At 51.9% G+C, this 57,671-nt stretch carries 55 protein-coding genes and 1 other annotated feature (2 of these 56 only partly in view); of the genes, 5 read left to right on the top strand and 50 right to left on the bottom strand.

Going from position 1 to position 57,671, the window contains the following annotated elements:
• The 8 genes from ftsY to ACEPST_RS13400 form a co-directional block, all read right to left on the bottom strand.
• Positions 1–105, bottom strand: partial view of a signal recognition particle-docking protein FtsY gene (ftsY, locus tag ACEPST_RS13365; protein WP_395409160.1) — the start only. Its footprint begins 1,479 nt before the window's first position; only the first 105 of its 1,584 coding nucleotides appear in the window; it begins with the start codon at positions 103–105; its stop codon lies off the left edge, out of view.
• A complete protein-coding gene (gene smc / locus ACEPST_RS13370) occupies positions 105–3,659 on the bottom strand; it encodes a chromosome segregation protein SMC (RefSeq protein ID WP_204120810.1) in 3,555 nt (1,184 codons plus the stop codon). The genes ftsY and smc overlap by 1 nt, the downstream gene beginning before the upstream one ends.
• Positions 3,660–3,671: 12 nt before the next feature.
• Positions 3,672–4,367, bottom strand: coding sequence for a ribonuclease III (gene rnc / locus ACEPST_RS13375; RefSeq protein WP_203645149.1), 696 nt, complete (start codon positions 4,365–4,367; stop codon positions 3,672–3,674).
• Between the two features lie 484 nt (positions 4,368–4,851).
• Entirely contained in the window at positions 4,852–5,103 is a 252-nt protein-coding gene (gene acpP, locus ACEPST_RS13380) for an acyl carrier protein (RefSeq protein WP_203645151.1), read from the bottom strand.
• A 677-nt stretch (positions 5,104–5,780) separates the two neighbouring features.
• Positions 5,781–6,815, bottom strand: a complete 1,035-nt coding sequence (plsX, locus tag ACEPST_RS13385; RefSeq protein ID WP_204120811.1) for a phosphate acyltransferase PlsX — start codon at positions 6,813–6,815, stop codon at positions 5,781–5,783.
• 16 nt (positions 6,816–6,831) lie between these two features.
• A complete protein-coding gene (gene recG / locus ACEPST_RS13390) occupies positions 6,832–8,865 on the bottom strand; it encodes an ATP-dependent DNA helicase RecG (protein ID WP_203645155.1) in 2,034 nt (677 codons plus the stop codon).
• A gap of 73 nt (positions 8,866–8,938) precedes the next feature.
• Positions 8,939–10,630 (bottom strand): DAK2 domain-containing protein, encoded by a 1,692-nt coding sequence (locus ACEPST_RS13395; protein ID WP_204120812.1) that lies wholly within the window; start codon positions 10,628–10,630, stop codon positions 8,939–8,941.
• A 32-nt stretch (positions 10,631–10,662) separates the two neighbouring features.
• On the bottom strand, positions 10,663–11,025 hold the full coding sequence (locus tag ACEPST_RS13400; protein ID WP_061776403.1) for an Asp23/Gls24 family envelope stress response protein: 363 nt from the start codon (positions 11,023–11,025) through the stop codon (positions 10,663–10,665).
• Positions 11,026–11,258: 233 nt separating this feature from the next.
• On the opposite strand from ACEPST_RS13400, the gene rpmB reads away from it, so the two are divergent.
• Entirely contained in the window at positions 11,259–11,444 is a 186-nt protein-coding gene (gene rpmB, locus ACEPST_RS13405) for a 50S ribosomal protein L28 (protein WP_048736175.1), read from the top strand.
• Between the two features lie 240 nt (positions 11,445–11,684).
• The gene (locus ACEPST_RS13410; RefSeq protein WP_204120813.1) at positions 11,685–12,116 is read left to right on the top strand and encodes a GNAT family N-acetyltransferase; all 432 of its coding nucleotides are present in this window, start codon (positions 11,685–11,687) and stop codon (positions 12,114–12,116) included.
• Positions 12,117–12,376: 260 nt separating this feature from the next.
• Here ACEPST_RS13410 and ACEPST_RS13415 read toward each other — a convergent pair whose 3' ends face one another.
• The 11 genes from ACEPST_RS13415 to gmk all read right to left on the bottom strand — a co-directional run bounded on the left by ACEPST_RS13415 (position 12,377) and on the right by gmk (position 25,944).
• Positions 12,377–13,051, bottom strand: a complete 675-nt coding sequence (locus ACEPST_RS13415) for a thiamine diphosphokinase (protein WP_203645161.1) — start codon at positions 13,049–13,051, stop codon at positions 12,377–12,379.
• Positions 13,051–13,704, bottom strand: coding sequence for a ribulose-phosphate 3-epimerase (gene rpe, locus ACEPST_RS13420; protein ID WP_203645163.1), 654 nt, complete (start codon positions 13,702–13,704; stop codon positions 13,051–13,053). The genes ACEPST_RS13415 and rpe overlap by 1 nt, the downstream gene beginning before the upstream one ends.
• A 12-nt stretch (positions 13,705–13,716) precedes the next feature.
• Positions 13,717–14,613, bottom strand: coding sequence for a ribosome small subunit-dependent GTPase A (gene rsgA / locus ACEPST_RS13425; RefSeq protein ID WP_204120814.1), 897 nt, complete (start codon positions 14,611–14,613; stop codon positions 13,717–13,719).
• Positions 14,614–15,314: 701 nt separating this feature from the next.
• The gene (gene pknB / locus ACEPST_RS13430; RefSeq protein ID WP_204120815.1) at positions 15,315–17,345 is read right to left on the bottom strand and encodes a Stk1 family PASTA domain-containing Ser/Thr kinase; all 2,031 of its coding nucleotides are present in this window, start codon (positions 17,343–17,345) and stop codon (positions 15,315–15,317) included.
• A complete protein-coding gene (locus tag ACEPST_RS13435; protein WP_203645174.1) occupies positions 17,345–18,091 on the bottom strand; it encodes a Stp1/IreP family PP2C-type Ser/Thr phosphatase in 747 nt (248 codons plus the stop codon). The genes pknB and ACEPST_RS13435 overlap by 1 nt, the downstream gene beginning before the upstream one ends.
• 12 nt (positions 18,092–18,103) lie before the next feature.
• On the bottom strand, positions 18,104–19,447 hold the full coding sequence (gene rsmB / locus ACEPST_RS13440) for a 16S rRNA (cytosine(967)-C(5))-methyltransferase RsmB (protein ID WP_203645176.1): 1,344 nt from the start codon (positions 19,445–19,447) through the stop codon (positions 18,104–18,106).
• Positions 19,447–20,391 carry a methionyl-tRNA formyltransferase gene (gene fmt / locus ACEPST_RS13445; protein WP_204120816.1) on the bottom strand — a complete coding sequence of 315 codons (945 nt, stop codon included), beginning with the start codon at positions 20,389–20,391 and terminating at the stop codon, positions 19,447–19,449. The genes rsmB and fmt overlap by 1 nt, the downstream gene beginning before the upstream one ends.
• 581 nt (positions 20,392–20,972) lie before the next feature.
• Positions 20,973–23,390, bottom strand: a complete 2,418-nt coding sequence (gene priA, locus ACEPST_RS13450) for a primosomal protein N' (RefSeq protein WP_204120817.1) — start codon at positions 23,388–23,390, stop codon at positions 20,973–20,975.
• A 19-nt stretch (positions 23,391–23,409) separates the two neighbouring features.
• Entirely contained in the window at positions 23,410–24,621 is a 1,212-nt protein-coding gene (coaBC, locus tag ACEPST_RS13455) for a bifunctional phosphopantothenoylcysteine decarboxylase/phosphopantothenate--cysteine ligase CoaBC (protein ID WP_204120818.1), read from the bottom strand.
• A gap of 490 nt (positions 24,622–25,111) precedes the next feature.
• Positions 25,112–25,327 carry a DNA-directed RNA polymerase subunit omega gene (gene rpoZ / locus ACEPST_RS13460; protein WP_061776946.1) on the bottom strand — a complete coding sequence of 72 codons (216 nt, stop codon included), beginning with the start codon at positions 25,325–25,327 and terminating at the stop codon, positions 25,112–25,114.
• Positions 25,328–25,329: 2 nt separating this feature from the next.
• Positions 25,330–25,944 (bottom strand): guanylate kinase, encoded by a 615-nt coding sequence (gene gmk / locus ACEPST_RS13465; RefSeq protein ID WP_125765947.1) that lies wholly within the window; start codon positions 25,942–25,944, stop codon positions 25,330–25,332.
• A 409-nt stretch (positions 25,945–26,353) separates the two neighbouring features.
• Between gmk and ACEPST_RS13470 the strand changes: the two genes are divergently transcribed.
• A complete protein-coding gene (locus tag ACEPST_RS13470; protein WP_204120819.1) occupies positions 26,354–26,680 on the top strand; it encodes a hypothetical protein in 327 nt (108 codons plus the stop codon).
• A gap of 55 nt (positions 26,681–26,735) precedes the next feature.
• On the opposite strand, the gene ACEPST_RS13475 is transcribed toward ACEPST_RS13470, so the two are convergent.
• The 24 genes from ACEPST_RS13475 to ACEPST_RS13590 form a co-directional block, all read right to left on the bottom strand.
• A complete protein-coding gene (locus ACEPST_RS13475; protein WP_204120820.1) occupies positions 26,736–28,832 on the bottom strand; it encodes an MSCRAMM family protein in 2,097 nt (698 codons plus the stop codon).
• Between the two features lie 201 nt (positions 28,833–29,033).
• Positions 29,034–31,277: a SpaA isopeptide-forming pilin-related protein gene (locus ACEPST_RS13480; RefSeq protein WP_204120821.1), complete on the bottom strand. Its 2,244-nt coding sequence runs from the start codon at positions 31,275–31,277 to the stop codon at positions 29,034–29,036.
• A gap of 268 nt (positions 31,278–31,545) precedes the next feature.
• Positions 31,546–33,258 (bottom strand): DNA repair protein RecN, encoded by a 1,713-nt coding sequence (gene recN, locus ACEPST_RS13485; RefSeq protein ID WP_204120822.1) that lies wholly within the window; start codon positions 33,256–33,258, stop codon positions 31,546–31,548.
• A gap of 74 nt (positions 33,259–33,332) precedes the next feature.
• Positions 33,333–33,788, bottom strand: coding sequence for an arginine repressor (locus tag ACEPST_RS13490; protein WP_125765952.1), 456 nt, complete (start codon positions 33,786–33,788; stop codon positions 33,333–33,335).
• A gap of 92 nt (positions 33,789–33,880) precedes the next feature.
• A complete protein-coding gene (locus ACEPST_RS13495) occupies positions 33,881–34,696 on the bottom strand; it encodes a TlyA family RNA methyltransferase (RefSeq protein WP_204120823.1) in 816 nt (271 codons plus the stop codon).
• The gene (locus tag ACEPST_RS13500) at positions 34,693–35,598 is read right to left on the bottom strand and encodes a polyprenyl synthetase family protein (RefSeq protein WP_204120824.1); all 906 of its coding nucleotides are present in this window, start codon (positions 35,596–35,598) and stop codon (positions 34,693–34,695) included. Before ACEPST_RS13500 ends, ACEPST_RS13495 begins: the two co-directional genes overlap by 4 nt.
• Entirely contained in the window at positions 35,588–35,836 is a 249-nt protein-coding gene (locus ACEPST_RS13505; RefSeq protein ID WP_125582865.1) for an exodeoxyribonuclease VII small subunit, read from the bottom strand. The genes ACEPST_RS13500 and ACEPST_RS13505 overlap by 11 nt, the downstream gene beginning before the upstream one ends.
• On the bottom strand, positions 35,829–37,181 hold the full coding sequence (gene xseA / locus ACEPST_RS13510) for an exodeoxyribonuclease VII large subunit (RefSeq protein WP_204120825.1): 1,353 nt from the start codon (positions 37,179–37,181) through the stop codon (positions 35,829–35,831). Before xseA ends, ACEPST_RS13505 begins: the two co-directional genes overlap by 8 nt.
• Complete coding sequence (locus ACEPST_RS13515) at positions 37,168–38,034, bottom strand: bifunctional 5,10-methylenetetrahydrofolate dehydrogenase/5,10-methenyltetrahydrofolate cyclohydrolase (RefSeq protein ID WP_204120826.1); 867 nt, start codon at positions 38,032–38,034, stop codon at positions 37,168–37,170. The genes xseA and ACEPST_RS13515 overlap by 14 nt, the downstream gene beginning before the upstream one ends.
• A 317-nt stretch (positions 38,035–38,351) precedes the next feature.
• On the bottom strand, positions 38,352–38,780 hold the full coding sequence (gene nusB / locus ACEPST_RS13520; RefSeq protein WP_203645215.1) for a transcription antitermination factor NusB: 429 nt from the start codon (positions 38,778–38,780) through the stop codon (positions 38,352–38,354).
• Entirely contained in the window at positions 38,780–39,220 is a 441-nt protein-coding gene (locus tag ACEPST_RS13525; RefSeq protein ID WP_125582857.1) for an Asp23/Gls24 family envelope stress response protein, read from the bottom strand. The genes nusB and ACEPST_RS13525 overlap by 1 nt, the downstream gene beginning before the upstream one ends.
• A gap of 39 nt (positions 39,221–39,259) precedes the next feature.
• Positions 39,260–39,820: an elongation factor P gene (gene efp, locus ACEPST_RS13530; RefSeq protein ID WP_203645216.1), complete on the bottom strand. Its 561-nt coding sequence runs from the start codon at positions 39,818–39,820 to the stop codon at positions 39,260–39,262.
• 76 nt (positions 39,821–39,896) lie between these two features.
• Entirely contained in the window at positions 39,897–40,961 is a 1,065-nt protein-coding gene (locus ACEPST_RS13535) for a M24 family metallopeptidase (RefSeq protein WP_204120827.1), read from the bottom strand.
• 96 nt (positions 40,962–41,057) lie between these two features.
• Complete coding sequence (gene rpmA, locus ACEPST_RS13540) at positions 41,058–41,351, bottom strand: 50S ribosomal protein L27 (RefSeq protein ID WP_269801535.1); 294 nt, start codon at positions 41,349–41,351, stop codon at positions 41,058–41,060.
• Positions 41,352–41,375: 24 nt separating this feature from the next.
• Positions 41,376–41,714, bottom strand: coding sequence for a ribosomal-processing cysteine protease Prp (locus ACEPST_RS13545; RefSeq protein ID WP_125582851.1), 339 nt, complete (start codon positions 41,712–41,714; stop codon positions 41,376–41,378).
• A gap of 28 nt (positions 41,715–41,742) precedes the next feature.
• A complete protein-coding gene (gene rplU, locus ACEPST_RS13550; RefSeq protein WP_203641321.1) occupies positions 41,743–42,051 on the bottom strand; it encodes a 50S ribosomal protein L21 in 309 nt (102 codons plus the stop codon).
• A 20-nt stretch (positions 42,052–42,071) separates the two neighbouring features.
• Positions 42,072–42,152, bottom strand: a sequence feature (ribosomal protein L21 leader region).
• 48 nt (positions 42,153–42,200) lie between these two features.
• The gene (locus ACEPST_RS13555) at positions 42,201–42,767 is read right to left on the bottom strand and encodes a TetR/AcrR family transcriptional regulator (protein WP_203645224.1); all 567 of its coding nucleotides are present in this window, start codon (positions 42,765–42,767) and stop codon (positions 42,201–42,203) included.
• Between the two features lie 713 nt (positions 42,768–43,480).
• Positions 43,481–44,023 (bottom strand): dUTPase, encoded by a 543-nt coding sequence (locus tag ACEPST_RS13560; RefSeq protein ID WP_203645226.1) that lies wholly within the window; start codon positions 44,021–44,023, stop codon positions 43,481–43,483.
• Between the two features lie 13 nt (positions 44,024–44,036).
• Complete coding sequence (locus ACEPST_RS13565; RefSeq protein ID WP_203638744.1) at positions 44,037–44,978, bottom strand: hypothetical protein; 942 nt, start codon at positions 44,976–44,978, stop codon at positions 44,037–44,039.
• Positions 44,971–45,849, bottom strand: coding sequence for an exonuclease SbcC (locus ACEPST_RS13570; protein ID WP_203645228.1), 879 nt, complete (start codon positions 45,847–45,849; stop codon positions 44,971–44,973). The genes ACEPST_RS13565 and ACEPST_RS13570 overlap by 8 nt, the downstream gene beginning before the upstream one ends.
• 664 nt (positions 45,850–46,513) lie before the next feature.
• The gene (gene glnA, locus ACEPST_RS13575; RefSeq protein WP_203645237.1) at positions 46,514–47,854 is read right to left on the bottom strand and encodes a type I glutamate--ammonia ligase; all 1,341 of its coding nucleotides are present in this window, start codon (positions 47,852–47,854) and stop codon (positions 46,514–46,516) included.
• Positions 47,855–47,903: 49 nt separating this feature from the next.
• Entirely contained in the window at positions 47,904–48,290 is a 387-nt protein-coding gene (locus tag ACEPST_RS13580) for a MerR family transcriptional regulator (RefSeq protein ID WP_125765966.1), read from the bottom strand.
• 122 nt (positions 48,291–48,412) lie between these two features.
• Positions 48,413–49,330: a tRNA (adenosine(37)-N6)-dimethylallyltransferase MiaA gene (miaA, locus tag ACEPST_RS13585; RefSeq protein ID WP_204120828.1), complete on the bottom strand. Its 918-nt coding sequence runs from the start codon at positions 49,328–49,330 to the stop codon at positions 48,413–48,415.
• Entirely contained in the window at positions 49,323–50,081 is a 759-nt protein-coding gene (locus ACEPST_RS13590) for a glycerophosphodiester phosphodiesterase (RefSeq protein WP_204120829.1), read from the bottom strand. The genes miaA and ACEPST_RS13590 overlap by 8 nt, the downstream gene beginning before the upstream one ends.
• Positions 50,082–50,633: 552 nt before the next feature.
• Here ACEPST_RS13590 and ACEPST_RS13595 point away from each other — a divergent pair.
• Positions 50,634–50,810, top strand: coding sequence for a DUF3042 family protein (locus tag ACEPST_RS13595; protein ID WP_125765969.1), 177 nt, complete (start codon positions 50,634–50,636; stop codon positions 50,808–50,810).
• Between the two features lie 91 nt (positions 50,811–50,901).
• Here ACEPST_RS13595 and ACEPST_RS13600 read toward each other — a convergent pair whose 3' ends face one another.
• The 7 genes from ACEPST_RS13600 to ACEPST_RS13630 form a co-directional block, all read right to left on the bottom strand.
• Complete coding sequence (locus ACEPST_RS13600; RefSeq protein WP_204120830.1) at positions 50,902–51,312, bottom strand: rhodanese-like domain-containing protein; 411 nt, start codon at positions 51,310–51,312, stop codon at positions 50,902–50,904.
• A 29-nt stretch (positions 51,313–51,341) separates the two neighbouring features.
• Positions 51,342–52,313: an ROK family glucokinase gene (locus tag ACEPST_RS13605; RefSeq protein ID WP_125765971.1), complete on the bottom strand. Its 972-nt coding sequence runs from the start codon at positions 52,311–52,313 to the stop codon at positions 51,342–51,344.
• A 4-nt stretch (positions 52,314–52,317) separates the two neighbouring features.
• Positions 52,318–52,548, bottom strand: coding sequence for a YqgQ family protein (locus ACEPST_RS13610; RefSeq protein ID WP_203638758.1), 231 nt, complete (start codon positions 52,546–52,548; stop codon positions 52,318–52,320).
• Positions 52,549–52,590: 42 nt separating this feature from the next.
• Positions 52,591–53,271: a rhomboid family intramembrane serine protease gene (locus ACEPST_RS13615; RefSeq protein ID WP_239064487.1), complete on the bottom strand. Its 681-nt coding sequence runs from the start codon at positions 53,269–53,271 to the stop codon at positions 52,591–52,593.
• Between the two features lie 15 nt (positions 53,272–53,286).
• Positions 53,287–53,838 (bottom strand): 5-formyltetrahydrofolate cyclo-ligase, encoded by a 552-nt coding sequence (locus tag ACEPST_RS13620; RefSeq protein WP_204120831.1) that lies wholly within the window; start codon positions 53,836–53,838, stop codon positions 53,287–53,289.
• Positions 53,839–53,896: 58 nt separating this feature from the next.
• Positions 53,897–54,046 (bottom strand): 50S ribosomal protein L33, encoded by a 150-nt coding sequence (gene rpmG, locus ACEPST_RS13625; protein WP_011667723.1) that lies wholly within the window; start codon positions 54,044–54,046, stop codon positions 53,897–53,899.
• A gap of 197 nt (positions 54,047–54,243) precedes the next feature.
• Entirely contained in the window at positions 54,244–56,310 is a 2,067-nt protein-coding gene (locus tag ACEPST_RS13630) for a peptidoglycan D,D-transpeptidase FtsI family protein (RefSeq protein ID WP_204120832.1), read from the bottom strand.
• Between the two features lie 1,228 nt (positions 56,311–57,538).
• Between ACEPST_RS13630 and ACEPST_RS13635 the strand changes: the two genes are divergently transcribed.
• Positions 57,539–57,671, top strand: partial view of a YfhO family protein gene (locus ACEPST_RS13635; protein ID WP_395390443.1) — the 5' portion only. 2,510 nt of this gene lie beyond the right edge of the window; the window shows 133 of its 2,643 coding nt (coding positions 1–133); its start codon is at positions 57,539–57,541; its stop codon lies beyond the right edge, outside the window.

Here is a 57,671-nt window from a genome sequence, read left to right on the forward strand (position 1 = left end):
GGGGGTGGCTGCTGCAGAAGAGTCTACGGCCGCCTCACTGCTGGCTGGTGCCTCGCTGGCCGGCTCCTTTTTAGCACGCCGGCGAAAAATATCAAATAATCCCATTAGGATCGCTTCCTTTCCTGAGTGGTTTCTTGGTCCAGGTCGACGGCGACCATCTTAGAGACGCCGGATTCCTGCATCGTCACCCCGTAAAGGATATCGGCTTGCACCATGGTTTCCTTCCGGTGGGTGATGACGATAAATTGCGTTTGATCTTGGAATTGGTGAATGTAGCGGGCAAACCGGGTCACGTTGGCCGGGTCAAGCGCTGCCTCCACCTCATCTAAAATACAGAATGGCACGGGTTGGACCTGTAAAATGGCAAATAAAAGCGTAATGGCCGTTAACGCCCGTTCACCCCCGGAAAGGAGCCCCATGTTCTGGAACTTCTTGCCAGGCGGCTGAGCCATGATGTCGACCCCCGTCGTCAGCAGGTCGGTCGGGTCGGTCAAAACAAGTTCGGCCTTGCCGCCACCAAACATCTGCTTGAACGTGGCCGTGAATTTCGCGGCAATCTGGTCAAAACTGGCCTTGAACCGGCGCTTGACCTGCCCATCCAACTCGGTCATGGTCGCGGTCAACTGTTCCTTGGCCGTGACCAGGTCGTCACGTTGTTGGGTCAGGAAGTCGTAGCGTTCCTTGACCTCTTTGTATTCATCGATGGCGTTGAGGTTGACCGGACCAATTTCATCCAGCCCCCGCTTCAACAGCTTGAGTTGCACGGCCAGTTCATCGGCGGGCAATTCACTGATGTCTTGTTCGGCGGCGGCTAAACTCAGCTGGTATTTCTCAGCCAACTGGTTCTGTTGCTGGTCGATCAAGGCGGCTAATCGGGCCTGCTGGACCTGGGCCTGTTGCAAATCATCGTTGGCCAGTTGCAGTAAGCCACTGGTCCGTTGATTGGCCGTCTCGGCGGCTTCCAGGTCATCATTGACCGTGGTCAATTGCGCATTGGCCTGGTCCAGGTCTGTTTGCACCGCCTCACGGTCTGCTTGGGCCTGCTCTAATTGTGCCTGCGCATCGGCTGGCGTCAACGTGGCCTGTTGCTTGAGGTCGGCCAAGCCGGTGGTTACCGTCTTAGCGGTGGCCTCATCGGCGGTCACATCCTCTTGCAACGACTTGATAGCCTCACGCTGTTGCTGGTGGCGTTCCTTGGCGCCCGCCAACCACGTTTGCTTAGCCGTCAAGGCCGCTTGTTTTTGCGACTGCTCGGCCGTGACCATCGAAATTTTCTGTTGCAGGTCAGTGATAGCTTTTTCGGTCGCCACAACCTGTTGTTCACCCGTTGTGATTTTTTGGGCTAACTGGCTGCCCTGATCATCCGCATCGCTGTCCTGGGCCTGCTGAATCTCCAGCTCGGCGGCTTTCACTTGCCGGTTGGCCTGTTCTAAAGTCGTTTGCGCATTGGCCAACTGGTCGTCTAATTGGCGACACTGTGGTTGCAGGGTGTTAATCGTGCTCTGAAAGGCCTGGCTCCGCTGTTCGCTAGCCGTCAAGGCCGTTCGTTGCGCTTTAATTTTAGCCTCTTGCTCGGTCAGGGATTTTTGCATTTGGGCAATATTGGTCTGCAGCTGTTGGAGCTCCTGTTGTTGCCGGAGCACGCTGCTGTGGCTCTGCCGGGATTGGCCCCCGGTAATGGCCCCACTGGCGCTGACCACGTCACCCGCCAGACTGACCACGCGATACCGGTGGTGAATCCGTTGACTGATGGCGACCGCCGTGTCCAGATTAGCGGCAAAAATGGTGGTGCCTAATAGGTAATCCAAAATAATGGCGGCGGATTGATCAATGCTGATCAGCTCGCTCCCGACACCCAGATACCCCGTCATGCTGTGCACCTGTTGCAGGGTGTTGCGGTCAATTTGCCGGCCGCGCACCGTGCTCAATGGCAGAAAGGTGGCCCGCCCAGCGCGGTGCTCGCGCAGGTAGCCGACCGCAGCCTTGGCCGTCGTTTCATCGTCGACCACGACCTGTTGCAGCTGGCCACCCAACGCGTATTCAACGGCGCTGGTATAGCGTTCAGGGACCTGTAACAGCTCGGAAACCGCCCCGAGGAGTCCCCGGAAATGGTCGCGCTGCTTCAAGATAGCCCGAACTCCCTGATAAAAGCCACCGTATTCCGCGGAGGAGGCCTGTTGACTAGCCACCTTGGTTTGGGCGCGCTGGTAGACCTCTAAAGCCGCTTGCCAGTTGTGTTGCAGGGTTTGATAGTCTTTTTGATGGCGCTGGTACTGCCCGGCTTCAGCATCAAGTCCCTGTTCCGCTTCGTTTAACGCGGATTTTTGACTGGTGGCCTGGGCCGTTAAGGTTTGGACTTCAGCCTGGGCAGACTGCGCCCGTTCCTGAAGCTCGGTCAATTGCTGCGCGACCCGTTGTCCCCGTTGTTGCAGGCGTTCCTGGTTTTGCTGCAAATACTGCCGTTGATTACGCCAGTTGGCAACGTCTTGCTTCTGGTCGAAGTAGGTCGTCCGCAAGTTTTCCAGGTCCTTACGCAATCCCGCAATCACTTGGGGGTCCGTGGCCTGGGTCAGCTCACGGGCTTCCTTCTTCGCCGTCTTCATGGCGTCCGTCAGCTCGGCAATCGACGCCTCAGCCTTGGTCAACGCCTCGCGATTGGTGGTCATCTGCGCCTGCAAGGTCGTCAGTTGTTGCTCTAAGCGCTGGCGTTGCTCGTCTTGGTGCTTTTGCTGCTCACCGGACAGGTTGACCTGCCCCTGACGCTGCTCCACCAGCTGCGTTGCCGCGACCAATTTGGCCTGCAGGTCATCCTTGGTCGCCAGCAGCGTCGTCTGTTGTTGCTTGAGGTCATTAACGGTCGCCGTTTGGGCTTTTTCGGCAGCCTGGTGCGTGGTGACCTGGTCCTGTTTTTCGGTGACCTGGGCATCCGCCGTCTGCTTCTGTGTCATCTCGGTGTGGAGTTGCCGCACCAGTTGGGTCCGGTCCAGCAAGGCAAATTTTTCCTGCTGATCCAGATAGTCCTGGGCGAGATTGCTCTGCTCCTCTAACGGCTGTACGCGGCCTTCCAGCTCGGCGATGATGTCCTCGACCCGGTGTAAATACGCCGTGGTGTCATCCAATTCACGCTGCGCCTTTTCCTTGTGCTTTCGGTATTTATAAACGCCCGCGACTTCTTCAATGATGTTGCGTCGGTCTTCGGGCTTGCTGTTGAAAATGGCCTCAACGCGCCCCTGAGAAATAATGGAGAAGGAGTCTTGTCCCATCCCCGAATCCATCAGGAGTTCCGTGATGTCCTTCAACCGGCAGCTTTGCCCGTTCAATTGGTAGTCCGAGTCGCCGGATCGGTAGAGCACCCGGCTAATGGTCAACTCGGTGTAATCACTTTTTAAATAGTGGTCGCTGTTGTCCAGCGTGATCGACACGGCTGCCCGGTTCAACGGGTGCCGGTCGGCTGAACCCGCAAAGATCACGTCGGGCATCTTACTGCCCCGCAGGCTCTTCGCGGACTGTTCCCCCAAGACCCACCGAACCGCTTCGGAAATATTACTTTTACCGCTCCCATTGGGGCCGACGATGCCGGTCATCCCCGGCAAAAAGTCAATTCGGGTTTTATCCGCGAAGGACTTGAACCCGCTAATTTCTAATGTCTTTAACCGCATCGTTAGTCATCCTTACTCTACTTTCAGATTCTCAAGCGCATGCCGCGCCGCATTTTGTTCCGCATGCTTCTTCGAATGGCCGTGGCCTTCGCCTAGCTGCTTGTCGTTCACGTAAACGGCCACCATAAAGGCCCGGTCGTTGTCAGGACCCTCTTCATCTAGTAACCGGTATTCGATGTTCACGGGTCCATTTTGTTGGACGAGTTCCTGTAATTCAGTCTTGTGATCAAAGAATTCATCGAAGCGGCCTTCGTCTAGCTTAGGGAAGACGACTTTCGTGACAAATGGCACAACCTTTTCCAGTCCCTGATCCATGTACAGGGCGCCAACAAAGGATTCGAAGATATCACAGAGCAGGGAATCCCGTTGCCGGGCCTGCGCCTTTTCTTCACCCTTGCCTAAGCGAATGTACTGATCAAAATGGCATTCACGAGCGAAACTCGCAAAACTTTGTTCGTTGACCATGGCGGCCCGAAGCCGCGTCAACCGACCTTGGGGCATCTTGGGGTACCGGCGGAAAATGTAATTGGAGACAACCAATTGCATCACAGCGTCACCTAAGAATTCGATGCGTTCGTAAAATTTCAGCCCCTGGTTCGGGTGTTCATTTACATATGAAGCCTGAGTAAACGCCTCGTCAAGTAACGATTGATCTTTAAAATGTATATCATAATTTTCTGCTAATTCTTGATTTAATCCAGCAATCACGCGCTAATTCCCTCATTTCTTCAATACGTTGGGTGAATGGGTTCGCCTCCGGTAGTCAGGTATTCCGCCCCCTCTGAGGCCCACCCAGAGCCAAAGAGCGGTCTCTGGGTTCGCCTTGAAGCCCCGAAAATCACGGGTCTTCAAGGTCGGCCTGTGTTCTAAGGCCGGAAAGAACCCGACCTAAGAACACCGACACAGGGGGCTCCACACCTGCCTACCTGCGGCTAAGCACATTCAGCCAACTAAACTCTCTTCACATTGATTTCAACATTTTAAATTCTCTGTCCATAATTAAATTATTACCCAATCTAAAAGACACACACAGTCACTATTATACCTGAATCCAGCCGTTTTCACTGGAAATCACGCAGAATTTTCACGAGAAAATAATTCTGGTGGTGGACTGGCTTCCTGATTGGGAAATATTTCCAGATTGAAAAAGCCCGGGACGACTTAACCTGCGGCCCGGACTCGCTCAAATAACTTATTTTTCTTGGTTTTGGTGGGCGTCGATGTAATCGACCACTTCACCAATGGTGTTCAGCTTCTCAGCATCTTCATCCGAAATTTCAGCGCCAAACGTGTCTTCCAGTTCCAAGACGAATTCCACGAAATCAATGGAATCGGCGTCTAAGTCCTGCTTGAAGTTCAGTTGTTCGTTGATGGTATCTCGGTCAGCCTCAAAACGGTCGGCAATAATGTCGGCAATCTTGTCAAAAATTTCTGCTTTTGTCATTGTAATCCCTCGCTCACAGTATTCAAATAGTAGTCTAACCGTTTTGCCGGTCCTTGTCTAGCCAATTAATCATCCGGGTTAAGCTGGTTGTTCATTACGCCTCCGGGCTGGTGAAAACTGAGCCGGGACGCTGTGGGCGAACGTCTGGAGCCAAAGTTCGGTCTCCAGACTTACTTTGAGCCTCATAGACCGAGTCTCAAAGATATCAGTTGTCTAAGCGGTAAACCGCTAAGGCAACTCCCACGGCTGAGCTCATTTTCACCAACCCTGCGGCTCACACTTGTTTAACCCGTGTGGTACGTGTCTCCAGGTGTGCCTTACCAGGCAATCACCTGACGATTGCATCTCTCGACCCAGACGTGAATGTCTAACTGGGCTAAACCACGCTAGAACGTGAAACATGGGCGACGTCACCGTCAGTGACCAGAGGCGGAGCAAGTTGACCAGCTGTGTCGGTGGTCTTGGCTGAGGTTTCTCCACTCAGCCTAGAGCACGGGACGACCTTTGAGACCGCCTCTCAGGCTCAAAGTCGAGGTGGAAGCCTGCTCCTCCGGCTGGAACCGTTCCCCACAGCAGGGCAACTTGAATCCGCCGCCGGGAACGCCTGCGATGACACCGGCCCATTTTTCTCGCCCGGTAAGGCGACACAGAGCTCTCGTTTAGCCCATTATAGGCGTTTACTTCAGGGACTCCTTGAGGGCGCTCATTTGCTCGCCGTGTTCGGCAAAGTAAGTGACTAACTGGTCGGCGCTCTTGCTGGCAATCAATTCATGGATTTGACCAATCGTATTCTTAACGGTTGGGGCCTTGGTGGAGCCATGGGTCTTAACGACCGGCGCCTTCAAGCCCAACAGCACGGCGCCCCCGTATTGGGAGTAGTCCATGGCGCTCTGAACGTTGCGGAAGACCGGCTTCAACATGCTGGCACCGATTTTACCGCCCAAACCACCGCTCATGATTTCACCCTTGATCAGCTTCAGCATGGACAGTGCGGTGCCTTCGATGGCCTTCAACGTGGCGTTTCCGGTAAACCCATCGGTCACGACCACATCCGCTGCCCCGTTCAGTAATTCACGGGATTCAACGTTGCCGACAAAATTAATTTCGTCCATCGCAGACAGTGCCTCGTGGATGGCCCGGTGATTCTTGTCACCCTTATCCGCTTCCGTCCCGTTGTTTAACAGGCCGACGCGGGGCTTTTCCACGTGCATGACGGATTGGGCGTAATACTGCCCCATGATGGCATATTGAACGACGTTAAATGGCTTGGTATCGGCGTTGGCACCCACGTCCAGCATCACAAAGCTCGACTGGTCTGGCTTTTGTAAGACGGGTAAGGTGGTCGTCAAGCCAGGCCGGTCGATGCCCTTGATTCGGCCGACAATCAGCAGACCGGCAGCCAAGACGGCCCCCGTATTTCCAGCGGAGAAGAAGGCGTCGGCCTCCCCCTCACGGACGGCCGTGGCGGCCAGCACGATACTGGAATTTTTCTTCCGCCGCACGGCACGAACGGGTTCGTCCTCCATGGCAATCACTTCTGGCGCTGGCATCAATTTGATGCGGGTGCTGTCCTGTAATAGCGGTTGGACCTTTTCTTCTTGACCGTACAGTAAAAATTCAATGTCTGGGTACGCGTCACGGGCTAATTCGATGCCCTTAACGATTTCAGCGGGCGCATAGTCGCCGCCCATTGCATCTACAGCAATTTTCATGAGTAATCTCCTTTGGCTAATCCATGGTGGTGTTGCGGTGCGCGGTGGTGCTGAGAAACGCTGCCAGGGCCAGGTTATCGTCCTTATCCGCCCAATTTGGCGACGCGACGGTTTCCTTAGCGGCCTGTTGTGCCGCGCTTAAAATGTTGAGGTCGGCCACGGGATCACCCACCTTAAAGTCGGGCACCCCGGACTGCTTTCTTCCCAGAATATCACCTGGGCCCCGCAATTCCAAGTCCTTTTGTGACAGCACAAACCCGTCATTGGTACTGGTCATGGTCGTCATTCGTTCGACGGCTAATTGATTTTTGGGGTCAGCAATTAAAATACAAGCGGATGCCCGCGTTCCCCGACCGACCCGGCCCCGTAATTGGTGCAGCTGGGCCAAACCAAAGTGGTCGGCGTCATAGATCATCATCAGCGTGGCATTGGGCACATCGACCCCGACTTCAATCACGGTCGTGGCAACCAACACCTGAAATTCATTGGCCTTGAACGCATCCATGATGGCATTCTTCTCGTCATCTTTCATCCGACCATGTAGCAGGCCTACCTTATAGGTCGGTTCAAATTCTTCTTTAAATCGTTCGTAAATGGCCTCGGCATTTTTCATGTCGACGGCTTCGGATTCCTCAATCAGGGGCGTGACCACGTAGGCTTGTGACCCCGTGCTCAGTTCCGCCTTGACCTGACGCAACGTGGCGTCGACCTGATTGCTACGAATCCAGGTGGTCTTGATGGGTTGCCGACCGGCGGGAAGCTCGTTAATGACTGAGACATCCATTTCGCCGTACGCGGTAATCGCGAGGGTCCGGGGAATTGGCGTGGCCGTCATGGCGAGCACATCGGGCTGTTGGCCCTTTTCCCGTAACGCTTGGCGCTGGTTTACCCCGAAGCGGTGTTGCTCATCGATCACGGCTAAGCCCAGGTCATGGTAGTCGACCTCGGGCTGAATCAGCGCATGGGTCCCAATCAAGAGATCCACACCGCCCTGCTTAATCTGCGGTAGCAAGGTCTTGCGGGCCGCAGCCTTGGTCGCCCCAGTTAAGAGGGCCACGTTGACGGGGAAATCAGCGAACAGCTTGGCCAGGTTATTGGCGTGTTGTTCGGCTAAAATTTCGGTGGGTGCCATCAGGGCCGCCTGAGCCCCCGCGGTAATCGCGGCGTACATGGCAATGGCGGCGACGACGGTCTTCCCACTCCCGACATCCCCTTGTAGGAGCCGATTCATGTGGACCGGTCGTTTCAAATCAAAACAAATTTCGTTGACAACTTTCTTTTGTGCGCCGGTCAACTCATACGGTAGTGAGTCGATAAACGCCTTGAGCTTGGCTAAATCGTAGTGTAAGGCCTGGCCATGTAAGGTGTGGTCCTGTTCTCGCACGATTTGTAAGCGTAGTTCAAACAGATAAAACTCCTCAAACTTGGCCGTCCGGCGGGCTGCTTGGGCCGCGTTGGCGTCGGCTGGAAAATGCATGTCGTGAATCATTTGCTTGCGGTGGAGCAGGCGGTATTGATCGCGTAAGCCCTCGGGAATCAGGTCGACAATCACCGGTTCATAGGCGTCAAACGCGGATTCGACCAATTTTTGAATCGTGCCCTGCCGGATTTCCTTGTTGGCCGGGTAAATAGACCCCATGCCACTATCGGCACTGGCCAGAATTTTCATCCCCGCCAGGCTCTGCCGTTTGGCATCAAAACGCCCGTAAACCACGATTTCATTGCCGACCTCGAGCTTATCCTTTAACCAGGGTTGGTTGAAAAAGGTCACCGGAATCACCGTGTGTTCATCCAGTAACAGCCGGAAATTCAACCGATTTTTCTTTCGACCAAACCGCGTCAAGACAGGTGCTCCAGCAACCGTTCCCTTCAAGGTCACCTTGGCCTGGTCGGTTAATTCAGCCGGGTCCTTGGCCTGTAGGTCTTCATAACGGAAGGGAAAGTAGGTCAATAAATCATTAATATTTTCAATATCGAGACTCTTGAGCGCCTGAACCCGCTTGGGGCCGACTCCCGCTAAGGCGGCGACGCTATCGCTTAAACTTGTCATGTGCTTCCCTCCCGTCACTGGTGATAGCGAAAAAAAGACTGGACCATTAGCCCAATCTTTTTTCGTTTACCGGTTATTCAACCGAAATCAAGAATGGGTAAACCGGTTGGTCCCCTTCATGAACTTCTGTTTCTAAATCATCATCCAACGCTTCGACCTGTTGTTGCAGTTGTTCCGCAACCTCGGCCGTCGTGTCAGAACCGTAAATGATCGTAATGATTTCACTCTCATCATCGAGCATGGCCTTCACCGTGTCCACGGCGGTCTTTAAAAGATCGGCGTCGGTCACTTTGATGGTCCCGTCAACGATGCCCATGAAGTTCCCTTCCTTGATGTCAAACCCATCAAGTTGGGTATCGCGAATCGCGTGGGTCACTTGACCACTCTTCACAGCGCTCAGATTATCTTCCATGGCTTCTTGGTTTTCTGCCAATTCAGCGTCTGGATTGTAACCGAGCATGGCCGTCATCCCTTGCGAAACCGTCTTGGAATGGACGATAACGGCTGGAACGTCAGCGACCTTAGCGGCTTGTTCAGCGGCTAAGAAAATATTCTTGTTGTTAGGTAACACAATGGCCCGTTTGGCTTGGCTCTGGTTGATGGCGTCCACAATATCCTGCGTACTTGGATTCATGGTTTGCCCACCGTTGACCACGTGGGTCACGCCTAAGCTCTTGAACAACGTCCCGAGGCCTTCGCCGGCGGCAATCGCAATGATGGCCGTGTCGGCAGGGGCTTCGTCGGTTGCTGTGGCCACCGGAGCGGCTCCAGTTTCTTCATCGTGTTCCATGATGGTTTCCTGTTGCATCCGCATGTTATCAACCTTGACCTTGGCTAAATCACCAAATTCTTGGCCCCAGGCGATAACCTTACCAGGGTGTTCCGTGTGGACGTGAACCTTGACGATTTCTTCATCGTTCACGACCAACAGGGAATCCCCTAAATCAGCGAGATACTTGTAGAAGGTATCGTAATCAAAGTCGTGGTCAACTTGTTTCCCACGGCCGATACGAACCATGATTTCGGTACAGTAACCGTACTTGATACTGTTAGGATCTAATTTTCCCTGAACACTCTGATGGTGCGCGGCGTCAATCATTTCGTCCATTTCAGCATCGTCTGGCTTGTAGTCGCCCTCTTCAGAGACGCGACCGTTCAGGGAGTCGTTGAAGGCTTCCAGCACAAAGGTCAACCCTTGGCCACCGGAATCCACAACGCCCACCTGCTTCAAGACAGGCAGTAAGTCTGGCGTGGTTGCCAAAGCAGCCTTGGCCGCTTCAAAAACGGCGTCCATGACAGCTAAGACGTCATCGGACGCCTTAGCCGTGTTTAAGCCCGCCTGAGCGCCTTCACGAACAACAGTCAGGATAGTTCCCTCTGTTGGCTTCATAACGGCCTTGTAGGCGGTCTCTGCGCCGGCTGCGAAGCCATCGGCCAAATCTTGGGCCGTCAGCGTTTGCTTGTCAGCTAACTTTTTGGAAAAACCACGGAAAATTTGGGACAGAATCACACCGGAGTTTCCCCGGGCACCCATCAGTAAGCCCTTGGCCAAAGCCACGGCCAGGACACCGACCGCCGTGCTATCAGCATCGCGTTCGTACTTGGCCCCACTTTGTAAGGACAGGCTCATGTTGGTCCCAGTATCCCCATCAGGAACTGGGAAGACGTTCAATGAATTAATAAAATCAGCGTTTTGGTTTAGCTTTTGCGAGGCGGCTTGGACCATCTTACCAAACTCAAGATTAGTAATTTCTGTTACTTTCAACTAAGTTTCCTCCTTGATTTCAGTACGACTGGCTAATCAGCCAATACCCGCACCCCTTGTACGATGACGTTCACTGAGTTTGCGGTAACCCCCAGCATTGTTTCTAGGTTATATTTAACTTTAGACTGGACGCTGCGTGACACTTCGGAAATCTTGGTTCCGTAGCTGGCAATCACGTAAACGTCAATGGCAACCCCGTTCTCTTCTTGGCGAACGACGACCCCGCGGGCATAATTCTCCCGCCGTAAAATATCGTTAACGTTGTCACGGATCTGATTCTTACTTGCCATGCCCACGACACCATAGTTATCAGTCGCGGCTCCCCCAACAACGGTCGCAATCACTTCATTGGTAATATCAATTGTTCCGTACTGAGTTTTAATCTTTACGGCCATGGAAATAGCCTCCTTGTCTGGATATAGAATCTTTAACAGAAATTAATCTTACCACAACCCAAGCAAAAATAGAAATAGGAACTCTGAAATGCTTGTTCTTACGGTAAATAAGTGTCAAGTAAATTTCCTTGAAAGAAAACATTGCTTTCCACAAAATTGTATGGTAAATTATTCAGGTGAGTAAAAAGCACTGCTTTTTAAAAGTAATGAATCCATAAAGGAGGGTTTACGCCATGGCAAAGGATTTTCTCAACGGCAAGCGGACGCGCTTCGGTAACAAGCGTTCTCACGCTTTGAATTCAAGTCGTCGCGCTTGGAAGCCGAACTTACAAAAGGTTCGCATCTTAGTGGACGGTAAGCCGAAAAAAGTCTGGATTTCAGCTCGGACTTTGAAGTCAGGTAAGGTTACGCGTGTCTAGTTTCTAGATATGATTAATCTTGAAAGCACTAACCAGCATTTGCTGGTTGGTGCTTTTTTATTCACCTTTTTCGTATCGAGTCCCTTACTGATTGGATTCATTAACAGTTACTTCTATATGATAGTTTACCATTGTTCGTCTGGACGAAACAGGTATTACGCTTGCTGGCCCCCAACGGCGTTTCTTACTAAAATAGACCTATCAGTCCTACCCTAAAATTAAATTCGGAGGTTCTCCCCCATGCTTACCCATACCTTGGCCACACCGGCCGATTATCCTCGACTCACGGCCATTTGGACGCGTTCGGTGACGGCGACCCACCCTTTCTTAAGCCTAGCTGACCGTGAAGCCATTCAGCGTGACTTGCCCCGATATTTTGCGCAGGTCACACTGTGGCGATGGCAACTTGACGAGCACCTCATTGGTTTCACTGGCATGGCTGGCAGCGACCTGGCCATGCTCTTCTTGGACCCAACCTATTTCCGCCACGGCTACGGTCAACAGATCATCCGTATCCTGATGAAAACAGCGAACCTCCAAACGGTCACGGTGAACGCGCAAAATCCGGGCGCCTTGGCTTTTTACCAGCGTCAGGGATTTAAGATTATTTCTCAAAATTCCCTCGACGCGGACGGGCGCTCCTACCCGATCATCAATTTGTCTCTGACTTAAAATTTTTCCCAAATAAATAAGACACACAAAATTCTTTTTACGGAATTTTGTGTGTCTTATTTTTTATTTCAGTAAAAGCTTAGCACCTATCTCAGACCAGTAACGCACTAGAGAGTTAACTGAAACACTAGTGTAAGCCGCAGGACGGGTGAAAAGGAAGCCAGGAGACCGCCCTTTGGCTCCGGGCTTCCGCCCACAACGGACCGCTCCCATTTTCACCCGTCCAGAGGCTCTGACCCCGCTAGCTATTCAGCTAACGCTTACTCGTGCCGAGCCTCGTAGGTGTCGCAGCTTTGGATGACGCAGAGCACGCCCGTGTCGAACTGAAATTCCCCGGTATCGCCAACAAACTCGTTGCTGGCAAAGGAAATCGGGTACGGAATCGGTTCGTCATGGAGCTGGTACTTCTCATCGATCAAGCTGAGATGGTCGATGGGCGTCAACGGCACAAAGGCCAGGTAATTCTTGTCGGGTTCCTTCTTCAATGTGTAATGACCCGGCAAATAGTACGTAATCGTATTCTGTTTATCAATCAACCGAATTCGACTCGCATACAACTTGTACTGGGGTTCCAACACGATAAAAAGGTTCGCCAAAAAGTGATCCAGCCGACCGCCCGTCGCACCATAAATATCGACGTTGTCGGCCCCGTAGTCACCAAAGGCCACGGAGACCGCCATCTGCGTATCGGTAAAATCTTTTTCGGGTTGCGACTGACGAATGTCTTTGACATTGCGCCGCACCCGTTGTAATTCCGGTGCCGCCAGGGAATCAAAGTCCCCAATGGCCGCCACCGGCTGCACATTGTGATCGATTAACCGTAAAGTCCCCCGATCAACGCCAATCCAGGGGCCAACGATTTTCTCAGTGAGGTCTGCCGGCCAATTTGCCTTGGGACCCCCCACTAACAGATTATACGTTCCGCCCCGGGGCATTATTTTGTTGCGTCCTTCAGGGCTTGAATCCGGGCAGCTGGGTCTTCGGCGTTGAAGACGTATGAACCAGCAACCGCAACCGTAGCACCGGCCTTAGCACAGTCAACAACGGTTTGATCGTTGACCCCACCATCGACTTCGATATCAAAGTCGTAACCCTTGGCCTTCTTGATAGCATCCAATTCGGCAATCTTAGCAACCGTGCTGTGTAAGAACTTCTGACCACCAAAGCCAGGGTTGACCGTCATAACTAGCACTTGGCCGACCATGTCCAGAACGGGTTCGATCATGGAAACGGGCGTCCCAGGGTTGATGACAACTTCTGGCGTTGCACCGGCGTTTTGAATCATTTGTAAGGCCCGGTGAATGTGTGGCGTTGCTTCAACGTGGACACCAATGATGTCGGCGCCAGCCTTGGCAAAGTCTTCAACGTAACGTTCTGGGTTTTGGACCATCATGTGAACGTCTAAGACCATCTTGGTGATTGGCCGAATTGCCTTGACCCAACCGGGACCGTAAGACAGAGCTGGGACGAAGTTACCGTCCATGATGTCGATGTGTAAGACTTCAGCACCGGCTTGGTCGACCTTTTCGATGTCTGGTTGGAGGTTCACGTAATCTGCACTTAAAATTGAAGGCGCTACTTTAATCATAAAATCTCTTCCTCATTTCTTCTTGTTATAAATTGGTTTTTGATTCTTTAACAACGTAAGTAATTGTAAATAATTATCGTACCGACTCTGCAGGAAGTCCCCGTTCGCCAACCCGTCCTTAACGGCACAGCCTGGTTCATTCACGTGGACACACCCACGGAACCGACAGTCACTAGCCACGTTCAAAAATTCTGGGAAGTAGTGACACAGGTCACGGTAATCGATCGTCAACGTTTCATACGAGGAAAACCCTGGTGTATCAGCCACTAGGCCACCCGCAATCGGCATCAGACTCACCTTCCGCGTGGTATGTTTCCCCCGGTTTAACGCGGTCGAGATTTCTCCCGTCGCTAACGCCAGGTCCGGCGAAATGTGATTCAACAGGGTGGATTTTCCCGCCCCGGTCTGACCCATGATGACGGTCTCTTGGCCCTTTAACGTGGCCTTGAGTTGGTCAAGACCCTCTGTGGCAAACGGTTCCCGGGTCAAACAAACCGTGTACCCAATCTTCCGGTAACCGGCTGCCAGGGTTTCAAACTCCCGGTAGCGGGCATCGTCGATCAAGTCGGTCTTCGTGAAGTAAATCACGGGAGTAATGTCACTGACCTCTAACGCAATCAGTTGGCGATCCAGTAGGCCGGTCGAAAACTCGGGTGACGCCACGGCCGTAACCACGACGCCCTGATCAACGTTAGCGACGGGTGGCCGCGTTAATTCGTTATCCCGCGGTAAAATCTCCAGCACGTAGCCTTCCTTAGGTGACGTACTTTCAAAGGTTACCCGGTCGCCCACGAGCGGCGTGATCTTGCGTTTCCGAAAGTTTCCCCGTGCGCGCGTCCGGTAAGTTTGGCCCTCACTGTAGATATCATAAAAGCCACTGAGTGATTGACGAATCTGTCCTTCTGACATGCAGCACCTCCTTTAAACTCTTTCCTTTCAGTTTACACTAATTTGCAGTTCGGCACTAGTTTTCCTGCAGATTGTGTTAGTTCAATTGTCAGCAAGGCTAAAAATATGTGGTGAATGACGACCGTTCCCGCCGGTAGGCTCAAGCGGTCCTGCTGTGGGGAACGGTGCCAGCCTGAGTAACGGTCTGCCACCTCGCCTTTGAGCCCTCAAAACGGTCTCAAAGGTCGTCCCGTGCTCTAGACTGAGAAGCCCGCTCAGTCAAGACCACCGACACAGCTGTTCACCTTGACCCGCCTCTGGTCACTGACATGGACCTCATATTTTTCACTAGCTTGGTGCTGGCAGTGGCTTACCGACTATTGACTGACCCATCGTCAAACTAGTACCTAACGACCCTTACATTTTTACGTGGCATAAAAAAAACTCGGCCCCACCAACTAAGGTAAGCACCGAGTTCTAATTATTAATTAAACTTAACCTCTACAGACCGTCCCAAGCACTAACACCGTGTTAGCCATGAGGGTGGCCAAAATGGGCTCAGCCGTGGGAATTCTCTTAGTAGCTCGTCTACTTAGAGAATTGGTATCTTCGAGACGTGACTTTCGGCTCAAAGTAAGCCTAGAGACCGTTCTTTGGCTCTAGGCGCCCGCCCACAGCGTTCCGGCCCATTTTGGCCACCCGGTAAGGCGAAACAACGTGTGTTAGTTCTTGGTGACGTGGCTGTCGGAAGCGATGACGTGGCCGTCTCTGACCACCTTATACGCCCCCGCCTTGCCGGATGCCACGGTGAATGGCAGCGTTACGCTGGTATCCGCCGTGATTGTCATCTGCTTGTAGATGGTGCTCAGCGAGTGGTCCTGATCCTTCAGGTAGATCTGAACCAGGTTCGAGGCCGACGAGCTACTGCTACTGCTGCTCTCATCGCTGTCGTCGCTTTCACTCTCGCTGTCACTATTATCAAATGGAATCTTAACGTTCACGCTGAACTGATCGACGCTGGAGCTACTCTCGCTCTCCGCGCCCCGTGACAGGGTCAAGGTGACCTCGTCACCCTCCTGCACGACAGCGCCCTCACCAGGGGACTGCTTGATGACGCGGCCCTTGGTAACGTCGCTGGAGTAGGCGTAGTCAAACGCCAGGTTCAGGTTGTGATTGGTCGCGTAACTCTGGGCTTGGGCCTTGGTTTTATCCGTCAGGTCCGCGAGCGTCACGGTTGCCGATCCAGTCGACACCGTAAAGGTTATGTCCGTCCGTGACGGCACGACCCGTTCGCCAGCGTTCACACTCTGTTGCATGATCTTGCCGGCTGGCACGCTGGTTGAATGCACGGACTCCCGATGAACGGTAAAGCCCAGGGCCTCCAACTTAGCGGCGGTGCTGGCGTACGAATCACCCTGATAATCGGCTAGCTTGTAGCGCTTAGGACCCGTACTGATCCACAAATCTACAACCGTCTCGCGTTTGAGCTGGGTCCCGGACCGGGGCTCCGTTCGCACGACTCGGTTCACTTTGACCTTGGAACTAGCCGTCTTGTGGACCTTGCCAACGCTCAGATAGGCGTCCTGCATCCGCGATTTGGCCACGGTTTCGGTCCGCCCAGTCACATCGGGCACACTGGTCATCTGTGGCCGGAAGAGCGCCATGCCAATCAGAATGCCGGCAACCAGTAAAAGCACAACGAGGCCGGCCAGCAGAAATTTACGCCGACGCGGATGCCGGGTCTTCTTGCGACCCTTCTTGTCAGTCTTTTGCGGCGTCTCTTCGTCATCGGCCTTAGCCGCTGGCTTGGAATCCGCCTTTGTGGCCGCTTCGGCCGCAACGGGCGCGGCCGAGCTCAATGCGCTGAGGGGCAAGACCTTGGTCTCCCCATCATCGTCCTGAACGGGCGTAAATTTGCGCTCACCCGCCCGCTTGGGGGACAGCGAGGTCTTTAAATCGGCTGCCATGCTCGCGGCATCTACGTACCGGTCTTCCGGGCGCTTGGATGTTGCCTTGAGGACCACGTTTTCCAAGGCTTGCGGAATCCGCGGGTCGATCTCTCGGACGGACGGAATCTCCGATTGGAAATGCTTCAAGGCAATTGAAACGGCGGTTTCACCCTCGAAGGGCACCGTGCCCGTTAACAGTTCATACAAAATGATGCCGAGTGAATAGATGTCGGATTTCTTGGTCGCCATCCCCCCACGGGCCTGTTCCGGTGACAAATAGTGCACCGAACCCAGGACCGTGTTGGTCTGCGTCAGACTGTGTTCCGACAACGCCACGGCAATCCCAAAGTCGGTAATTTTGGCGACCCTGTTTTGATCGATCAAAATATTTTGTGGCTTCAGATCCCGGTGAATAATGTTGTGCTCGTGGGCCGTTTGGACCGCACTCAGAATCTGTTCCATGATCTGAATCACTTCTTGATAGGCAATGGGAAAATGGTCCTTGATGTAAGCCTTGAGGTCGGTCCCCTCGACGTACTCCATGACCAGGTACTGCATCCCATTCTCCTCGCCCACGTCATAGACCTGAACGATGTTCGGATTGACCAGCTCGGTCGCTGCTAACGCCTCGCGCTGAAACCGGCGAATCGTGCTGGGATCGTCCCGCAGATCCAGCCGTAACAGCTTCACGGAGACGTCCCGGTCTAAAATCAGATCGTGAGCCAAATAAACGTTGGCCATACCACCCTCGCCCAAAGCCCGGACGATGCGGTACCGGCCGCTCAGCGTATACCCCGTCCGCATTAGCCAGCCACCTCCCGTGAGAAGTTGGTCAGTAACAAGACGGTGATGTTGTCCAGCCCGCCAGCGGCATTGGCCATGTCGATCAGCTGATCACATTTTTCCTTGGGCGTCTGGTCACTGGTCAGGACGGCCTGAATCTGGTGGTCGTCCACCATGTTGGTCAGCCCGTCGGTACACAGCAACAGCTGGTCGCCCAACACTAACGGATACGTGTTGAGATCAAAGCGCGCGTCGTCCGAAATCCCTAATGAGCGAATGATCACGTTCTTCTGGGGATGGTGACGGGCGGCCTGACGGCTGATTTCACCGCGTTTGACCAACTCGTTGACCAGCGAATGGTCCTCGGTCAGCTGCCGCAACTCGTCGTCTCGCATCAGGTAGGCTCGCGAATCACCAATGTTGGCGATGACGACCTCTTCTGTGAAATACAGAGCAGCGACAAGTGTCGTCCCCATCCCATTCAAATCGGCGAATTGGTTGGACTTGTCAATAATTGACTGGTTCTCCGCGGTAATCTCCGTGGCAATCCACTGACGAGCCGCATCCGGCGTGGTTAACTTGGTCTGTTCAAACTCGTGGCCCAGGTGGGAAACGGCCATGGCACTGGCAACGTCGCCACCCTGATGGCCACCGATGCCGTCGGCGATGATGGCGAGGTGTTTCCCTGCCTGGTTCGTGAACACATCCACGTAGTCTTCATTATCATTGCGTTGTTTTCCAATTGACGTGCGGTATGCCACTTCCATGGCTGGTCACCTCTACTTCTTTTTCCGGAAGGCACTGACGAAGAACCCGTCAGAGTCGAAATCATCTGGGTAGATGTTCAACGTATCCGTGTCCCGGTCGCCCTTGACGTTTAATTTAGTGGTTACCCGCATGGACTCGAAGTCGGGATGGGCAGCCAAGAACTTCGCTGCGACATCTGCGTTTTCCGTGTCCAAAATGGTGCAGGTACTGTAAACCAAGATCCCATTTGGCTTTAATTTTTGACTGACAACGTCCAAAATCCCCAGCTGAACCTTTTGCAGCTGTTGAATGTCTTGCGGCGTCTTCTCGTAACGAATTTCTGGTTTCCGCCGAATCAGGCCCAGTCCGGAACAAGGTGCATCGACTAAGATACGGTCAAATTCCTTGTGGGGGAACCGGTCGTCAATGTTGCGGGCGTCTAAGGCCACGGCATCGACCCGGTCGGCCACGTGCATCCGTTCGGCATTTCTGTCGATCAGGTCAACCTTCTTGGGATGCAGATCCAAGGCCGTGACTTTCCCACCGGAATGGGCGTCCAGCAAGGCAGCAATCTGAGTCGTCTTGCCCCCAGGTGCGGCACAGGCGTCGAGCACCTGGTCCCCAGGACGGACCTGTAAGGCCTCGACGGGTAACATCGCACTCTCATCTTGGATCGTCAGCTCGCCAGTTTCAAAGACATTGCTTTGGTTAGCTGCCTTATCGTCCAAACGGAAGGCATCGGCGGCAACCACACTAGGTGTGACCGTGTACCCCTGGTCCTTTAAGGATTGTTCAACTTCTTCGGTCGTGGCCACGGCGGTGTTGACCCGCACGGACTGGGCGGCCGGTTGGTTGATCGTTTCTAAAATGCTGACGGCCTTGTCGTCGCCAACTTGCTTTTGAATCGCCGTAACCAGCCATTCTGGCACGGAGTATTCCAGGCTCAACCGTTTCGTTGGGTCTTCAATTTTGCTCAAATCGGGTAAGCCTTGCCGGTCAATGGCGTGCAAGACCCCGGTCACAAAGCGCCGAATGCCTTCGTGGCCCCGGTCCTTAGCCAATTGAATGGCTTCGTTAAAGATGGCCCGCTTAGGAACCCGGTCCAAATATAATTCTTGGTATAACGCCACCAGTAAGGTCATTTTGACCCAAGGTAAGACCTTCTGGTTGGGCTTGATGAAGCCTTCCAGGTAGTATTCCAACGTTAATTGGTGTTGGATCGTCCCGTAAACCAGGTTGGTCACAAAACGCCGGTCGACGTCACTCAAGTTGTTATTTTCTAAGGTTTGTTCCAATTGTAAATTTGAGTAAGCCCCATTGGATACCCGTGTCAATGCTTCAACCGCTAAAGCCCGCGGTGTATTATTTTTTGTCATTATTCAGCCACCTGTTCGCCTATTGTCAGTGCGTCGCTCGTCCCGTTCAAGAAGTCCGTGATGCTTAGCTTGGGCTTCCCGGCCGGTTGAATCTCGTCAAGGCCTAAGACCCCGTGTTCTCCCGTGGCAATCGCCAGGTGGTGCTTGTCATGGCTGACTAAGGCGCCCGGTTGTAAGTCGGTCGTCTCGTCCAGCACGGTTACCTGCCACAGCTTTGTCCGCACGCCGTTTAAGTAAATATGGGCGATAGGGGCTGGCCGTAATGCCCGGACCTTGCAGTCAATCAGATGGGCACTCAGGTTTAAATCAATGCGTTCTTCATCGGACTTGATGGTTGGTGAGAACGTGACCTGGGATTCGTCCTGAGGAACCGGTGTGATGTCACCGGCCAACAGCTTCGGTAAGGTCTCCAGCAATAAGTCGCGGCCAAGCAGGCTTAACTTGTCAAACATGGACCCGACATCGTCCTGATCCGTGATGGGCATGGCTTTTTGGGCCAACACCGCCCCGGCATCCATTTTCTTTTCCATGAACATGATGGAAACCCCGGTCTCCTTGTCACCATTCATGATGGCGTAGTGAACGGGCGCGCCACCACGGTACTTAGGCAGTAAGGACGCGTGAACGTTGACCGCTGCCACCTTGGCTGCCTTAAGCAGCTTGGTTGGCAAAAATTGGCCAAAGGCCGCCGTGACAATTAAGTCTGGCGCTAATTCAATGGCCCGCGCCATTTCGTCACTACCGGAAATCTTTTGTGGTTGGAGCACTTCGATTCCATTTTCAACGGCCACCTGCTTAACGGGAGATGCCGTTAAGACGTGCTTCCGCCCAACTTTACGGTCCGGTTGGGTCACAACGGCTAAGACGTCATAGCCGTTCTTGATTAAACTACTGAGGATAGGCGCCGAAAACGCCGGCGTGCCCATGAAGATTACTGAAGTCATGCAATGCACCATACTTTCTGTTTTAACATTTGGTTTGATTTTTAACTGGTTATACTTGTGTTTAATTTGCCTCATTGGGTGACTAAATGGTGAGTGGCTACCGTTCCCGGCGGCGGATTCAAGGTGCCCTGCTGTGGGGCCCGGTTCCAGCCTGCGGAACGGGCTTCCACCTCGCCTTAATCCGCCTCTGGTCACTCAGACTGGCCCACGCATTTTTCTTTGAATAAGCCAATCACTGTTAATCTGATACTAATACCAATTAGCAAGCTAGATTGATCGAACAAGAAATAATTCACTCATCCACCAAGACCACGAACGAATCACGCGGCATCCCCACCGTTTAGGATCAACTGACACGATTGTAGGTTAACGCCGTGTCAGCCGCAGGGCTGGTGAAAATGGGCTCAGCCGTGGGAGTTGCCTTAGCGGGTTTCCCGCTTAGGCAACTGCTATCTTTGAGACTCGCTTCTCAGAGGCTCAAAGTAAGTCTGGAGACCGCCTTTCGGCTCCAGACGTGCGCCCACAGCGTCACAGCCCATTTTCACCAGCCCGGAGGCGCTGTCAAGCACACAAGTTAAATCCTACATAAAGTTCATTGGTTCTGAATCGATGGTGATGGTTAAGCCGTGGCGGGCCGGAATCTGCGCCGCCTGCCGAATCTTCTCCAGCAACGGCCGCAATTGCGGCTCCCGTTTATATTTAATCACAACTTGATAATAATACTTCCGCTTGACCCGCGCAATCGCCTTGGGCGTGGGACCCAGAACAATGGCGTCCTTGCTCAAGCCCTTTTGCAGGGTGCCGACGATTTGGTACATGGCTTTGGCGGCCGTGGCCTCGTCCTCGTGACTGGCGGTCAGTTGCACGGCAAAGTAATACGGCGGGTAATTTCCCTGGTGCCGCATATGCATTTCCGTGACGAAGAAGCGTTCATAATCCTGTTGTTGCGCCAATTCAATGGCATAGTGGTCTGGGTTGAACGTCTGGATAAAGACCTCGCCAGGCTTTTCCGCCCGGCCGGCCCGACCACTGACCTGTGTCAGTAGCTGGAAGGTCCGCTCGCTGGCCCGGAAATCCGGTAAGCCCAACGCGGTGTCCGCGTTTAAGACCCCGACCAACGTGACGTTGGGGAAGTCGAGTCCCTTGGCAATCATTTGGGTTCCCAGCAAGATGTCTGCCTGGTGCTCGCCAAACTGCCGCAGAATTTTTTCATGGGCACCCTTGCGCCGCGTGGAGTCCACGTCCATCCGTAAGATGCGCGCCGTTGGAAATTCCTTTTGCAAGGCCGTTTCCACCTTCTGTGTCCCGGTCCCATAGTAGCGAATCTTGCGGCTATGGCAGTTGGGGCAGATGTGGGGAATGGCTTCCTCGTGCCCACAGTAATGGCATTTCATGGTGTGGGTATCCATGTGGAGTGTGAGCGAAATATCACAGTTGGGACATTTCAGCACGAACCCACAGTCCCGGCACATCACAAACGACGAGTATCCCCGCCGATTCAACATCAGAACCATCTGTTCGTGGCGGTCGAGGCGTTCCTGAATCGCCGTTAACAGCGGCTGGGAGAAGTCCCCGTCCGCGCGCTGCTTCACTTCTTCACGCATGTCAACGATGTGGACCGTTGGCAGTGGATGGTCATTGACCCGTTTAGCCAAAAGTAACCGGGTGTACAACCCCTTGGCAGCGCGGGCGCGCGTCTCTAAGGACGGCGTAGCGCTCCCCAGGACAACGGGGCAATGATTGTACTTCCCCCGCCATAACGCCACATCACGGGCGTGGTACCGGGGATTTTCATCCTGTTTATAACTACTTTCATGTTCCTCGTCCATGATAATGATGCCAAGGTTTCTCACCGGGGCAAAGATGGCGGAACGGGCGCCGACGACCACGGTAGCTTCACCCTGATCGATGCGCCGCCACTCGTCATACTGCTCGCCCTTGGACAAGCCACTGTGCAAGACCGCCACGCGCTGGCCGAACCGGGCCTTCACCCGGTTGACCATCTGGGGGGTCAACGCAATTTCGGGGACCATCATCAGGGCCGTGCGATGTTGCTGGAGGGCAACGGCAATGCTTTGTAAATAAACTTCGGTCTTGCCACTCCCGGTCACCCCTTCGACCAGAAAGTTTTCGGTTCGCTGCTCATCGACCGCCTTGGTAATGGCGGTCACGGCCACCTGCTGCTCAGCGTTTAGCTTTAGCGGTTTCGTGGGGGTAACGGGTTGGTGAAACGGATCACGATAAACTTCCAACGGTTGTTTCGTCAGCCAGCCTTTATCGGCGGCGGTCGTCATGACAGCGGTGCTGACCCCCGTGGCGTGACTGACTTGGCTTTGGGCCACTAATTTATCCGGGTCCATCGTTTGTAAATAGGCTAACAACTCCGCCTGCTTTGGCGCCCGTTTGACCACCTCCGCTTGAATCTCCTGGAGCTTGGCAACGGGAAGCGCCGGTTTGATGCCGGTCGTGGTCTTGGCCGCGGCCTTACTGGTGACCTGATACGTCACCTCGACCTTCCCCGCACGCTGTAGCCGCAGAAGCCCCGCTAGTGTTGTGTCGGCTAATTTGCTGGTATCAAACGCCCGCGGTGCCCCATCCGGAAAGTAGGTCGCCATTTCCTGATCCGTCAGCGGCATCGTTGGTTGGATCTGCCGTTCGGTCTGCGCCTTTAACAGACTGGGTAACATGGTCTGAATACACGTGATGCGAAAGGCATAGGTCGTGTCGGCCAGCCATGCGGCTAACTGTTGCAGCTCAGTCGTTAAAATGGGCGCCAGATCCAGGACGGATTGAATCGGTTTCAGTTGCCCGTCAAAATTCGTTACATCACTAAGGCCGACCACCACGCCGGAAACGACTCGGTGACCGCGACCAAAGGGTACCGTGACCCGCATCCCGACCTGAACCTGATTTTCCAGGTCGGCGGGAATTGCGTAAGAATAAGGTTCGTTCGTCTGCATCGTTGGCACGTCAACAATAATTTGGCCAATCTGGGCCATGGTCTGTCACCTCGCTTGCTTACTTGTTTACTAATAATTGGGCGACCCGGTCGACTAAGGCCCGGGCAATCACCGTTTTACTGGTCTTGGGCGTCTGATCCGTCACGCCATCTGGCAGAATGAAGGTGACCTGATTGTCATCCCCATTAAACCCAATATCGCTACGGGAGACGTCGTTGGCGGCCAACAGGTCTAAGGACTTGCTGGCCAGTTTCTTTTGACCGTTAGCCAGTAAATTCTGCGTCTCCGCAGCAAAACCGACCGTGACCTGATGTGGCTGTTTAATGGCCGCAACTTGTTTCAAAATATCGGGTGTCTTTTTAAGTTTTAAAATAAATTCATCATTGTCAGTCGTCTTTTTAATTTTTTGATCAGCCGTCACTTCCGGTTGAAAATCAGCGACCGCGGCCGCCATCACAAGGGCGTCGGCCTGGGGAAAACGCGCCAACACGGCTTGTGACAGGTCGGTCGTACTTTGGATGGGCACGACCGTCACCCCGGCCGGTGCCGCCAGCTTCGTGGGTGCGGTGATCAACGTGACCTCGGCCCCGGCTTCACGAGCGGCGGTAGCGACCGCATAGCCCATTTTGCCAGAGGAGTCGTTGGTCAGGAAACGAACAGGGTCTAACCGTTCGCGGGTTCCACCAGCGGTCACGAGCACCCGTCGACCGGCCAGCGTCTGGGGCGTAAACACACCCAGCTGCTCCACCTGAGCAACGATATCGGCAGGCTCGGGAAAACGGCCCTGACCGGAATAGCCCTCCGCCAGTTTCCCTGTGGCTGGGGCCAGGACGTGCACCCCATCAGCAATTAGTTGCTGGCGATTCCGCTGCGTGGCGGGTGCCTGCCACATGTGGGTGTTCATGGCCGGCACAACGACCTTGGGAGCGGCGGTCGCCAGCCAGGTTGCACTGGCAGCATCGTCGGCCTGACCGTTGGCAAATTGGGCCATGAGGTTGGCGGACGCCGGCGCGGCAATCGCCAGGTCGGTCCAGTCGGCCAGCTCAACGTGGGCAATCTGCCCGTTGGCCTGCCACCAGGACTCGTCCGTAAGCACGGGCGCCTTGGTCAGGGCCGCAAAGGTCGCCGCCGTGACAAACTTGGCGGCCCCCGCTGTCAGAACAACGCGAACCGTGGCGCCGGCCCGTTGTAGGTCACGGGCTAGTAGTGCGGCCTTGTAGGCGGCCACACTGCCACCGACCGTTAACGTAATGTGTTTGTCTTCTAGCATTGCTTTCCCTCCAATTATATCATCTGGGTTGAACCACCGTCAGTGCCACAGGGATGGCAAAATTGAAACTAGTCGCTGGTTACCGTTCCCGACGGTGGGCTCAAGGTGCCCTGCTGTGGGGCCGGTTTCAGCCTGAGAAACGGGCTTCCACCTCGTCTTTGAGCCAAAAAGCGGTCTCAAAGGACGTCCCGTGGTCTAAACTGAGAAAATCACTCAGTTAAGGCCACCGACACAGCTGGTCACCTTGGCCCACCTCTGGTCACTGACATCAACTATCCATTTTACCAGACCGCTGTGTTTGACACTGGATTTAACCCTTGATCATCCGGTTCCGTTTACAACATCATATAGAATATGACGACGCGCTAACTTCCACTGAAGTGAACAATTTAATTTTAGCTAACCGAGCATACCTGCTCACAATTTCTCTAAACTGATAAAAAAGGCCAGATTACCCAACGGCAACCTGGTCTTTCCTGAACCGCCAAAGTTAGGCGTCCAGATCCTTTTCGTCCGGATCAATCATTAGGGCACCGGCAGCGATTTCTTCCAGTGCGCGACCAATCGTCTTGGGCGACTTGTAATCGGTCAAGAGTGGCTTAGCGCCGGCGTCCAACTCGTGGGCCCGCTTGCTAGCCAGCATAATCAAAGAATAACGTGAATCAACTTGTGCTAATAAATCATCAACTGAGGGATAGAGTAACATTTTTATTCGTCTCCAATCATTTGTTCGTAATCCGGCATAACCCGGGTTACCCGTAAACGTTCACTGCGGATGATCATTTGAATCCGGTCGACGGCTTGGCTGACTTCGTCGTTCACCACGGCGTAATCATAGTTGCGCATCATCCGAATTTCACCCACGGCCTTCTTGATTCGTTTGTTAATGACGTCCATGGCGTCAGTGCCCCGACCAATCAGGCGGTGCTTTAATTCCATCAAATCAGGTGGCGTCAGGAAAACGAAGACAGCGTCGGGACAATTGGCGCGAACCTGCATGGCCCCGTTGACTTCGATTTCCAAGAAGACGTCCTTACCCTCATCAAGGGTCTCATTAACATATTTTAACGGGGTACCGTAGTAGTTGTCAACATACTTGGCGTACTCCAGCATCTCACCGTTACGGATGTTTTCCTCAAATTCTTCCTTCGAGACGAAGTAATAGTCAACCCCATTCACTTCGCCTTCCCGCGGTTTCCGGGTGGTCATTGAAATGGAGTACGAAAAATCGGTCGCTCCCGTTTCAAATAGCGCCTTACGAACCGTTCCCTTACCAACTCCGGAAGGACCCGAGAGCACAATGAGCATTCCACGTTTAGCCATCGTTTAAAAATCCCTTCATCATAAAAAATTTAATTATGGGTTGGCTCCCCTAGTCAATGAATCAGTGGGAAGCCAACCGCTTATCGCCAGAATTGATTGGCTTGAACTATACAATCTATAGGATACTATATTACCACTATTCAGCAACAAATACTGCATATCCGGGCTATTTCTGAAAAAAAACTAGATTCTGTCGTGGTGAGCTAAGTTTAACTGAAAACGAACAGCGTGTGCTATACTGGAAAATCCGTCATCGAGGATAAAAATAAATCTTGTCGTTAAACCAAGACAGTTCGGCGCTTCAACCTGGTTAACCACCTTGACGAAAAAAGTTACGAACAAAAAGGCTTGCAATTCCAAACAAGTGTTCGTATAATAAAAATACAAACAAACGTTCGAGGTGATCAGCATGCAAAATTCAATCGCAAAACGCGTTACCCTGTCTGATCGGGTAACCACCCTATCACAGACCCTGTTCAGTCCCTTACCCGTCATTAATGGTCAAGCCGTTTACGCCCAAATGCCCGCCTTTCAACTAACTTTATTCCTACAGCAGGCTTTGGACCGCCATTACTTAGTCCGCCTGCAATTTAAAGCAGCACCTGAAACGGCGCCAGCCACTGTGATCGGTCAGTTAAAGAAGGACTTGGCTGGTCACCTCATTTTAAAGCAGAACACCCAGCTTACCACCATCGTGACCCCAGAACTCTTACGTTCGGTCCAACGCGTTAAATAAGCCAAACGGTCATGATAGTTTATCGCCTATCATGGCCGTTTTTTTTTACAATTTTTTAGCTTTTCCGCGTCCGGCGATACTGCCAAACACTGAGACTACCGCCAATCAACAGTAAGCCACCTAGGGCTGCGAAGATTGACTTGGCTTCATTGGTCCTAGGCAGGAGACCATTGGCTTGACCATGGTGCTTGGCAGACGAAGCCTGGTTGCCCGTGATGGTACCGGCGCCACCGCCATGATTATTAGATGACGACCCCCGTGGAACGGGTGTAGAACCCACTCTATCTCCGTGCCGACTGCTGGAGTCTACAGAATTAGAGCTAGACGTTGAAGTCGATGTCGACGTCCGGGTCGATGAGCTCGTTGACGTGCTGGAGCTGGACGATGATGAACTGCTTGAGCTTGAGCTCGAACTTGATGAATTGCTGGAGTTCGAGGAGTTACTGGAACTCGAGCCACCACTCCCGGTGTCTGTGCCTGGTGTAGGGATGCTACTCTCATCTGCCTGTGAGACCACTGCATTCGGCCCGTCATTGGGCGATGTCGATTCTTTATTATCACTAATTGTAAACGGAATCGGTGTTTGATCCAGCTTATAACCAGCAGGTGGTGTTTGCTCAATGAAATCGTAGCTGCCCTTGGCGATGGGACTGATGGTCAGTTGGCCATTCGCATCCGTTTTGTAGGTGAGGTTATTGACCGGATTGACTAGGTCATCTGCTTTATAGAGTTTATAAACAGCTCCGGCTAACACCTTTTTTGTTGTCTTCGCAGTCTTCGTCAGTGTCACTGTGTATGGAACATCCGACTGCGAGACCTCATGAACAAATGTCGTACCATCATCAATCTTAATCGTAAAGTACGAGTATGCCGTATCCCCTGTATTCAACTGATAGCCATCCGGTGCTTTCGTTTCTTTAAATCGATAATTTCCTACTTGAATGCTTGGAATGGAAATTTGACCATTATCATTGGTCGTATAATGTGTTACCTCATCCGTCCACGTTAAACCATCCGCATTTTGCCGTTGTAGCGTATAAACCGCTCCGGCTAACACCTTCGATTTATTTGTCTCATCCGTTTTAGTAAAGAGCACCTGGCCTAAGAATTTACTGCCATTCAAATATCCAGTTCCAGCAGCTCCCCAATGGGCATCTTTATGTGCATTACCTAATACAGAACCATCATCAGGATTACTACCCGCTCCAGGAACTGTACTGGCATCACCTGATTCGCCGTCTTCAGCAGCCAACTCGATATAGTTACTCAAATAACCACCAGATAATTTATCCGCAAGTATTTGAGAGGTATCAACATCCGTAACATAAGAGTAATTGATTTTTTTAGTTATATCCTGAAAAACAATCTTAACTTCTGAGCCACTATACGAAACCGTGTAGTCTTTGCCTTCCTGTAGCTTGACCTCAGGTTCTGTATCAGTTGCAGCTATGCTTGCCGAAAACGTTGTAGGATCAAACGTTAAATACTTACCCAGATGATCGGTTAGTGTTACTTTACCCATTTCTTTATTTTGCGAATTAAAATAACCATTCCAATTCGCAGTCTTGGGATAGGCCACGCCATCATGATCAACTGTTTCGCCAACTCCACCACCTTTAGCAATTACAGATGTTTCACCACCATCTCCTGATCCACTTGAAACGGAAGTACCCGTTACACCGACGACTAATTTTCCGGCTGTAAAAGTATTTACACCTTCGAGTGCGTTTGAAAAAAGCATCGTTCCATTCTCTTCTCCCGCTTCGCGGCTAAAGGTACCAATTTTATCCAAAACAGCAGCTGTTGGATCTTTAAACATGGGAAAACTATCTATCGCAGCTGGAATATTCTTTGGTAATGGCACGCTGACCGTATCTCCATCATGAATAGTCGTCCCATCGTCTACAGTATAATCATAAACAATATTATAATTATCCCCTGATTTAAACTCATAATTCATTGGATCATTAGTTGTAATTTTCTGTCCCAAAGTTCCGTCATTAAGATCCAGATAAATTGCTGATGGACTTGTCAGGTTATGAAAATGATTTGTAATATCATCAGCTTTCGCCACTTTCGTTCCATTCCAGCCAAATAGCGTTAAGCAAACAACTAACAACCCTAAACCCCAGAGTCCAATCTTTTTCCACATTAGAAACACACCCCATACCTTTGATTACTTGTTTTAAGTCAAGTATAACGCAATTTAACGAATAAACTCGTATTAAATATATGAAGTGTGTAAATAAGTTGCTGTGACAAATGACGCCCACACAGTTAGTTGCCTTTGCGCACAAAAATCCAGCGGTTACTGCTACCACCGCTGGATTCTAAAATTCACTCTATTTTTCGTTTAGTGCGTTCGCCGCCACTGTAAAGCACTCGTACCAACGCCTAACAGGACTAGCCCAACCATCAAAACCAAGACGCCTTTACCTTCATTGGTCTGTGGCAGAATATGGTTTTTAGGCTCCGCCGTTGCTGGTGCACTGGAGCCAGTTGTTGGGGTTGAAGAGGATTGACTCGATGTCGTCACGACAGTTGTCCCCCGACTAATCGACGAGCTTGGGCTGGAGATGCTCGACGAGGTGACCCGATCGGCACTCCCACCACTACTCAAATTACTGGAAGAACTGGAAACAGACGTCGATTCAGAGCTGGTACTCTTGTCACTAGACGGCTCTGAACTCGGTTGTGACTGAGACGAGCTCGAACTTGGTATCGTGTAAGTATTCGACGAGACACTGCTGGAACTCGAGCTCCCCGTGCTTGAATCACTTAATCCGGAACTACTCGTACTAGACGTAGCCGACGTGGCCGATCCTTGGCTGGAGTCCGTCGCACTGGAAACAGTCGTCTCACTGTTCTGGCTAGAACCGCCCGACACGGAAGAGCTTGCGCTACTAGTGCTCTCCGTCTCACTCGTCACCGACGAATCCTGACTGGAGGTACTTGAACTGACGCTAGAGGTGTTCGAACTAACACTAGTACTTGAACTTGGACTACTGCTAGACTCCGTGGCAAAGACATCGTCCTGCTTAACATTTACCACGTTATCTTGCTGCTCCGTGCCGCTAATGGTAAATAGCATTGGCGTGGCATCCGTCAGATAACCAGTTGGTGCCTGCTCTTCGATAAATTCATAGTTTCCTGGGGCCAGGCCCGTCACGGTCAACGTCCCGTCATCGCCGGTGGTGTACGCATCGGCGGAGACCGGTGCGCCAGTCTCGTGATCCTGCCAACCACTGCCGTACGCCAACGCATAAATCGCACCGGCTAACTTGTCCTGCGAACTTTTATCGAACTTGGTTAATTTGACCGCTCCCTGGCTATCCGCCTGGGTAACCGTCTGATGGGCATCCTTATTTGTCGCGCTAATCACAAATGGGACCGGCGTGGTATTTAGCTGATAACCACTTGGGGCCTGTGTTTCCACAAATTGATACGTGCCGGCGGCTAAACCGTAGTCGTTGATCACTCCATGGGAATCGGTGGTCATCTTCGTTTGTAGGTCTTCGTACATCCCCGTCGTTGGATTCAATTTTTGCAGGGTATATTCGGCGCCACCGAGGACCGTGTCTTGATCAGCGGCCGTCTTGGTCAGCGTGACACTGCCAATGTAGTCGCCGCCAATCGTGGCACTCCCGCCCCATTGCACGTTCTTGTGGGAATCGGCCGTCACCGACGGATTATCTGGATTCAACCCAGAACCCGAACCGGTGCCGGCACTACCGGTTTCGCCATCGGCCGCTTCCAGGTCAACGTTGTTGCTGAGGTAACCACTCGTTTGCCCGGTAAAGGCCGTCGTGTCCACCTTGGCATAGTAGGACAGTGAGATTTTCCCGGTCACATTCGTAAAGGTCATGGTCAGCTTCGAGCCGTCACTCACAACGGTCGGGGTGACCTTGTCACCGGTCGTTTCATCCGTCGCTGACACGGAACCGGCCACATAAGTCTGGTAAGCCCCCAACGTATCCGTCAGCGTGACGGTCCCCATGTTTTTGGCTGTTGGGTTAAACACGATTTGCCAAACGGCTTGCGTGGGGATACCGGCATCATTATAATCACTATCTTGAACCCAACCATTCTTCGCCACGACATAATCATCGCCGCCACCAATTGCAGCGCCACTAGTCCCGGTGACGTTAAAGGTCAGCGTTCCTTGGTGATAGGTGTTGGCATTGGCTAAGGCGTTGTTAAACGTAATCGTTGCCGTATGCCCCTTGTCAGCGGGAAGTAGAAAATCCCCGACCTTGGTCGCCGTTTGATCCCCGGTCGTCACGTCAAATTTAACGTAACCATGACTGGCAGAATCCGGTAACGTGACTGTCGCCGTATCGCCATCACTAATGGCCGTGTTGTCGGCGACCTTCCACGTGTACGACAGCCGATAATTTTGCCCCGACTTGAGCGGTGCAGTCGGATCGGTCACCGGTGTGTACGTGTTATCCCCAGTTTCTTCTTCCACTTTGCTGGGCACACGCAATCCCTGAACATTGTTATCAATGCTACTGGCCTGAGCACCACTCTGAAATCCTAGTAAAATCAGTAGCGTGACCATCAAGCTTAACCCAATTAATCCAATACGCTTACCCATGTTCCACACCTCGTTCAATTTGTTACTTCATTGACTTCAGTATACCGCAAAGTCGGCAATAGATTAAGGGCAGACTCATATACACCTGAAACTAACAGCCAAATAAAAGGCGCCAACTCACCCGTTTAACTAACACGGAGAGCTGACGCAATTTTTAAATAATTAATCTGAGACGACTGCTTAAAATTTCTAATTAGTCGACGTACAACTATCTTTAGCAACTGTGCGCAGGTCAACAGCCGTCAATTGGACCTACATAACTCAAGGCCTACGCCTTCTTTGACCGTTTCGCCTTCACTTCATCAGCCAAGCCTAATAACTCATTGGCATGCTCCATCGCCAGCTTCGTAACCTGGGTTCCGGCAGACATCCGGGCAATTTCGCTGATTCGGTCGTGTTCACTCAACCGGGTCAGTTGCGTTTCGGTCCGGTTGCCCTTGATTTCCTTAGCAATAAAGTAATGGTGATCCGCCATGGCCGCCACTTGCGGCAAATGCGTGATACATAGGACTTGAGAGGCCTGGGCAATGCCACTGATTTTCTCGGCAATGGCTTGCGCTACCCGGCCGCTGACCCCGGTATCCACTTCGTCGAAGATAATCGAGGTGATTCCCTGTGACTCGGAGAAAATCGTCTTCAATGCCAACATGATCCGCGAGAGTTCCCCACCAGAAGCAATTTTGGCCAATGGCCGCATGGCTTCGCCAGGATTGGTCCGCAAATAAAACTCCACGTGATCCAGTCCGGTGCTGAGAATCGGTTGGGTCTTGGACCGCGTAAAGTGCACGGCAAAGACCGTCTTATCCATATATAAATCGGCGAGTTCACCGTGAATGGCTGTTTCCAGCTTGTCAGCGGACTGTTTACGCGCCTTGCTGAGTTGTTCTCCCAGCTTCAGCAGCGTCGTCCGTTGAGTCGCAACCTGTGACTCGAGGTCATCGGCCGTTTCATCGGTGGCCTGCATTTGCTTGAGTTCCGCCGCAATCTTATCAAAATATTTCAAGACCTGGGCTTCGGAATCGCCGTACTTACGCTTCAACTGATTGATGACGTCTAACCGCCGTTCAATCTCGTCGAGCCGGCCTTCATCCCACTCCAACAAATCCAATTGAGAAGAGACATCCCCGACCGCATCGCTTAAGGCGTAGTAGGCCGTTTCCAGACTACTAGCAATCTGCTTAAAGGCCGGATCAAAATCAGCGATACCCTGCATGGCTTGCATGGCGCCACTGATTTGATCATTAGCCCCGGGAGCGGTGTCTTCACCCGTCAAGGTTATCTGCACCAACTGTAAGGCATCGTTGATCTTCTGGAAATTATCCAGTCGTTCCCGTTCAGCCACCAAACTTTCTTCCTCACCTGGTTGGAGCTGGGCCGATTCAATTTCGTTGACCTGAAATTTCAGCATATCTAAGTGCTGGGCCCACTCTTTTTCGTTGGCCCGTTTATTTTCTAAGGTTGCCTGTAATTGGGTATATTGCTGATACACGGCCTGGTAGCGCTGTCGCAATTTTGCGACCGTACCGCCAGCAAACTCATCGAGCATCCCCAGGTGTTTTTCTGGTTGCATGAGTTCCTGGTGTTCGTTTTGCCCGTGAATATCAACGGCGGTTTCGCCAATGCGCTTCAACGTGTTGGTATTCACCAGCATGCCATTGACCCGACAGGTGTTGCGACCATTTTGATGGATCTCACGCTGGAGAATCACGCTTCCATCATCATGGTCGATGCCCAATTCATCTAGGACTTGATAGGTCGTCCCACCCGTGGGAAAGATAAAGCTCCCTTGAATGATGGCCTTATCCGTTCCCGTACGCACAAAATTGGCCGATCCACGACCCCCAGCCAGTAGACCGACTGCGTCAATAATGATTGATTTCCCGGCCCCGGTTTCCCCGGTCAGCACGGTCATCCCATTCTTAAAGGCGACGTCCAGTCGATCGATAATGGCAAAGTTTTTAATTGACAGCTCTTGTAACACGTTGTGACCCCCTAAATAAAAGACCACCGCTGTGCATCAGCTCTTGCTGGTCGTCAGTCGTGGTCCGGTCGTTTCTAATCCGCAATCATGCGGTCAATCGTCTTTTCTAATTGTAAGGCACCCTGATGGGAAACACAAACGGTCAAGACGGAACTATCATCGCCCACCGTCCCAAAAATAAAGTCATAACGCATTTGATCCAGTAATGACGCAACTACTGGACCGTTGCCTGGCAGAACCTTCAAAATGGTGAATTGGTCCTGAACCGCAAAAGATATGTAGGCGTTTTGTAACGTCCGCTGTAACTTTTTCTGCGTATCAATTTTCTTTTGGACGGGTAGACTGTAGCGGTAGCCACCAGACTCAGCTGGCAGCTTAACCAGCTGCATCTCCTTGATATCCCGTGAAATGGTCGCTTGCGTCACGTGAATCCCGTCCTCATCTAATAGCCGAACGAAATCCTCTTGCCGTTCAATTTCTCGTGATGTCAGTAATCGTTTGAGTAATTGCTGGCGTTCCTGCTTCTTCATACCTAGCCCCCCTTATGTGATAAAAATGCATAATCTTATCATATACCAGACCTAAGTATTTGGAAAGTAAATTCTCATAAATTTCTCATAATCTATTGTTGTAGGCTCTTATAAGCGGCATCGATCGTTTGTTCAACCGATACATTACTTGCACAGACTGCATTTTTATCAACTGACTGTAAGTGAACCAGGAATTCAATATTCCCTTCGCCACCCCGAATCGGTGAAAAATCTAAGCCCAACACACTGTAACCCGTGGCAACTGCAAAATCAATAATCATTTGCACCACGCGGGTATGGACGGCGCGGTCACGCACAATCCCATGACTGCCGACATCGTCGCGATCCGCTTCAAATTGCGGTTTGATCAGGGCAACCACGTCGCCATCTGTCGCCAGAATCCCCTTCAGCGGCGGCAAAATCATCTTCAAGGAGATGAAGGAGACGTCGATGGAGGCAAAGGTGGGTTGACCTTTGGTGAAGTCACTTAACTTACTGTAGCGGAAGTTGGTGTGCTCCATCACGATTACGCGTGGGTCTTGCCGGAGCTTCCAAACCAGCTGATTACTCCCAACGTCCAGCGCATAGCTTAACTGCGCCCCGTTCTGAAGCATGACATCCGTGAATCCACCCGTCGAGGAGCCGATATCCAAGACGATGCGGTCGGTCACGTCGATATCAAAACTCGTTAAAGCCTTGGCTAACTTGAAACCGCCCCGTGACACGTAGGGTAAGGGATGGCCCTTCAAATGCAGTTCGGTGTCTGCTGGAATCATGGATCCCGGCTTATCCAACCGTTCCTCATTTTTTCCTAAGATTTCTCCGGCCATGACGGCACGTTTGGCGTCATCTAAAGATGTATAAAGTCCCTGTTCAACTAATAAGTCGGCAACTCGTTTCTTTTTCATGCATTCACCCGTTTCGTATCAAAGTAACTAAAGAACGCCGCGAGAAGCGTTGTATCTACACTAGCTGGCGCCTTGGCTAAGGCCGCCTGACCGCTCTGAATCGTCGCAATCAGCGCCTGGTTAGCGCCCGCCAGGCCCAGTTTACCCGGATAGGTATTCTTGGCCTCCCCGGCATCCTTTTGCGTGGCCTTCCCCAATTCTGCGGGCGTGCTGACCACGTCTAAGATATCATCGTAAATCTGAAAGGCCAGTCCAAAGGCGTCGGCAAATTCCAGATACGGTGCCCACTGTGCTTCTGGTGTCTCACTCAGAATCAGTCCGGCTTGAACGGCATAGTGCAGGAGCGCCCCGGTTTTTTCCCGGTGTAAGACGCGTAGCTTAGCCATCGGCAGGTCCACGTGTTCATTCTGCACATCCTTGGCCTGCCCAGCGACCATGCCCTGTGGCCCAGCCGCAACGGCGAGAGCCTGGGTCAGTGCCACCTGCGTTGTTGCCGGCAAGGCCGTCGCCGTCAGCCACTGAAAGGCCAACGTCAGCAGGCCATCACCGGCCAACGTCGCCATGCCAGCGCCAAACTTCATGTGATTGGTGGGTTCTCCCCGCCGCAAGGCATCATTATCCATTGCTGGCAGATCATCATGAATCAGGGAATAGGTGTGGAGTAGTTCCAACGCCATGACTGGCCGCCAATCACGCTGGTCGTCAAAGGACCGCCCCAGCGTCTGCAAGGTCGCCACCGTTAATAATGGCCGTAAGCGTTTGCCCCCGGCTAAAACGGAATAACTCATGGCTTCAGCCAACCGAGCATCCCCACTATCCGTGGCAATAGCTGCCTTTAACGGCGCATTTAAGCGCGGTACCCAGGTCGTTTCAAACTGCTGGAGCTGGTCATCAATCGGCATCACCGTTGCCCCCTTGTGGCGTTTCAAAGGCGACTTCCTGATCAGAATCATTCATCATGGTCGTCAACGTCTTTTCAGCGTCCTGGAGGGTCGATTGCAGACTCTTGCTCAGCGCGACACCCTTTTGAAACTGGTCCAGGGCTTGTTCCAACGGAATGTCTCCCTGTTCCAGTTGGGAAACGATGGTTTCTAAGGTCGTTAAATTCTCTTCAAATGTTGGTTGCTTTTCATCACTCATGTTTGTCCTCCGATGTTGGTGTAATCGTCTTAATATCGGCTTCAGCCGTGCCATCACTCAGATGGATCGTTGCTGGGGCGACTTTTAAATCATTCACGCTACGAACCACGTGATCGTTTTGGGTCACGTAACTATAGCCCCGTCCCATAATCTTAAGTGGGCTTAAATAATCCAGTCCATTGATTAATTGGGCCACTTGTTTCTGTTGATTGGTTAAATATCGCTTGGCTTCCGTGTTCAACCGAGCCGACGTTTGGCTCACCAGGAGCTGGTCGCGATGAACCCGTTCCAGCGGTGACTGCCCAAGTAGGCCTTGTTGGGCCAATGCAAAGCGCTGTTGCCGTTGCCGGACCTGCGTTTGCATGTTACGCGTCAGCGCCTGTTGCGCCCGGTCTAAGCGCTCCACGTAGGTCTCGTACAACCGTTGGGGCTGCCGGAACACGTAGGCGGTCATTAGTTTATTCAAACGTTCTTGTTGGAAGTTAATCCGGTTACTCATGGCATTCAGTAACCGCGTCCGTTGTTGGCTCAGCTTGAGCAATTCATCACTCAGCACGGGAACGGCCAATTCGGCGGCAGCCGTAGGCGTTGCGGCCCGTACATCGGCCACCAAATCAGCAATCGTGGTATCCGTTTCGTGCCCGACCGAAGAAATAATCGGCAATTGACTGGCCGCAATGGCCCGCGCCACGATTTCTTCGTTAAACGGCCACAGGTCTTCAATCGACCCACCACCCCGACCAATAATCAGGGTATCAAATGAACCATTGGCGTTGGCCCGTTGAATCTGCCGCACGATGTCGGCCGCGGCTGCATCCCCCTGCACAACTGCCGGGAAAAGCACAATCTGTGCAATGGGAAAGCGCCGCCGGGTCGTGGTAATAATATCCCGAATCACGGCCCCACTGGGACTGGTCACGACCGCAATTCGTTTGGGAAAGCGCGGTAATGGCCGCTTGGGCGCGGTAAATAGGCCCTCATCAGCCAGTTTTTGCTTCAGCTGTTCATAGGCCTGATACAGCTGGCCAACGCCATCCGGCTCCATACGTTCCACGTAGATTTGATAGTTCCCCGTGGGCTCGTACAGAGAAATACGGCCCGTCACCAGGACCTTCATCCCGGTTTCCGGGGTGAATTTCAGCTTTTCAAAGGCTGATTTAAACATAATGGCGCTAATTTTGGCGTGATCATCCTTCAAGCTAAAATACTGGTGGGCGTGCGGCCGGAGCCGAAAGTTAGAGATTTCACCCGTCAGATATACCTTGCCTAGGTAGGGATCGACGTCAAATTTTCGTTTTAAATACTGGGTCAGCGCCGTGACCGTTAAATAATCAGTTTGTGCCAAGTTCCTCACTCCACTCGCAAAGGTCAACTGTCTGTTGCATTAGTGTGGCAATCGTCATGGGACCAACGCCCCCCGGAACGGGCGTAATGGCACCGGCCCGCTTAACGACACCGTCAAAATCCACGTCTCCGGTCAATTTACCGTTTTCATCCCGGTCCATCCCCACGTCAATGACGATGGCGCCCGGCTTCACGTCGGTTTCCTTGATCAAATGTGTTACCCCAGTCGCCACGACCAGCACGTCGGCCGTTCGGGTCAATTCACTGAGGTCTTTGGTGTACACATGGGCGATGCTGACCGTCATATCGGCGTTCAACAGCATGGAAGCCATTGGGCGACCCACAATCATACTGCGGCCAACGACGACCGCGTGTTTGCCCCGCAGATGAACGGGAAGTGACGCCAGCATGGTCATGATGCCCCGGGGCGTGCAGGAAACGGGATGGTGTCCCGGTAAGTTGGCAAATAAGCGACCGACGTTTAAGGGATGGAACCCGTCCACGTCCTTTGCCGGATCAATCTGAGCGACCACGGCTTGTTCGTCCAGGCCCTCTGGTAACGGCGATTGCACCAAGATCCCATGGATTGCTGGGTCTGCATTGTAGTCCTCAACAACTTGTAAAAGTTCTGTTTGTGAAATGGTTGCGGGAAGCTGCCGAACCACGGAATTAATGCCGAGTTGGCCGGCCTTCTTGTGCTTGTTGCGCACGTAAATGGCGCTGGCGGGGTCTTCACCCACAATAATCACTGCAAGGCCTGGAACGACACCGCGTTGGGCGAGCGTTACCACCCGGTCCTTGGTGTGCGCGTTGAGGTCTTTCGCCAGTTGTTTGCCGTCGATAATGGTCGTCATGAAGTTATTCCTCCCGTAAATTTCAAGTTAACTACCATTTTAGCATAGTTGGCCTGAAAACGGGACTGCATCGCGGCGCAAAATGACCCGGTCACAATCTGTTAAACAAATTGATTGCTGAAGACTTAATTAGTCCCGCACGCTACCAAATTTTCACCCGACACCCCCGTGCGCCGTGACCACGCGTCGTGCACGGCGAGGGTGTTCGTTCGCGACAGGTGTTTGTCACCCACTGCCGTTTCACCGCGACGCACTGATCCCATTCAGCGCAACAAAAAAGACCGACCGCTAAAAGTTAGCAGTCAGTCGATTTGTGACTAAGATTGTGAATCCAACGGTTCATCTAACGTATGTGCAAGCACACCGTTGATGAATCGCCGAGAACGGTCGTCGCTGAAGTTCTTGGCTAATTCCAAGGCTTCGTTGACAGCCACTCGGTCAGGCACTTCTTCCACGTAGTCAATTTCATAAAAGGCGATCCGCATGATTACCAAATCAGTTTTGGCAATCCGCTTGAGCTGCCAGCCAGTGCTCAGGTACTGGTCGATCTTCGCATCCAAATCAGCTTGGTTTGCTAAGACGCCAGTAACGAGCTTCTGGAGGTAGTCAGGCACGGGAACGGTTTGGTCCGGGTCATCCGTCAAGACACGTTGGTACAACGCATCATGATCGGCATCGGGATTGGCGTTCAAGGCAAAAAGCATTTGAAACGCGCGTTCCCGAATTTGATGTCGTGTAAGTGTCACTATTGGTCACTATCTCCTTCATCGCTCTGGTTAAACAGGTTATCAGGGTCGACCTGTTGCGCCGTCTTTTCGGGAATGACGCCTTCCACGTGAACGTTAACTTCACGCAAGTCGAGGTCCGTCATGAACAACAATTGTTGCTTCACGTTATCTTGAATGGCCAAGGCAACCTTAGGCACCGCTACCCCGTAATCCAAGTAAACGTAAACGTCAACCGCTAATTCGTCGCCATCAAAGACCAGCTTAACGCCCTTCCCATGTTGTTCTTTACGACCCAACAGTTCGGTGACGCTATTTGCTAAAGAACCCCGCATCCGTGCGACGCCTTCGGTTTGACTAGCCGCAATGCCGACGATAATTTCGAGGACTTGCGGTGCCACTTCGATCTTACCCAAAGCGGGTTCCTTTGATTCTAAAATGATATTAGTATCTTCCGCCATTCGTTGACCCTCCCTTACTGATTAAACGTGTGTGAAAACTTAGGCACGGGAAATGTACGTACCGTCAGTTGAGTTGATGGAGAGCTTGTCGCCTTCGTTAACGAAGAATGGCACTTGAACGACTAAGCCAGTGTTCATGGTAGCAGGCTTGGAACCACCAGAAGCGGTGTTCCCCTTGATACCAGGTTCCGTAGCAACAACTTCCAAGACAACCGTGTTTGGTACTTCGATACCGAGAACTTCGGAACCGTATTGAACCAAGTCAACGTTCATGTTTTCTTGTAAGTATGGGAGTTGGGCCTTGATTTGGTCATCTGGCACTTCGATTTGTTCGAAGTTGTCGGTGTCCATGAAGACCCGGTTACTACCATCTTCGTACAGGTATTGCATCGAACGCGTTTGGATGTCAGCACGTTCCATCTTAGCACCGGCACGGAAAGTCTTTTCTTGAACGGCACCCGTCCGTAAGTTCTTAAGCTTTGAACGAACGAAAGCGCCACCCTTACCAGGCTTAACGTGTTGGAACTCAATGATGCGCCAGATTGCGTGATCGACTTCGATCGTTAAACCGTTTTTAAAATCAGCAGTAGAAATTGCCATAATGTGTCAGCCTCCTAAAATATGTCCTCTTTATAATATCAATTCTTACCCATAAAAAGCAAGATAGGTGAGTCACTTACAGAATAATTAAATTTCTCGGCACGGTTGTCAGGGTCTCGTGACCCGTTGCCGTCACCAATAAATCGTCTTCAATGCGAATGCCACCCTGACCGGCAAAGTAAACGCCGGGTTCCACGGTGATGACCTCGTTTGGGGCCATCACGTCGGGCCAGCCCCGACCAATGTTCGGACCCTCGTGGATATCCAAGCCAATGCCATGACCCGTGCCGTGAATGAAGGCTGCGCCGTACCCCTGATCGGTCAAATACTGCCGACCAATGATATCCAGCTCATCCCCCGTGACGCCGGGTTTAACCGCTGCCATAATCTTTTCCTGTGCGGTCTGCACAGCGTGATAGGCTGCCGTCAAAGCGGTCCCGGGATTTCCCAGTGCCACCGTCCGCGTCACATCAGAGGTGTAGCCATCCACGTAAAAGCCACAATCAATCGTGACCAGTTCACCACTGGCCAATTGCTTGTCGCTCGCCTGACCATGCGGCCAAGCTGAACGCGCCCCACTAGCAACGATAGTCCCAAAGCTGGGACCCGTTGCACCGTGGTCTTGCATCCACCGTTCGAGCCACTGGGCCGCTTGCCGTTCCGTCATGCCGGGTTTCAACACCTCCAGCAAGGCGAGGACGCCCTCACTGGTCAATGCCGTTGCCCGTTTCAAGGCGGTCAATTCGGCCGGTTCCTTGATTTGGCGGAGCGCATCGATGACCCCAGCAAGGGGCACGATGTCGGTCATTAAATGCTCATCTAACCATTCAAACTCGGCTAAGGTTAAACTATCCTCAATCCCCAGTACCGTTGCACCAGCGGCCTCTAACGCGTCATCAGCGGCTTGCAAGTAGTCACGGGTGATTGTTTTTGGGACGTTGGGCATGGTCGCCGCTAATTCAGACTGGTAACGCGCGTCCGTGATAAACACGGCGTCGTGTTCCATGACTAGCAGGTACCCGTCGCCGGGCTCCACACTGGTCCCGACTAAGTAGCGTTGATTACTGGGTGATGAGACCAAAAAGCTATCGATACTTAACGTGGCAAATTTGGCCTGTAACCGTTCGATTCTAGTTGTCATGACCCTAGCCTCCTTGATGTTTGGCAGAAAAAAGAAGAACTCAAAGCGAATTGGTCTCGCCTCAAGCTCTTCAGTCGTTACGAGGAAAACCTCGTGTTATTTAGCTGCTTCTTCTGCAACTGGGTATACGGATACTTGACGCTTGTCGCGGCCAAGACGTTCGAATTTAACGACGCCAGCAACCTTGGCAAACAAAGTATCGTCACCACCGCGGCCTACGTTCAAGCCTGGGTAGATGTGCGTCCCACGTTGGCGGTAAAGGATAGAACCACCGGTAACAGTAGAACCGTCAGCAGCCTTCGTCCCAAGACGACGACCAGCAGAGTCACGACCGTTAGCAGTAGACCCACCACCTTTATGGTGAGAGAAGAATTGTAAGTTCATGTTCATCAGCATAAGTTTCACCTCCGCAATTTAGTCTTTGGTTTCAGCGAATTGAATATAATCCGCGTAATTTGTGGCGACATCTCTTAACCCATCCGCAAAACTCTGGAGGAGTGTTTGTCCCTTTAATTCGGCCGTTGCTTCCAGCTTTGGTGGAAGGTGGACTTCCAGATAGCCACCCTCCTGATCACGATTCTCAACCTCTATTGGAATCTCAGCGATTCGTTGTAGAGCATTGACCGTCGTAATCGCAAGCACCGATACCGCAGCACAAACAATGTCTTGACCATACTCACCTGAGTCAGCGTGGCCAGTGATTTGGAATGAATCGATTCGGTTGGTTCCATGATGGAACGTCGCGTGAATCATCGAGATCGCCTCTCTTTAATCTTTAGGCTTAAGCGTTGATAGCATCAACGACAACCTTGGTGTATGGTTGACGGTGACCCTTCTTCGTATGAGTACCCTTTTTGGCCTTATACTTGAAAGTAACAACCTTCTTTTCCAGACCCTGCTTTTCAACAGTTCCAGTAACGGTTGCACCTGCAACAGTTGGCGTCCCGATCTTAGGCTTGTCACCACCGACAAAGACAACTTGGTCAAAAGTAACCTTTTCACCAGCTTCAACATTCAACTTTTCGACGTAAACAGCTTGGCCTGCTTCGACCTTGTACTGCTTGCCGCCAGTTACGATAATTGCGTACATGTGTGTGCACCTCCTTATATATTTAGACTTAGACTCGCCGAAAACAAGTGCTCCGCAAGGCGGAAAACTTAATGACTCGTCCCGAGCGGTTGCAGCTGTGGAAGTCCACAAATACAACATGAAAATTATACTTGATAGGATTTCCTACGTCAAGCTTTTTCTGCACCAATCGGCAAGTCAATCCCGACCGGCGCGAACCAGGCCGCGACTGGCGTGACTTCTGGCTTTAATAATTGGCAAAAAGATTGTGCCAAAAATTCTGACCGGTAACGGCGATTGTCGTTTAACCAATGGTGTACCAACCCGGTAAACGCGGTCGCTAAAAAGGCCGTCTGCACATCCAATGGCGGTTGTTCCCCATCGGGGGTTGGTAGGTGTTGGGCGTAAGCGGTCATTTCCCGCTCAAACCGCTGAAGTAGTCGGGGTTGAAACTGGGTGAATTGGGGGTGCAACAAGACCAGTAGGATTTGATGATGCTGATCAACGTACCGCAAGGCCGGGCCCAACGCAAAGCCACGGGTCGGTTCACCCTGTGGCGTCAGGGTCGTCTTAGCAGCCGCAAACCATTCATCAATGACCTGCTGCTCAGTCTGTTCTAGGAAGTCCACCTTGTCCTTATAATGCAGGTAAAAGGTCCCGCGGGTGATCTGGGCCGTCTGGGTCAACTTCTGTACGGAAATCTGCTTCAATGAGTTTTGTTGGAGTAGCGTACTCAATGCTTGGCGCAGCCGGTCATTCGTCCGGACAACGCGTGGGTCTGTCTGACTGATAATGTCTCGCTCCCTTCACTTCTAGAAAAAGCTAGTCCGACTACGAACTAGCTTTTCATTTACCATTCTATTCTTAAACAGCGTTCATTGGGTTAGGCGTGTTGGTCCGTTCCCGGCGGCGGGCTCAAAGCGCCCTGCTGTGGGGCCGGTTCCAGCCAAAGTACGGGCTTCCACCTCAACTTTGAGCCAAAGAACGGTCTCAAAGGTTGTCCCATGGGCTAAGCTGAGAAAAATCACTCAGCTAAGGCCATCGACACAGCTGGTCACTTTGGCCCGCCTCTGGTCACTAACATTTGCCTAACCCATTCACTAATTTAGTGTAATTTTCACGTTAAGCTTATTGGCCGCTAATTATACACAACCAAGTTGACCGTAGTATGTAGCCAACACACTCCGTCACCCACGCCAACAACTAACGGTTGTGGGTGCGGGTCAAACCAGTGTCAGCCGCAGGGCTGGTGAAAATGGGCTCAGCCGTGGGAGTTCCCTTAGCGGGTCCCCCGCTTAGGTAACTGCTATCTTCGAGACGTGAACTTCGGCTCAAAGTAAGTCCGAAGACCGCCTCTCAGGCTCCAGACGTGCGCCCACAGCGTCACGGCCCATTTTCACCAGCCCGGAGGCGCAGGACAACGACTGTCTCAGAACCAAGCCCAAAACCGTTAGTAATTGTTGGCTTGGCGGTCGAGATTGACTTGGCGCTTGGCCTCGTACGCGGCCTGAATCTGGTCCTGACTAAACCCAAAATCCACGAATCCCCACTTCAAGAACAGCCGCCAAGCATGGCGGAAGTCCTCTTGCCGGTGGGCAAAGTGACTGTTGAACAGCATCCGTTTCAGGATCAAGTATTGTTGGTCCAAATCCTTAGCTGGCCGACTGGTTTCGAGGGTCGTCAGGTCTTCTTCCGTCAACATGATCAGGTGCGTCCAGGTCTTCTTGGCCGCAACCAGGAAGAAAAAGTCCATGGCGTCCGTATACTCCGTCAACAGGGTCTCTTCCGGCGTTTGACCGGCATCGGCCTTGCCACGGTGAGTCTTCCAGACCTTAAACCATTCCGACGTGTTGGCCACTTCGGCCAGTTCCACGTCGAGGGCCACGTAGGCGTTTTCAATCTGTGACTTGCGGGTCATTTCAATGTCTCGGTCCCGGGTAATTTGCTCATCCAGGGCGATGGATTGTTGCACTAATTTTGCTAACTCTAACACGTTGGGAATCCTCCTAACCGAAGATCAAGGGGTCAGACGAAATTTCCAGGTCCGTCAGGTTTTCCAGGTACCAGTCGCGCATGAATGGGTACTTTAAGAGAACGTCGAACCAAGAAATCTTCTGGTCATCATCGTGGACCGTCAAGACCCACTCTGGTTGCCCTTCCAATTGGTTGTTAAAGATATCGACGACAACACCGTGTTCCAGCGCAATTTCAGCCCCATTGCCGTTGACGCCGTTGGTTAACATGTAGTCTTCCTTGGCAGCCATCACAAACAAACGGTCCACCACGCCGGCTGGCAAGTCCGTTGACCGCACCGCATAGTTTTGACGATTGGCGGCATCTAAAATATTGAAGTCCACGGAATAACCGTAGTCTTCCTTCAGATAACGGGCAAAATCCACTAAGATTTGAACGGACGTCTTTACCGTTTCGGCAGGGACCGTTTCGTGCAGGTCAATGATAAAAAGCTGCGTCAGCGCATGACTGTTGAAGCGGAACATTTTGCGTTCCAGGTTCAGGTAGAACAAGGATTGGCCGGTTGCCCGTTCGCGGTAGTAAACCCCACCGTTTTCAGACGTTTCCACGCGGAAGTTAAACGTTCCCCGGTCACCCAGCGGTGTTAACTGTTGGGTTAACTCTTCGTGGTGGTCGCGAGATTGTAAGATGACGTTCTTTCCTTGATCGTGCAGTTCCAGCATCCGGGACATGAATAACAGGTAATAGTCGGCGTTGCTGTACTGGTGTGGGAAGGTCACGTAGTCAGAATCCAACGTAAAGTCGGCCAGTTCCGTGGCGGCAGAAACCAATTCATCGGGATCTGTCGTCTTGATCAGTTGGTCCATCAATTTGGTGAACCGCAAGCCCGTTTCCAAGCCATCCTTAATTGCCTCGTTATAGTTGAGTAACCGGCCACTGGTGGTCAATGTCGATGGGTCATTTTCATTAATCATCAACTGTCACCTCGCCCTCACTCTTGCCTAACAGGCTGTTCAAGTAGTCCGCATATAGACTCGCATTGTGGGCTTCGAAGTGTTCAAAGTCATCAAAGGCGTCGCGAATACTTTGCTTTTCATAGTTTAAAATCGTATCTTCCTTAGACAAAACGAGGATGCGATCATCATTTTCCTTGATTGTCTTGTGGGCGTTCAGGGCTTTTTCGTCCTCGTCCGCTAACTTGGTCAATTGGTCAATGATGCCCTGACGTTCGTCTTTGAGCTTACCGGAATCCCATGGCATACTGCTCTTGCCACTGTTCTCCTTCAGCTGTTCACGCAGCTCAGCCTTCTGGTTGTCCCGGGTGGTTTGGGCATCCACTAATTTCTGGAGTTGTTCACTTTGACCAGAAATGGATTCAATCTGAGCGGTATTGAGCCGTTGACCGTGGGCTTCCAAGGCGAATGAATCCTTGAGCTTTTGGTATTCCTTTTCGTCAAACTCAAATTTCACGTTAATGACATCTAAGTCGCCGAACAGACGCCGATCCCACCAGTTCCCAAAGTAAATGTGGAACAGGCCAGTCGTGTATTCTTCGTAGTAAAAGAATGGGTAGATGTGCCCCAAGTAATCGATCAGGTTGTCACTTAGGTAGTGGCTGATCTGGGGATGAATATTGTCGACCAATTCTGCCAGATGGTTCACTGCCCGAGTCGAACGGGTCTTCTTCACTTCTTGATAGTAACGCACTTGGTCCAGCAATTCGTAAACCTGACGATCATCGCCGTGTTGAACTGCGGCTTGCAAGGTGCTTAAGTATTCGAGCTTGTTGGCGATTGCCTGTGTTAAGGCATCGGCGGCACTAGCTTGTTGTTCTTGATTTTCCATGGATTATCCCTCATTATTCTGATGTTCCCTAGCGCTTGCCGTGAACATTTGGTTATACGTTCATGTTACCAAAAATCGGCAGAGAAAAAAGCAGTTTGCCTGAAGTTTTATGGGAAAATCATTAATTTTTTCTCGACCGTTAAAAATTTACTCTGTCACCACGAAAAAAGATCCGAGACAATCGTCCCGAATCTTTAGGTGATTTGAATTTTAAAATTAAGTCTCACTGACGACCACACCATCTTTAAGAGACAGTGCGTACGGAAGACTTTTATCAGCTAACGTGCCTGTCATAACAGGAGCAAGCTAACTATTTTTTCTCGTACAGTCACCTGACCTGACACGCACCAGCAACTAAAAACTGTCACTATTGGGTTAAAACCGTGTCAGCCGCAGGGCTGGGAAAATTGGGCCGGTCGTGGGAGTGACCAGAGGCGCGCCAAGGTGCCCAGCTGTGTCGATGGACTTGGCTGGGGTTCTGTCCCAGCCTAGTTCCATGGGACAACCTTTGAGACCGCTCTTCGGCTCAAAGTTGAAGTGGAAGCCCGCCCTTCGGCTGGAACCGGCCCCACAGCAGGGAACCTTGAGCGCGCCGCCGGGAACGGACACAACCAGGCCCGGTTTTCACCAGCCCGGAGGTGCAATGACCATCAGTTTAACCCGTTTAGTACAGTTCCAGGTACTGATCGCGTTCCCATTCGGAAACTTGCGTCCGGTAAGAGTTGTACTCCAGGTTCTTGGCTTCGATGAAGCTCTGGTACAGGTGGTTGCCCATCGCACCGCGCATCACATCGTCGGCAGCCAAGTCCTTCAACGCGTTGTGTAACGTGTCAGGCAGGTTCGTGATATGGTTTTCTTGACGTTCTTCAGCGTCCATCCGGTAAATGTTCCGGTCGATGGCTTCACGTGGCGCCAGTTGGTTACGCAGCCCATCCAGGCCGGCTTCCAAGACGGCAGCGATGGCCAAGTATGGGTTAGCTGCGGGGTCAACACTCCGTAATTCCAAACGAGTAGACAAGCCACGGGAGTTTGGTACTCGGATCAGTGGTGACCGGTTTGAACCGGACCAAGCCACGTAAACAGGTGCTTCGTAGCCAGGTACTAACCGCTTGTAACTGTTGACGATTGGGTTGCAGATGGCGGTATAGCTCCGCGCATGCTTCAGCAAGCCACCCAAGAAGTGGAAGGCGTCTTCGGACAATTCCATCTTGCCGTCCTTGTCGTAGAAGGCGTTCCCCTTGTCATGGAACAGGGACATGTTCAAATGCATCCCGGACCCGTTGATGCCGGCCAATGGCTTTGGCATGAACGTGGCGTACAGGCCGTACTTCCGGGCGATGGTCTTAACCACCAGCTTAAACGTTTGGATGTTGTCGGCCGCCGTTAAGGCATCGGCATACTTAAAGTCAATTTCGTGTTGGCCAGGAGCGACTTCATGGTGCGCCGCTTCAACGTCAAAGCCCATTTCTTCCAGGGTCAAAACGATTTCACGCCGACAATTTTCACCCAAGTCCATTGGGGCCATGTCAAAGTAGCTCCCCTTGTCGTTCAACTCGGTCGTTGGCTTGCCGTTTTCATCCATCTTGAACAGGAAGAATTCGGGTTCTGGCCCAATGTTAAAGTCGGTGAAACCGGCCTTGCGCATGTCATCAAGCACACGAATCAAGTTGTTCCGAGGGTCGCCTTCAAATGGCTTGCCATCGGTCGTGTAGACTTCACAGATGACCCGGGCAATCTTGCCTCGTTCCGTGCTCCATGGGAAGATCATCCACGTAGAAAGGTCGGGGTACAGGTACATGTCACTTTCTTCGATTCGGACGAACCCATCGATTGAGGAGCCGTCAAACATTAATTTGTTGTCGAGCAACTTACCGAGTTGGCTGATGGGCACCTCAACGTTCTTGATTGTCCCAAATAAATCGGTGAACATTAACCGTAAGAACTTAACGTTTTCGTCCTTGGCCATCTGACGAATATCATCTTTGGTGAATTCCGGCTTTGCCATTAAAAATCGCTCCTTGCTGTTTTTTTGAAATTTCTTACCGTGATTGGGTCTAAAGGGGTCGCTGTTGCGGCATCCCCGGTGTTGGATGACCCAGGCCGCCCTGCCGAATGAATTCGTCCTGCAAAATGCGCCGCACGTCTTCGTCCGTTAAGGGCTGCCGTTGGGCTGCTTCCTTCGCTTGGGCCGCCTGTTGTTGTTGATCATAAATGGCTTTGATGCCCGCCACATTGACCCCTTCAGCTAGGTAGTCTTTGATTTCCAGCAATCGGTCGACGTCATTTAACGAATACATCCGCCGATTACCCTCATTACGTTCGGGAAAGACCAACTCTTGGGCCTCATAGTAGCGAATCTGGCGGGCCGTCAAGCTCGTTAACTTCATCACCGTCCCGATTGGCAGGACTGCCAACGATCGACGTAACTCTTTTTCCTTCATCACTACTGGCCCCCTTTAACTATGATGCCATCATACCACGATGAAAGCGCTAGTCAAGGATTCATGTTAGAAAACATGACACGAAGCCTAAAAATCATTAATTCTTTAATTAATCGTAAGAACTAAGCCTTCAGCCAATCAGTTACTTGGGTCATGATTTGTTCATAAGCTTCTGGATGTTGGACCAAGTCATACCAGGTCGCCGTGGTCTGGTTCCGAAACCAGGTCAGTTGGCGTTTGGCATAGTGGCGGGAATCCTGTTTGATCAGATCCACGGCCGCTGGTAAACGTTTAGGTTGATCTAAGACCGGCAACAATTCGCGGTAACCAATACCCGTGGCGGCCGGTAGATCCGTGCCACCCTGTGCCGCCAGCCACCGGACCTCATCCAATAGGCCATCGGTCATCATCAGGTCGACTCGTTGATTGATGCGGTCATACAGCAGGTTTCGGTCGGTATTTAACGCCAAATACAGTTCATCGTACTGGGGTCCCCCATTATTCTGGTGGGAGAAGAGCTGCCCCGTGACTTGAATGACCTCCAGCGCCCGCACCGTGCGTCGAACGTTGGTCGGGGGGATCTTCCCGGCCGCAACCGGGTCCAGGCCGTTAAGCCGCTGCCAGAGCGCCTGAGCCCCATTGGCCTGAGCTTCTGCCCGCAGGCTTTCGCGAATTGCCGGATCACCCGGAGCATCGGCGCCCAATTTCAAGCCGTCAAACAGAGCCTGCAAATAAAACCCGGTCCCACCCGCAATGATGGGCAGATGGCCACGGTCGGTAATCTCTTGAATCAGTTGCTGGGCGGCCGTCACGAACTGGGCGACCGTGAATTGTTGGTCCACATCGCGGACATCAATCAAATGATGCGTCGCCGCGGCCTGTTCCGCCGGGGTTGCCTTGGCCGTCCCAATGTCCAGGTGCCGGTACACCTGCATGGAATCACCGGAAATAATTTCGCCATTCAATTGTTGGGCTAGTTGAATCGCCAGTGAGGTCTTCCCCACCGCGGTCGGGCCCACAACTGCTAAAACCTTAGTCATCTCGTTTACCTCCCTGCATCTTCGTTCGTAACGCCACAGCCCGCGCTGGGTAATCCGTGATTAGTCCAGCAAAATGGTGCCGCAAACAGTAGGCCATGTCGGCGGGACTGTTAACGGTCCACGGCCGCAACTGCACGTGGGGTAAAAAGAACCGGTGCGCCTTGACCCAGCGAATATCCGGGTGTAAGCCGCCAACCAGGTGCTGCCGCTGCATGCGTTTCGCCTGACGTCCGGCCGTCTTAAAGAGCTTGGCGTACTCTGCCTGCGGATACAGGCTGCGCAGTGTCACGATTGACTGCGCGCGAAAACTCGAGAAGACCAAGCGAAATGGCACGGGTTGCTGCGTAAAGTAATCCGCCAGCGCCTGTTCGATGCCGTCATAATGAATTTTATTCGTCTTCAACTCAAGGTTAAACACCCCGGTAAAGTGGTCTTTAATCAATAACTGAATGACCTCATCTAACGTTGGCACCTTGGTTCCAGCGAATTCACTGCCAAAGTGACTACCGGCGTCCAGTTGCTTGATTTCCGCCAGGCTGTGGTCTTGTACCAAGCCGGTGCCGTTAGTGGTCCGGTCAACCTTTTCATCGTGCATAATAATTAATTGGTGGTCGCTAGAAAATTGCACGTCGGTCTCAATGCCATCCGCCCCAGCATCCAACGCCGCTTGAAATGCCAGCAGTGTGTTCTCGGGCCGGGTCCCCTTGCTACCCCGGTGTGCGATGATTTGTGTGGGTTGTCTCTTAAACACGCATTCCCATTCCCTTCACGTTAATTCTATTAGTAAGGGTACCACAGAACCCCGGCGTTTCGTCCTAAATTGTTACGTTTTAACCATTGGAAATGAGACTGATGTGATTGCCGTTCCCGGCGGCGGATTCAAGGTGCCCTGCTGTGGGGAACGGTTCCAGCCTGTGGAACGGGCTTCCACCTCGACTTTGAGCCTGAGAAACGGTCTCAAAGGTCGTCCCGTGTTCTAGGTTGGGCAAGCCCTCCCCAACCAAGAACACCGACACAGCCGGGCACCTTGATCCGCCTCTAGTCACTCACATTGTCGGTCTCATTTCCAATAGTTAGACCCTAGATTGCCTGTACTTTTCCTGTCATCTACATCTAATGGCGACTTTGAAATGTGTTCCACAATGTTCCAGTCCCTTAATACCAGCCGGCAAAGCACTGTCAAGAACCAAACTCGATGCTCCGAGCCAATCAGAACACCATGTAAATCACTAGCAATTTGAAGGGAAAAATAGCATAATGGAAGCGGATAACTTAAAATCTTACACGATGGGAGTCGAATGCTATGAAGCACTTCACAAAAGGGTTCTTATTTGGCGTTGTTGCGACCGCTAGTGCCGTTGCCGGCGCAGTCTTTTCTTTCAAGAAGAAGGTCGTTCAACCAATCGAAGATCAAGAAGCTCGGTTCGAAGAAAACCGGAAGCTGGCTAACCGCAAGAGTCACGCCGCTCATCACAACTAAGTTCTACTAAGACCAGTTAGTTGGTCACTTTATCAGTGCATTAAAAAAGTGTGTCACCCGGAAAAATCCGCGTGACACACTTTTATTTTGTCTAATTCGTTTTCTTGGTCTTACCTTGCCAACGGGCGTAACCCGTTTTCAGAATTGAAATGTCTTTATAGCCTTCCTTGCCCAACAATAAGGCTGCCCGGGTACTCAATGCTTTCCCCTGGTCGTACAGGTATACGGGCAAGTCAGCCCGGATACCCGTATGGTAAGCCTTAAACGTGGAATAAGGAATATTGCGGGCCCCTAAAATGTGGCCGGCATCAAAGTCTTTCTTTTCACGCAAATCAATGACCTGAGCCTTACGCATGCCTTCTTGGAACGCGTCCTCGTCAATGACCGTGGCCACTTGGTTCCGGCGAACGATCGTAATCATTTGCCAAGCCGCCCAAGCGATGATCAAGACTAGCAAAATGATGGTGTAGACCATCATTCCTGAAATTGCTGCAATTACCAAACTAAATCGTCCTTCCTAAACCACTTGTTCTAGTTGCTCTTTTGGAACCGCAAAGCTAATGAAGCGGCACCGATAACCCCGGCGTCGTTCCCCAATTGTGCTAAGCGTAACTTCGTTGAGTCACGAACAGCTGGGAAGGCATTTTCTTGGAAATACCGCGTCGTTGGTTGTAATAAAGTGTTTCCGGCGTTGGAGACCCCACCACCGATGATAATGTTGGCTGGGTTCAAGATGTTGGCCACGTTAGCCAGGGCTAAGCCGAGGTAGAACGTTACCCGGTCAACAACTTGGTTGGCCAAGATATCACCGTTGTCGGCTAAGTAGAAGACCATCTTGGAGGTAACACTTTCCTGGTTGTCTTCCATTTCCTTCAAACGAGACGTGCCCATGAAGTCCTTGGCCATGTCGGCTGCCACGTGAACGACCCCGGTTGCGGAAGCGTATTGTTCCAAGCAACCGCGCTTGCCACAGGTACACAGGTAACCATTTGGTTGCACCGTAACGTGACCGAGTTCACCGGCCCCACCATTGATACCGTGGAGCAAGTGACCACCAGCGATGACCCCACCGCCGACACCAGTCCCTAAGGTAACGAAGACGACATCGCTGTCCTTTTCGCCGGCACCCTTCCAGTATTCACCCAGTGAAGCGACGTTAGCGTCGTTGTCCAGGATGAATTGCAGGCCTAAGCCTTCTTGGATTTGGTCACGGACTTGTTGGCGCTTCTTCCAGTTCAGGTTGAAAGCACCGATAACGGTTCCATTTTCAATATCGACAGAACCTGGCGTCCCCATCCCGATACCCAGGAAGTCGCTCTTGCTGAATTCTGAGTTGATAATATGTTGACTGATTGAATCAATGATGTTTGGAACGATGTGGCTACCTTCATCAGAGATGTCGGTTGGAATGCTCCACTTCGTCAGAATTTCTCCTGCAAGTGAGAGAAAAGCCATTTTCGTGGTGGTCCCACCTAAATCGATCCCAATTAAATTTCGTGCCATAACGCTAAATCCCTCCAATGGATTGGTGATTATCTCTTGCTCGTTGTTCCTCTAAACGGTGTTCATGCGTGAGAACGATCTTCGCTTGGACAAAGGTTGGATCATCCACCACCCGTGCTCTTCGGAGGTGGTCCAATTCCAATGCCATCACTTCGATATCCCAAAGTCGCTTACCGACGTACACATAAATACCAAATTTTTTAAGTAGCTGCTGAACATCATATAACGTTTTCATTGTGCCACAACCTCCATGAAATTGCACGAGACTTTTCGACAATTACTGGGCCATGCCGTGTAAATAAAGCCAGACCAAGCCACCAATCAGCACGATGGTGGCGACGATTCTTTTAACTGGACTAACCTTACCAATTCGTGGCACGCCGACGGTATACGCTATCAGGAAGCCACTAGCCAGGCCACCCAGGTGACCCGCTAAATCAATCCCTGGGGTGAACAGATCAAACGCAATGTTCATGACCACAAACGCTAAAAACGTCCGAGCCAACTGCCGGATACCTGGATTCTGCCAGAAGGATTCTCCTAACATCAGGAAGGCCCCAAACAGCCCAAAGATGGCCGTGCTGGCCCCCGCTGACAAACTGTCGGAGAAGCAGAAGGAGGCGACGTTCCCGCCGATACCAGCAATCAGGTACATCACGAGAAAACGTGTGTGTCCGAAAGCGGCTTCAATCTGCATCCCCACAAAGTACAGGGTGATCATGTTCATCAGGATATGGGTAAACCCAATGTGCAGGAACATGGGCGTAAATAACCGCCACCATTCCCCCTGTTGAATCAAGGCATTGAGCTTCGCCCCGAAGGTAATCAGGACGTTCACACTGGTACTGCCCCCGGCCAACGTCATCGCCAAAAAGACCAGGGCATTGATCACAATCAGACCAATCGTCATGTAAGGCGTCTGGTCCAAGCGCCGTAACCGGTATTTAAAATTCGTCACCGCAAGGCTTCCTTTCTATTGGACGGGCGCTGCCAAAACAGCGTCCAATAAGACATCGAAGTCCTCAACCGGCCAAGTGGGCTGCTGCACCTGTTGCGCCGGCAAAGCTAGCGCCACCTTGAACCCGTTTGTTCGGGGTAAATAACGGTCGTAATAACCGCCGCCAAAGCCCAACCGTTCACCGGTCGCGGCAAACCGCAGGCCCGGCACAATGATCAGATCAAATTCTTCTGGCTCGATAATGGCACCGTTGACCGGTTCCTGCAAGCCAAACGAACTGGTCGCAAACGTTGTTTGGTCATCGACCACGTGAAAGGCCATCTGCCGGTGCGGTAAGGTGACCGGCACCGCGATAGTTTTCCCCGCAGCTCGGGCACCGTCGATGATTGGCTGGGTCGCCAACTCAAAGTCCCCACTGATGGTCGTTGCAAGACGCTTAGCGGCCTGCCAAGCTGGTAACGCAAACAGTTGCTGGTACAACTCGGCCGACGCCGCCTGACGCTGATCAGCGGGCATGGTGGTCAAAGCTTGAATCGTCTGTTGCCGTAACAAGGCTTTGGATTGCATTGGTTTACCCCCTTGAGAGTTTTTTCAATAAAAAAAGGTGCGGACTCTCGCCCGTACCTTACTTAGTTTCACGATGCAAAGTTACTTTCCGGTCACGTGGGCAGTATTTCTTAAATTCAACCCGGTCCGGGTTATTACGCCGGTTCTTGCTGGATAAGTAATTGCGTTCGTGGCATTCCGTACATTCTAAAGTGATGTGTACACGCATTGTGGGTAACCTCCCAACTTGTTTAGAATTACAGGCTAGAGCCCTTAACTCGTAATATATTACCATTAATCGGCAGCAATTACCAGTGATAATCCTAAATATGTTAAGCAAAAATACTTAACAGCTGTAAAATCGCCGACACCGCGGGATTTTCGCCCGGAACACGATTTTTTCATTTTTTTGTTGCGACCCGCTCACTACTTAATGGTTGAGGTCGATTGGACCGTCTTCCAGTAAGCTGAGTAGATTTCCTTGGCCAACTTCATGTTGTTATCTTCGGCATTGACCCCTAAGTTAGGCATTGCCAAGGCAACAACCACTTGTGGATGCGTCGATGGTGCGTAAGAAGCCAGACTCAGCGTTACTGTTTCGTTACCCTTGTAATACGTTTGGGCCGTCCCAGTCTTGGCGGAGATTTCTGGTGAGATCGAAGATAATTCGTCCCCAGTCTTGTACGTGTTGCTCCCGTGAACCACGTCGTACAGACCTTCCGTGACTAATTTCTTCTGTGCTGCCGTCATGTCGATTCGGTTCAAGACCTTAGGTGTCACGGCGTTCTTCACAGCCCCCAGTGACCCATCGGACTTGGTCCCCCGAATGGACCCCACCACGTGAGGGGCAATTCGCGTGCCCCCGTTGGCAACCGTCGACATGTACTGCGCAACTTGTAAGACCGTGTAAGCATCGTAGTTCCCGAAGGACAAGTCCAACGCGTTCCCAATGTGGGCCTTACTGCTGGAGCCTCGTAACCCGGTACTTTCGCCTGGGAGGTCAATCCCGGTCGAGACACCCAACCCAAATTGGTTGAAGTAGCCCCGTTCCTTGGCGAAAATGCTGGTACCCATGGTCAAAGCCGCACCGGAAACGTAGTTAAAGTTGGCTTCCTTCATGGCTAATTGCATCATGTAGGAGTTGGAAGAAACTTCCAGCGCCGTGGATGCATTGACCGCCATGTCGGCACCGCCATTAGCGTTAAACCAGGACGCCTTCTTGACCCCACCAACTGTGATGGGTTTATCGGTCAAGGTGTTGTTGTACGGTGTGATCACACCATCCATTAACGCCCCTGAAACCATAGCACCCTTGACGACAGACCCCATAACGATGTCACTGTTCATGGCACCTAAGGCATTTGTCGTGATCTTACCTGTGGATGGGTTCCGGTCGACCCCGGCCATCCCAATGATGCCCCCGGTATTCGGGTTCATCACGATGGCATAGGTCCCAGTAGACACGCCGCCGGCACCAGATTCGGCCGAATGAACCAGCGTCTGCAGTTTCTTCTGGAAGTCAGAATTGATGGTCAATTGGAGGTTATCCCCCTTGGACCCACCATACTTCTTAACTTCCTTCGTCACGGTATTATTACCAGCGACTTCGACCTGCTTTTCAGCCTTGGTCCCCCGCAGAACAGATTCGTACTCCTGTTCCAGGTAGGATTGACCCACACTGTCATTCCGTGAGTAGCCTTGGGCCAACAGTTCGTTGACCTTGTCGCTAGGCAACCCGGTCTTTTCGGATGAAACCGTCCCAATGATCGACTTGATTGACGACCCGTTCGGATAGTTCCGTGACCAACTTGTCCCGACCTGTACCCCAGGCATTTCGGATAGATGTTCACCGATTTCCGCAATTTCCTTGCTGGAAACGCCGGAATCCTTGATGTAGGTGGTCGATAACGCGTAGGCCCCACTCATCTTAGCAAAAATGGCCGCCGCATTTTTCTGCGTTTTGGTCAATTTGAACGAAGAATCGTTTTCCAAATAAGTCAGTGCCTTGTTGTACATTTGCGTCGTGGACATGCCCTTGGTGCCGGACAACTTCTTCTCAACTGCCTTTAACCGATTGTTGTCGGTCAGGTAGTAGTCGATTGATTGCCGCGGCGTCAATGAACTGGTGGAGACCGTTAAGTACCGGCCTAACTTATTGGCAATGTCGTACATACTGGTGGACAGAACGTTGACCCCTTTGGTGTAGGAAATGGCTTGGTGGGCTTTGTTTCCCACTAATACCTTACCGTTGGAATCGTAAACCATCCCCCGTTGCACGTTGGTGGTTTCAATCGTGGTATCGGTCGAGTTGACCTCCGCCTTAAATTGCGACCCATACATTACTTGCAAATACGCCAACTGACCAATCAGCGCCGCAAATAACAGGGCAACAATGATGAAAAGAAAGTTCAACCGAAACGGGATCTCGGACTTCACGGGACCGTCACTCGACCGCTGATTTCGGTTGCTAACGCGATTATAAAAATTCTTCACAACAGCTCTGCTCCTTATTGTACAGCTACTATTCTACCAAACTTCGTGGCCAGTCACTATCCCACTTCAGAAATTTAAACAAACTATGCTATTCTAGAAGCCGGGATGGCTGACGCCCAATTGGTATTCTAGCATACTGTGATTCTCTCAAAAGTGACCTGCTCCCCATTTTACCAAAAATAAATAAATTATGGCGGTTTTTCTCTCTTCAAAATATTTAAGTGCAAATTGTGTTTGGACTGCCCGTTCCCGGCGGCGGGCTCAAGGTGCCCTGCTATGGGGCCGGTTCCAGCCTGAGGGTCGGGCTTCCACCTCGACTTTGTGCCTGAGGTGCGGTCACAAAGGTCGTCCCGTGGGCTAGGCTGGGAAAGTACCCCAGCCAAGTCCACCGACACAGCTGGACACCTTGGCCCGCCTCTGGTCACTCACATTTTCCTTAAATATTCTATCGATGGGGATTGGCCATATTTTATTTATGCCGGACGTAATCACTCCCAAAGGATTTTGCATAGCCACATTCCCGATAACCCATTGCCCACTCGTCAAAATAAGTATGTGCAAACAGGTCAATGGAATCGAAGCATCATTAAACCGAGCAATCCAGACACAAACTCACTTAGCTAATCGCGGCACAACATCCTCAGTCTGTCGTTAACCAGTTAATACATAAGAATCAGTACGCAACTCTAGCACCGCCTGTGGGCTAAACGTGCGGCAGCTTCCGGGATGGTGAAAATGAAACGTTTGTGTCAGTGACCAGAGGTGGGCCAAGACGCCCAGCTGTGTCGATGGTCTTGGTTGCGTGATTTGTTCGCAACTTAGCCCATGGGACAACCTTTGCGACCGGTTCTCAGGCTCAAAGTTGAGGTGGAAGCCCGCTTTTTGGCTGGAACCGGCCCCACAGCAGGGCGTCTTGAGACCACCGCCGGGAACGAACGCCACCGCGTTCCAATCCCATTTTCACCATCCCGGAAGCGAAAACAACGTCCGTTTAACTCATAACTAGTATTTTAGTTGAGTTCTGAAATATCTTTAAAAATATGACAATCCGGCCGCACAGCTGGCCCAGTATAGTATGATAAGAACTGGTCAATCTTTGACCACGCGTGGTCGCGTCACCTAACAACCCCGTTAGGCTGACCGCCACGCCAGCTTCGCCCTTAGGCTGGGTCTCCGGATTCACGCCGCAACACTAACGAACTTGCTTTTAAATTATTGAAAGATTGAGGTGGCTTCCTTGCAAGAAAAAAAACGACGTTGGTCGCTTACACAACGTCAATCCACACTTTTGGGTGCGTTCTTAACGCCCTTTTTATTAATGACGGCCTATTTTATCTACCGTCAGATGGCTCCATTTGGCT

This window comes from Levilactobacillus sp. FUA 3915, assembly GCF_044053135.1.
In the GTDB taxonomy this organism is placed as follows: Bacteria; Bacillota; Bacilli; order Lactobacillales; family Lactobacillaceae; genus Levilactobacillus; species Levilactobacillus lanxiensis.

Excerpts from the sequence above, each read along its gene's own strand:
- smc (WP_204120810.1), bottom strand. The coding sequence starts at position 3,659 with ATGCGGTTAAAGACATTAGAAATTAGCGGGTTCAAGTCCTTCGCGGAT.
- acpP (WP_203645151.1), bottom strand. The coding sequence starts at position 5,103 with ATGACAAAAGCAGAAATTTTTGACAAGATTGCCGACATTATTGCCGAC.
- plsX (WP_204120811.1), bottom strand. The coding sequence starts at position 6,815 with ATGAAAATTGCTGTAGATGCAATGGGCGGCGACTATGCGCCCGCTGAA.
- recG (WP_203645155.1), bottom strand. The coding sequence starts at position 8,865 with ATGACAAGTTTAAGCGATAGCGTCGCCGCCTTAGCGGGAGTCGGCCCC.
- ACEPST_RS13400 (WP_061776403.1), bottom strand. The coding sequence starts at position 11,025 with ATGGCCGTAAAGATTAAAACTCAGTACGGAACAATTGATATTACCAAT.
- rpmB (WP_048736175.1), top strand. The coding sequence starts at position 11,259 with ATGGCAAAGGATTTTCTCAACGGCAAGCGGACGCGCTTCGGTAACAAG.
- ACEPST_RS13410 (WP_204120813.1), top strand. The coding sequence starts at position 11,685 with ATGCTTACCCATACCTTGGCCACACCGGCCGATTATCCTCGACTCACG.
- ACEPST_RS13415 (WP_203645161.1), bottom strand. The coding sequence starts at position 13,051 with ATGCCCCGGGGCGGAACGTATAATCTGTTAGTGGGGGGTCCCAAGGCA.
- rpe (WP_203645163.1), bottom strand. The coding sequence starts at position 13,704 with ATGATTAAAGTAGCGCCTTCAATTTTAAGTGCAGATTACGTGAACCTC.
- rsgA (WP_204120814.1), bottom strand. The coding sequence starts at position 14,613 with ATGTCAGAAGGACAGATTCGTCAATCACTCAGTGGCTTTTATGATATC.
- pknB (WP_204120815.1), bottom strand. The coding sequence starts at position 17,345 with ATGCGGACGGGGTATACGCTGAGCGGCCGGTACCGCATCGTCCGGGCT.
- ACEPST_RS13435 (WP_203645174.1), bottom strand. The coding sequence starts at position 18,091 with ATGGAAGTGGCATACCGCACGTCAATTGGAAAACAACGCAATGATAAT.
- rsmB (WP_203645176.1), bottom strand. The coding sequence starts at position 19,447 with ATGACAAAAAATAATACACCGCGGGCTTTAGCGGTTGAAGCATTGACA.
- fmt (WP_204120816.1), bottom strand. The coding sequence starts at position 20,391 with ATGACTTCAGTAATCTTCATGGGCACGCCGGCGTTTTCGGCGCCTATC.
- priA (WP_204120817.1), bottom strand. The coding sequence starts at position 23,390 with ATGGCCCAGATTGGCCAAATTATTGTTGACGTGCCAACGATGCAGACG.
- coaBC (WP_204120818.1), bottom strand. The coding sequence starts at position 24,621 with ATGCTAGAAGACAAACACATTACGTTAACGGTCGGTGGCAGTGTGGCC.
- rpoZ (WP_061776946.1), bottom strand. The coding sequence starts at position 25,327 with ATGTTACTCTATCCCTCAGTTGATGATTTATTAGCACAAGTTGATTCA.
- gmk (WP_125765947.1), bottom strand. The coding sequence starts at position 25,944 with ATGGCTAAACGTGGAATGCTCATTGTGCTCTCGGGTCCTTCCGGAGTT.
- ACEPST_RS13470 (WP_204120819.1), top strand. The coding sequence starts at position 26,354 with ATGCAAAATTCAATCGCAAAACGCGTTACCCTGTCTGATCGGGTAACC.
- ACEPST_RS13475 (WP_204120820.1), bottom strand. The coding sequence starts at position 28,832 with ATGTGGAAAAAGATTGGACTCTGGGGTTTAGGGTTGTTAGTTGTTTGC.
- ACEPST_RS13480 (WP_204120821.1), bottom strand. The coding sequence starts at position 31,277 with ATGGGTAAGCGTATTGGATTAATTGGGTTAAGCTTGATGGTCACGCTA.
- ACEPST_RS13490 (WP_125765952.1), bottom strand. The coding sequence starts at position 33,788 with ATGAAGAAGCAGGAACGCCAGCAATTACTCAAACGATTACTGACATCA.
- ACEPST_RS13495 (WP_204120823.1), bottom strand. The coding sequence starts at position 34,696 with ATGAAAAAGAAACGAGTTGCCGACTTATTAGTTGAACAGGGACTTTAT.
- ACEPST_RS13500 (WP_204120824.1), bottom strand. The coding sequence starts at position 35,598 with ATGCCGATTGATGACCAGCTCCAGCAGTTTGAAACGACCTGGGTACCG.
- ACEPST_RS13505 (WP_125582865.1), bottom strand. The coding sequence starts at position 35,836 with ATGAGTGATGAAAAGCAACCAACATTTGAAGAGAATTTAACGACCTTA.
- ACEPST_RS13515 (WP_204120826.1), bottom strand. The coding sequence starts at position 38,034 with ATGACGACCATTATCGACGGCAAACAACTGGCGAAAGACCTCAACGCG.
- ACEPST_RS13525 (WP_125582857.1), bottom strand. The coding sequence starts at position 39,220 with ATGGCGGAAGATACTAATATCATTTTAGAATCAAAGGAACCCGCTTTG.
- efp (WP_203645216.1), bottom strand. The coding sequence starts at position 39,820 with ATGGCAATTTCTACTGCTGATTTTAAAAACGGTTTAACGATCGAAGTC.
- ACEPST_RS13535 (WP_204120827.1), bottom strand. The coding sequence starts at position 40,961 with ATGACAACTAGAATCGAACGGTTACAGGCCAAATTTGCCACGTTAAGT.
- rpmA (WP_269801535.1), bottom strand. The coding sequence starts at position 41,351 with ATGAACATGAACTTACAATTCTTCTCTCACCATAAAGGTGGTGGGTCT.
- ACEPST_RS13545 (WP_125582851.1), bottom strand. The coding sequence starts at position 41,714 with ATGATTCACGCGACGTTCCATCATGGAACCAACCGAATCGATTCATTC.
- rplU (WP_203641321.1), bottom strand. The coding sequence starts at position 42,051 with ATGTACGCAATTATCGTAACTGGCGGCAAGCAGTACAAGGTCGAAGCA.
- ACEPST_RS13565 (WP_203638744.1), bottom strand. The coding sequence starts at position 44,978 with ATGATTAATGAAAATGACCCATCGACATTGACCACCAGTGGCCGGTTA.
- ACEPST_RS13570 (WP_203645228.1), bottom strand. The coding sequence starts at position 45,849 with ATGGAAAATCAAGAACAACAAGCTAGTGCCGCCGATGCCTTAACACAG.
- glnA (WP_203645237.1), bottom strand. The coding sequence starts at position 47,854 with ATGGCAAAGCCGGAATTCACCAAAGATGATATTCGTCAGATGGCCAAG.
- ACEPST_RS13580 (WP_125765966.1), bottom strand. The coding sequence starts at position 48,290 with ATGAAGGAAAAAGAGTTACGTCGATCGTTGGCAGTCCTGCCAATCGGG.
- miaA (WP_204120828.1), bottom strand. The coding sequence starts at position 49,330 with ATGACTAAGGTTTTAGCAGTTGTGGGCCCGACCGCGGTGGGGAAGACC.
- ACEPST_RS13595 (WP_125765969.1), top strand. The coding sequence starts at position 50,634 with ATGAAGCACTTCACAAAAGGGTTCTTATTTGGCGTTGTTGCGACCGCT.
- ACEPST_RS13605 (WP_125765971.1), bottom strand. The coding sequence starts at position 52,313 with ATGGCACGAAATTTAATTGGGATCGATTTAGGTGGGACCACCACGAAA.
- ACEPST_RS13610 (WP_203638758.1), bottom strand. The coding sequence starts at position 52,548 with ATGAAAACGTTATATGATGTTCAGCAGCTACTTAAAAAATTTGGTATT.
- ACEPST_RS13620 (WP_204120831.1), bottom strand. The coding sequence starts at position 53,838 with ATGCAATCCAAAGCCTTGTTACGGCAACAGACGATTCAAGCTTTGACC.
- rpmG (WP_011667723.1), bottom strand. The coding sequence starts at position 54,046 with ATGCGTGTACACATCACTTTAGAATGTACGGAATGCCACGAACGCAAT.